This window comes from Thermococcus sp. LS2, from assembly GCF_012027375.1.
Lineage (GTDB): Archaea > Methanobacteriota_B > Thermococci > Thermococcales > Thermococcaceae > Thermococcus_B.
This window is the reverse complement of sequence record NZ_SNUI01000003.1, coordinates 274,138-323,104: the sequence shown is the minus strand read 5'-3', so window position 1 is coordinate 323,104 and position 48,967 is coordinate 274,138. Positions and strand designations below refer to the sequence as shown.

Here is a 48,967-nt window from a genome sequence, read left to right as displayed (position 1 = left end):
TTTGCTGATTGTTTTTGTTTTGAATTCTGTTTTTTCGTGTAGTACTATTATCAGGTGGATTTTATCCTGATCAAGTTTCATGTTCTTGTGCTTAATATGTCTTGCGAAATAATTTTGGGATACAACATGGTGTTGTATGTTTGGTTTTTGCTTTAACAAGGGATCCAGCAAAAACAAAACAAGCACTAAAGATGGCAGTGATCTCATTCTTTAGAATCTTCCCCACTGTTCTTGCCATAATAATCATTATAGGTTTGCTTTCTGGTTTCGTGCCAGAAAGTCAAATTTCTAAGATCGTCGGTGAAAACGCAGGGTTTAAAGGAGTGCTTACTGTTGCATTTTTGGGAGCAATATTGCATATCCCTTCGTTGATATCTTTTCCGTTGGCAGCATCTCTCCTTGAAAAAGGAGCTTCGATTACCTCAGTTGCTGTCTTTATAACTACACTGACAATGATTGGGGTGGTCACTCTGCCTCTTGAAATAAGGATATTGGGGAAAAAGCTGGCGTTGCTTAGAAATGGATTGAGCTTTATCATTGCAATTATCATCGGGCTTATCATGGGGGCGATATTATGAAAAAGAAAGAAAAACAGAAAAGAGGATTCGTAAAAGATATGCTCTTTTTAGGGATTACATTAGCGATTGCGATAGTTTTGTTGTTAATGTTTCCCGAAAAGAAAGAACTTGTAATTTCATCTTCAAAAGGGTTCCTTATGGAGATGATTCTGATACTGCCTGCTGTGATGATATTGATGGGGCTTTTTGCGGTGTTTGTTCCAAATGATGTCATCGTGAAGTATTTGGGAAGAAGTTCTGGAATAAAAGGTATATTCCTTGCTATACTCATGGGAGCATTTCCTACGGGTCCTCTTTATGTGGCTTTTCCCATAGCCGCGGCTTTACTTAAAAAAGGTGCTCGTATCTCCAATATTATTGCCTTTCTTTCAGCATGGGCATGTATCAAGATTCCTCAAGAGCTAGTGGAGCTCCAATTCCTTGGACTGAAGTTTATGATAGCGAGACTCCTTTTAACTGTAGTCTTTGTAATTATCATGGGAATAGCGATAGAACAAATAATTTTGTGGAGCGAAAAGACAAACAAACATGAACAAACTTCATGAAGATGCTGCTACGTTCTCTTTGTAAAGTTTGTTTGTAGGGGAGATTCTTCTCCCCTTTCATATCTCAACCGAAGAAAGCACCCATCATATCCATCTGCTCTTCGCTGAAGCTTTTAACCTTGAACTCTGGCATTTCTGGGATTGATCTCTCATAATCGGCTGGGCTTATCTTCTCAGCTTTACCCTCTTTGACTTTGAAGTACAGTCCAATCCCCTCGCTTTTGTAGGCAACTAAAAACTCTTCGCTTTCAATGTCGCTCATCTTAACGAATATCGCGTTTCCACCAGTATAGGGCTTTTTACACTTGAATGGAAAGCTTGCCGAATTTAACATAGCATCTCCAAGAGCCATGTTTGCCTTTTTGCCATTAATCTCTGTCCAGAACTTAACCCCTTCAAAGTCTCCTTCAACGACAATGAGGAACTTTTCCCCGTCGAGCTCTATTATTGGTGCTCCCTTCTTCTCCAAAATTTCAAAGAGCTGAGCTATTGTTTCTGCATTTTTCAAGCTTGCAACAAATCCTTCAACTTTCATTTTAAAGCCTCCCTTTATTCACTCTGAGCTTTTGAGTTGAAAGATTTAAAAAGTTAGCTATCTTTTCTCTGGCATCTTCGAGGTTCTTTGGAACACCTAAGTTTAAGCTGAGAAACAGCTCAATGAGAGGAGGAACGTCTAGGTTGTGAGCTTTTAAGAGTTTAACATCTCCCAAAATTTCCTCTGGAGTGCCAACCTTGATTATCTGTCCCTTATCAATCAATGCAATTCTATCGCAGAGCGTTAAATACTCGGCTTCATGGGAGGCTAAGATTATTGTCTTTTCCCCTCTAAATTGCTCAATCAGTGTTCTAACTTGTTCTTTTCCTCTAAAGTCAAGGTTTGCAAAAGGTTCATCAAAGACCAGAATTTCTGGATCCATAGCCAAAACAGTGGCTATTGCGATCCTCTTCTTCTCCCCGAAACTTAGATACTTAATCTCTCTGCCAGCATAGCTTTCCATTCCAACAAATTTCAATGCTTTATAAACTCTCTCTTCGAGCTCTTTACCTCTCAACCCTAGGTTATAAGGGCCGAAGGCAACATCCTCAAAAACTGTTGGTGAGAAGAGCTGGTCATTTGGGTCTTGAAAAACTATTCCTACTCTCTTCCTAACTTCTCGTGGATTTTTAACTGGATTTAGCCCATCAATCAGAATCTCTCCCTTTTTAGGCTTTAATATCCCATTTAAATGCAGAATGAGGGTCGATTTCCCAGCTCCATTAGGTCCTAATAACCCAAAAACCTCTCCCTTCTTGATTTCTAAATTTATGTCTCTGAGTATTCCCTTTTCACCATAGGAAAAATGTAGATGCCTTATTTCTATCATATCAGCACACCTATCAGCGCAATTACGCTGAAGATTAGTGGTATGATGCTTTTATGTCTTTCGAATTTTGGAAATTCACCAAAGCATCTTGAAAGCATTGCTTTGTAAATTTTGTCATTTCTAATGTAGGCTCTCATAAAAATCTCGCTGAGTAATGCACCAAGCTTTTGATAATATTCCCTTTTCCCTATGCCGAAAGCCCTTGAATCTAAGGCTCGTTTCATTCTCAGTGCTTCATCTTTAAACAAGTCAAGATAGCGGTAAGTGAATGCAAGCGTTAAAATCAATATCCTTGGAAATCTGAGCTCTTCCATTTCAGCCAAAAGCTTTGAGAAGCCTAAAGAGTTAGATGTCACAACAACAGCTGAAGAAGACAAGAAAGCCCTTCCTAAAAGCAGGAAGAATGAGTGGATTCCTTCTTTTGTTATAGCTCCAATTGGTGTGCTTACTAAAGGCTCACCGGGATTGAAAAGTGCAAGAATGAATAATAAGCCCTCAAACCCAAGTAAAAATCCCAAATGTTCAAAAATGCTCTTTTTTGGCCTTAAAAAGATAATCAGCCCGATAAGGACCATCCCAAAATATGCAAGCTCACTCAAACTTTTTCTCGTGACAACTGCAAGGGCATAAATTAAAAGAAAGAGCAAATACAAGTTTAAACCCCCTTTACCAACTTAGCAAGCCCATAACTGAGTCCAAAGACTAAGACTATTCCAATTATTCCCATAACTACGCTCTGTCCCCATGTTTCTCCATAGTCGAGTGGTGCTTCATAAACTGGATGCTCCTCAAGTCCAACTTTTTCCATTGTTGCTTCTAATCCGTCGGGGTTATCTGAGGCGAACGGCAAAGCTATTGCAAGTAAGAGGATAATAATGATTAATCCTTTGACTATTGCTTTCATGCGGGGACACCTCCTACTTCAGGAAGCTTAGCTCTAACTGCTTGAATAATTATTATGGTCAATATGGCTTCTCCCACCCCAATTATTGCGTGGTAACTTGCCATGAGTGTTAGAACCTTTCCAAAGGGTAGACTTTTGCTTATTCCAATTTCGATTGTTGCCAGAACTGCTGCAAGAAATACTGAGAGCCATGAAGCCACTCCAATCGCTACAATTTCGTTTATGCTCTTTAGCTTAGTGTAAACTGTATACCCTAAGAATGCACCGAGTATCCCCATGTTGAGTATATTAGCTCCAAGCGCTGTAATTCCACCATCTCCAAAGAGAAGTGTCTGGATTATGAGAACAGCAGTCATTATTAACACAGCAGCATAGGGGCCGAGTAATATTGCTACAAGCGTTGCTCCAAGCAAATGCCCGCTGACTCCTCCGATTATTGGAAAGTTCACCATTTGAGCTGCAAAGATTCCAGCTGCAAAAAGCCCAAGAAGGGGAATCTTGTTCTCTGGTAGGTTCTTAAGTTTCTTTGCTGAATATGCTACCACCACTATCATTATGGCATACGTCACAACTATCACAGGCATGCTTAAAAGCCCGTCTGGGATGTGCAATACTTTCACCTCCGTGCTAAATAGTGCTATCTAAATCTTAAATAGTAGCACTATATAAAAACCTTTTTGCAACTTTCCCTTGGCAACTGAAGGTTGATAAATTGGAAAAATACTAAAAACATGAAAAATAGAATCTTACTTTGGTGATTAAAATTAGCCTTGAGAGGAGAATTATTGTAGTTTCAAGGGCTATTGTTTTTGTTGGACTTATAAGCGGTCTTATTTATATGCGCATTGATCACATTTATAGGAGTGGTGTTGCACTTATAGGTCTCTCTATCCCAGATATCTTTCAGAGAAAACTAACTCCCCCAGAAAAATTAAAACCCTTCTTAAGCCCGCTTTATAATGACAAGGTTATCACAATCTTAGCAATTTTCATTGCTGTTCACGTTTCCCTTGCGAATGTTCCATTTACAACTATGGATCTCTTTCATAAAGAATTGACAGATGCAGATATGATAAGCCATTTTCTGGGTGGATTGACAGTTTGGGTAATGGTTGCTCACGTTTTGAATGAGCTTTCAAGAGAATATCCCATAGATTCAAAGCAAGTTGTTGTGTATTCCTTTTTGATTCTGCTTGTGGTAAGCATAGGATGGGAAATTGCTGAGAAGCTCAGCGAAAGTGAAATCCCTTTCATCTATGAAACACTCAGCAATAAACTTAGGGATTTAGTAATGAATACCCTAGGAGCGTTTAGTGGATTGTGGCTTGTTAAAAGGTGGAAATATCCTTTTGAGCTAACTAAACCTTTTAAAATAAAAGACGAATTGTTTTCTTGATGGAATGGGAAACAAAGAAATATGCTAAAAAATGGGTAGTTATTTTAATTTTCTCCTTCCTGGCTGGATTAATTGGGGGGATTGGAGCAGTTGTTTTTAGGCTGATGATTGAATTTTTCCACACGTTCTTCTTCTCTGTGCTTTTGCCTCATATTAGCTTTTATGTGGGTGGATTTAATCTCGGATACATTCTCCTTCCAGCAATTGGGGGCATTTTAATTGCTCCTCTTATAATGTATGCCCCAAATATTCGAGGGAATGGGATTCCAGAAGTTATTGAGGCGTTCATATTCAAAGATGGCACAATACACAGCAAATTTGCAATTTTGAAGATAATAGCTACTTCTATAGCCATTGGTTCTGGAGCGAGCCTCGGGAGAGAGGGTCCGATAGGTTTCATAGGAGCTTCTCTGTCTTCAATAACTACTCAGCTTTTTAAACTTCCAAAGGAGATGAAAAAGCTTTTAACAGCTTGCGGTCTTGCTGCAGGAATAGCTGGCACTTTTAATGCTCCATTTGCAGGTGCAATTTTTGCCCTTGAAGTCCTTTATATGGGGGCTTTCTCTCTTAATTTGGTTCCAATTTTTATTGCTTCAATTACGGGAAATGCGGTAACACTTGCCCTCTTGGACTCTGCTTCAGGCATTGTGGTGCCCTCTTCCTTAGGGTATGCCATATCAGAACTTCCCTTCTTCTTCCTTCTAGGAATCCTCTCTGGACTTTTGGCAGCTCTTTTTGTGAAATCATTATACATCTTTTTGAATGCATTTGAAAGCTCTCAGCTTTCCATTATTGCCTAAACTTGTTTTTGGCGGAATGACTGTAGGATTTTTAGGCATGCTGTTTCCAGAATATGGGATTTTGGGAATTGGATATGATGGAATGAAATTGGCAATGTTTGGATTGCTGCCGATCTATGTCTTGTTTATCCTCATCATTGTTAAGATGCTTGCAACGATACTTTCCATTGCTTCAGGATACAGTGGAGGGGTTTTTGCTCCTAGCTTGTATATAGGAACAGCCTTTGGGGCAACCTTTGGAATGATTTTGAGGTTTTTCATACCTTGGGTAAATCCATCTTCGTATGCTTTGGCAGGAATGGCGGCTTTTTTCAGCGGCATTGCTCAGGCACCTATAAACCAGATTCTCATGGTTGCTGAATTGACTAAGGATTACACTATGCTTCCTCCAGCAATGTTATCATCTGTCGCAGGTTTCTTGAGTGCGAGAATTCTATTGAAAGGCTCTTCTGTCTATACATTAAAACTTGAGCGCAAGGGAATTCAAATTAAAACTGGAAAGCCCCTTATTCTGGAGACAATTTCTGTGAAAGACATAATGACAAGAAAGCCCGTATTTGTGTATTCTACTGATTCCCTCTCTCACGTTGAAGAACTGATTGCAAAAACGGGACATGACTGCTTCCCCGTGGTTGATGAGAATATGAATGTTATCGGAATAATTGGGGTTAGGGATTTAATAAACTGCCCAAGCAAAGACATGAAAGTTGGAGAGTTTATAAACAGGCCATATGCTGTTGCTTATCCAACTGAAACAGCCCAGCAGGCGTTTGAAAAGTTGATGATATTTAACCAAAACCTTCTCCCGGTTGTTGAAAGTCCAGAAAGAAATAAGCTTGTTGGAGTTGTGACAAAAAGGGACATTTATAAAACGTATTACAGAGGTTTGGAGGGGATATACATTGAATAAATGTTATAAGGGCCTTTCATTTATTCTATTAGGTGATTGTGATGACATCAAATGTTCTAATACCTGACGTTGATACACTCGCTTACATTCTCTTCATGGTTCTTGCAGTGGGATAATTTCGCTTTTGATCAGCAGAAAATTTAATATCTCTTACATTCCCCTCTTTGTGTTCTTTGGAATCTTTGTCGGTCCAGTGCTCAATCTTATAAACCGCGATCTTGCGCATGAGCTTTTCAACTACATAAGAGTTTTCGGCCTTGTAATGATTCTCTTTACAGAGGGTCATACATTAAGTTGGAGAATGCTGAAGAAGAATATCAAAACGATTGGAATGCTTGATACTCTGGGGCTTCTTATAACCGCTCTGATTGCAGGTTTTGCTTTCTCAATGCTTTTTCATACCCCGTTCATTGTTGGCTTTCTCTTTGGTGCAATCATAAGCGCAACCGATCCTGCAACTCTAATCCCCCTGTTCAGGCAGTATAAGGTAAGAGAAGACATCGAAACTGTAATTGTGACGGAATCAATCTTCAATGACCCTCTTGGTATTGTCTTAACTTCGGTTGCAATAGCTCTTCTTTTACCTCAGGCTCCGAGTGCTGCAGTTCTGGAATCAATTGCGAAATATATCTCTTTGTATCCAGCAGCTGTGGTCTTTTTCCTCTATGAACTAGCTGCATCCATAGGGATAGGCATTGCTCTTGGAGTCTTCGGATACTATTTCATAAAGAAAACGGGAATTAGGGGCTTCCCAGAAATTGAAGTCTTTGCTCTAATGCTTGCTTTTGGTGGCTTTTTAGCTGGGGAGTACGTGAACGCCTCGGGTTATCTCGTCGCAACGGTTACAGGAATTGTGCTTGGAAATCACAAAGTGTTCTTCAGGGATAACCCAAGGACTGTGAAGAGAATAATGAGGGCAATAGAAAAGGAGGTTCACTTTAATGAAAGCCTAGCAACGCTAGCAACGATATTCATATTCGCTTTATTAGGAGCAAGCTTAGATTTGGAAATCATAACTTCAAACCTTCTATATGGTGTAATCCTAGCGTTTGTTGTAATCTTAGTTGCAAGACCAATTGCCGCTCTCTCAATTTTGCCTTGGTGGAAGCCGAAAGAATATCTCTTTATTGCCCTTGAAGGACCAAGGGGCGTTGTGCCTTCAGCATTGGCTAGCTTTCCTCTAACACTCGGCTTAATGTATCACAACCAGCAGATGATTCAGTGGGGCGAAATAATCCTCAGTGCAACTGTAATTACTGTATTGGTTTCTGTAATAGTAGAAACGCTGTGGGTTCCAATTTTAAGAGAAAAGCTCCTTGAAGTTGAGAGCATAGGGAAAAAGATAATAAAAGATGGATATAAGCCAAAATCATCTTGACAGCATTCCGATAAGGTAAAACATTAGCTTTGCCCCAGTTATTGCTGTTATATCTCCAAGCTCAGTTCCAGCAACTTCCATAATGTCAAACCCTACAACTTCCTTTTCTTTTGTGAGCCATTCTAATGCTTCTATCACTTCCCAGAATCTCAAGCCGCCCGCTTCTGGTGTTCCGGTAGAGGGCACCATTGATAAATCAAAAACGTCAATGTCAATTGAAATATAAATTGGCTCTGGCATGTCCTTTACGATTTCCTTAAACTTTTCAAGGCTGTACTCCCTTGCATGAATCCACCTTATGTTTTTCTCCTTGGCGTATTCGACTTCTTCTCTTATACCGCTCCTTATTCCAAATTCTGCTATACTTATTCCGAGCTCTGAAATTCTTCTTGCCACGCATGCATGATTCCAAGGATTGCTTTCATATTCGTTCCTTAAATCTAGATGAGCATCAAAGACGATGTAGCTCTTTGGTTTTAGAGCCTTCACTGGGGCATATGTCATTGAATGCTCTCCACCTAACATTATTGGTATAGCTTTTGAGTTTGCTTCTTTGAGCTCTTTTATTGTTCCTATTATTCTCTTTATTGTTTCTATGGGATTTCCAGCGGCAATATCTATATCACCAATGTCCGCAATCTTTAAATCGGCTAAATCGATGTCATAATCCAGAATATAGCTCTCCAAGTTTATTGTGGCTTGCCTTATTAACGTCGGCCCAAATCTCGCTCCGGGCTTGTAAGATGTTGTCGAATCAAATGGCACACCGAATATTACAAAGTCAGCGTTTTCTGCATCAGTTAAAGGGAGGGCAGTTTTTATTGTCTCATAAGTGTAGAAGAACTCCATCTTCATCACCGGAGAAAGTTGGGGATGTTGGTTATAAGATTTAGGGTGGATAAAGTTTCAAAAGAAAGACAAAAGAAAAGGCTCACTCACTGCCCTTAATTTTCATGATTTTGACTCTTCCTAAGGTCTCCCAGTACTCGACGTTGATTCCTTCCTTAAGCTGTCCCTTAATTTCGTCATCGACGCCTGTTTCTATTGGGACGTCAAAGATCTCATAGGTTTCCATGTCCATAAGCTGGACTGTATCTGGAGTTATTGCAATTATTTGGCCTGTTCTCTTGTCAATTATTGGAACATCAACTTCAGCGCTTGTTGGCTTGACAATGCTCCTTACTTTTCCATCAAAAACTCCAACTGCCTCAATTCTTGCCTTTGCTGAACCGTGCTTACCTGGTGATGAAACTGTAATGTTTACGATTTTGCATGGTTCATCCTCGATTATAATATATCTTCCAGGTTTGAGCTTACTTACCTGAACTCTTGTTTTGTCTCCCATTTTTCAAACCTCCGATAAGCGTTCTAAGTGGAGTTTGATTTGCTCATTTAAAAAATTTTTGAAAGGAATTAAGCCCTTGTTTTAAGGAGCATCTTGTTCAGAACTAGCGGCAGTACTAACACGATACCAGCCATAATGCCCAGTTTTTGCCAGATTCCTAATGAAAAGATCTTTATTACCATGCTGATTCCCGTGAAAAGTGCAACTATGCCAACAATGCTACTGTACATCTTTGCTCCTTTACTAAGCACTTTTCCGCTTAATATTAATGGTATTGTTTCAATTGCCACCATTATACCAAGGAATGAAAAGAACATCGCTAGGAACAATGTTCTTAGGTAGCTGAAATTTAGAATCAATGAAACTATGAAAACTCCAGCCAAAGCTGCAGAAATTGATTTGTTCCTTGAACTCTGCATTGATTCACTTATTATATGCCCCGCTGTTTCAATCAGAGGAATGAAGGTTGTCATCCCCGCTAGATAGACGGATACCATCAGGAGATATAAAACTGTTTTGGCTTGTGGAGATTTTGCTTCAAGCAGTGCTCCTGCAATTTTTCCGATATATCCAAGTGCTTCATTTATAGTTGCATGCCCATAAAGCACTGCGGTTCCAGGGAAGCTTACTGCGAGGGAGTATATCACGATATAAGTTGACAGTACTCCGATTAAGAGTTGCAGAACATATCCCACACCAATCAAAACTCTAGAGTCCGCCTCTTCGGGTAAAAAGGTTCCTAGAACCATGTAAAATCCGAATCCCAAACCTAGGCCAAGAAATGCTAAGAGGAGTATTTTCATTATCAACGGAAATGTTACAGGTAGAATCGTAGATCTTATGTTTCCTGTCAAAGTATCAAGGGCAAACTTAACGGGGATTATTTTTTCCGCAGTTGTGAGGGCAAAGCTCCTAATTTGATAGTAGGAAATAATTGTGAAAACTAAGAACAGCACTGAGAACCATCCCATCAATACAATGCTTTTCTCTTTAGCTCTGAACAGAATTAGTGAAGAAAGTAGCAGTGATAGCACAACGACCAATGTTACATAAAGAATTTCACTTTTTCCAAAGACCGATATTAGACTTACGGAAGAATAGTATAAGATTAATGATGCACCAATGAGGATAAACATTAAGAGGCTTATTCCCACGCCTGGAGTTCTGGAAACCTTTGTTAGATACTCAAAGAAGAAGTATCTGCTTTTCTTTGTTGCTTCTAGACCATAGTAAGGTACAACTGTCAATGCTGCTGAGATTACTACGTATAACGCAAGAGCCTTTAGCCCTCCTGAAATTAGTATCTGTGGAAATAGCAGAAATGTCCAAATTCCTACCATATATCCAACTATTAAAAGAATCATCAATGCTGTCAATTTCCTCAAGCTTCATCCCCCCTGAATGGGATATATCTTAGATTTCTTGTTAATTTAGGTATAAAAAGTTATTTAGAAAAGAGCATTTTCGTAATTCACGATTACTTCATTTACTATAGTCCACGCCATTAATGGTTCTCTGTAAAGACTTATTTTCACTCCGTCAACTGTGCTCTTGAAGTCTCCATGAGGGAATCCACCTACAATAACTGCTGGTTCTTTGAACTGCTTCAAAAGCTCTCCAAAATCTTTTGGCTTCATGAATTCTCCCTCTTCATGCATTATGAAAACTGCATCTGGTTTGATTTCTTCTAAAAGCTGGTTGAGTGTCTTTTCTTCAAGCCTCAGAAGTTCGAGCTCTGGAGGAACTGCTTTATTCTTAAACAAGCTCTCCATTAGCCCAACGAATCGGTTGTAATTCCTTGGTATTCTCGTTTCTGGTTTTACATATATTACTTCGTCGTTTCTAGTATGGACATAAACCCTAAGCTTGCCCTTTTTGTTGAGTATACTTTCTAGGGCATTTATTAAGCAAAAGTGGACTATATCTGGTCTCCCCCTTCTGTTGCCGTCTTCGAGCTTTTTCAATGCTGCATGATGATATGTTGAATCCAAAAGGACTTCTTCTGGTTTCTTCCCCCTTCTTTTGGCATAATTTACAACAGCTGGATGCTCTAATATGCTCTTTGGCACGAGCTCAAGCTCCGAGTCTGCTATTATTAAGTGCAGCATCTTCACCACCTCTCTATTGTGATGCCTCTTTCTTTCAGCTCATTGATTATTCTTGTAAACGTGTCAGCTCTCATTCCCAGAATCTCTGGAGGAATCACCCCATAAACGCAGCTTCTTTCAGCAACGAGTCTTGCAATTATTGCGGCTGTAAAGCCTGTGACTCTTGCCATGGAGGTAAATCCTTCTTTGGCTTCGTCATAGAGGAAATAATGGATTTCCTTTTCTTTCCCATTAAGTGTACCCCTTCCATAAACTTCCATTATCGAAAAGTCATCGCTTTCATACTGCATTAAAGGAGCTATTACTTCCAGCGTAAAGTCTATGTTTTCAGGCTTGAAAAATCCAAGTTCCCTTAAAACTTTAATCTTCTCCAAGTGACCGGGCCATCTGAGTGTTCTTTCCTCTAAGTGCTCTGCTCTTATGTTATCTAGGAGGGTTCTAAGCCCATCGCTTACAAATTCTTCAAACTCAAAATCTTTAATTTTGACTTTTTCAATCTTTTCAAGGGGATCAACTTCGACTATTTCTCCATTCTTGATTATCCTAGCTTTTCGCGTGTATTCCTCAATTAAGTCATATGGAGACCAAGTAATTTTGTAGTATAAAGGAGGTTTAGCTATTTTTGGTAGCCCTCCGACTCTGATTATCCCTTCCTTAAGTTCATCAAGTTCTTGGTAAATCCTTCCCAGTAAGATGTTGCTCAACCCAGGCGCAAATCCGGCATCAACTATTATCGTTACTTGGGCTTTTTCGGCATCATCTCTAAGCTCCATAGGGTTTTCTGGCATGAAAGATATATCCACTAAATCCCTCTGAGCTTTTATTGCTGCTTTTAATGTTGCAAAGCCAAATTTTCCAGGTAATGCTCCAACTATTAGTTCAAATTTTCTCATAGTGTCTACTAATTCGTTAAAATTTGATGCATCAACTTTGATGGTATTTGCAAAATCTTCTACTGCATTTAACCGCTCTCTGCTCTTGTCTCCAACCCACACTTCAAAATCTTTGCTCAAGTCATAAGCTATCGCTTTTCCAACATTTCCAGCTCCAAGTACGAGAACCTCCATATCCTCCACCCATTTTGAAGTTATCCTAAAGGTATATATAAGGCTGGTTGAAACTAGCGAATAATGAAGGTTAACCTACCGGGTTTTTTGCAAAGGAATAAATTGTCAGAGGTCTTGCTTGGGAGTAAATACCGCAAGATAATGCACATAAGCGATACTCCAGACAATATTTATCCATTTATCTTAAATTTGGTTGAGAGAGTTAAGCCCGACTATATAATTCATACTGGAGATTTAGTCGATAATATAAAGCTTGAGAGAAAACCAGAACTCAGAAATAAGTACGAAAACTCTCTGAAAGAACTGCTTTTAATTCTTGAAAATTCAGGAGCTGAGATATACATTGTGCCAGGAAATGAGGATGATATTGAAATTTTAAGGCAGAACGTTAGAACTTCAAAAATAATTCCTCCTGGAAGTGTGGTGGAAATTGAAGGAGTAAAGCTTGCTCTAGGACATGAATATAAAGATGTTGTGGAAATTAATGGAGTTGACTTCAAATTGTATGGTCATAACTTTCGGTTGATTCCTAAAGGAATAAATGGTGTGCTCGGGATTAACTTTATTCTCTTGCCAAACAAGAGAGTGGTGAGTGTTGAATACCCAAAGGGCACTAATTTTGAAAGGGGATATCGGCTTGCGAGGGGATTGTAATGAGGTTGCTTAGGTTCGGACCTTCAATTTTGTTTTTGAGAACTTCTGATATTAAAAAGACAGAAGAACAGATTTCTAGAATATTTGGAGTTTCTAAAACATCAGCCAATGAGGCATTGAGAGAAAGCGGAGAGTTTGAGACTATTTTATTTATTACAGGCATTGAAGAAAAGAAAACAATACCTCATGAGGATGCGTTCTTAATAAAAAAGAGGGCTCCTCTTGTTTTAAAAGAGATTTTGAATCGTGGCATTCCCATTGAGAGGGTAGATGTGGAATGTGCTATTTTGCTGATGAGGATACCAAAAAATTTAGAAAATGCTCTAAAGGTGATTTCGGAAAAGTATAATGGACGGATTGTGAGTTTCGAGGAAGGTCTAATTGAGGGAGAAGAGGAGGACACTTTATTAGTCCTCACTGATAAAAAGCTGTCTTCTCCTATTGAGTTGGGTGATATAAAGGGCTTTATCCTAGTTTCTGCCAAATTTCTGGAGTTTTATCGCGACCTTATAATTGACATTCCAATACTGCTGAACAAAATAGTGCCGGACTGGATTGAAATAACAATCAAACTTTACGATACGGCCAAAAGATACGATGAACACATTGAGAGGCTTCTATTAGTAATTGAGAACTTAGACTTAGGGTTTATTGTAAGTGAGGGCTGGGACTGGGATTATCCGAGACCTTTTATGCGTGTTCCGATTTACAAGCTTAAGCTTTTGACTTGGGAAGATCCCATGAGAATTAAATTCCTGCTGAAAGGACTGGAATATAGGGAGTACAACAGACTAGTTGATATTGATGTTTTTGTTGAAAACAAAAAGATTTCATGGACAAAAGTTGCCAAAGGATTTGACTCCAAATTTGAGCTTGCAAAAGCTGCCAGAGATGAATTGGAAAAACTGTTAAGCGGAGAGGCAAAGAAGAGACTTCATGAAATCGAAGCTAAACTTTTACAAGAGGAAGCTCCTCAGCAGAAACAATGAATTCCCTCCCGTGCTCGTCAATTTTTATTGATTTCTTGACTTTTATTATAAACTGTTTCTTTTCTTTGAGTGTTATTTCAAAAACTCTAGTGACTAGCTCTTCCCACTCATATAGAATCTCCTTTGATACTAGCTCGATGTTTGCAAAGTATAATGCGATCCTTGATTCATCCCCTAGGAATTTTTTCATAGCACCTGCTATATGGAGGTCTAGAGTTGCAACCTCAGTGGTGTATAGTCTTAAAAGTTTATCCATACCAAGAACTATGAGAACGGTGGGTTTGTTTTTTGTGTAGTATCCCTTTAAGAATTCAATCAAATCTAAAGTGTAGACTGCCGGATCATTGGAAATATCTATTCTCTTCACAATATTGCCGTTGTTAATTATACCCCCAGCTTTAATTACATCCAACTTTTCTATCTTTTTAACGTCCCACCCCATAACTCGCAACTGTTCTTTAATTAAGTGAAGTGTGTCAAAGACATCAAGTATGATGGGATTGTAGTTGTAATATTTTGTGTATCCTAAAGCTTCTTTGAAGAGTATATGAACTGGATCTTCGGGATGGTATTCAATTAATATTGATTCCCCAAGCTTTATGCCCCCGAGATACTCAACGAGACTTTTTCCGTTTGTCATAACCTCACCTCCATTTCATGCATCAGTTCTTGAAGATATGGTGACTTCTTTATTTTCACTTTTTTGCCGTATTCTAAAACTTCCAAAATTCTGGTTGGATTTTCCTCAAATTCAACTTTCACGTCTTGACGCAAGATGTAGGGATTTCCAAAGATGTAAGTTATTCTGCTTGTATTCCCTAAAAATTTCCTGGCAACTACTTCAAAGAAATATTCAATGACTCTTGGCTGGTTTTCATGTCTTTTGAGGATTTTTTCTGCACCAAGGACAACTGTAATTATTGGTCTCTCCTCAATTTTCGTGAGGAACTCTTTTACGGCTTCGTGAATGTCTCTCGAGTACACTGGGATGTCATCGGTTATTCTCGCCTTCTTTATAATCTTCCCAATAGGCATTATTCCGCCTGATTTAATGACAGCGATATCTTTAATGAACCCAATATCATGTCCACTGAGTCTCAGATGCTCAGCAAAAACATGAAGAGTATCAAGAATATCGTGAATCAAAATTGGAAATCCCTTATCTTTTGCCCATTTTATTATTGAGTAGAACACAAGTTCTGGATGGTCTAACGAGCAATATTCAATCAAGATAGTCTCTCCAGGTTTTATTTTCTCCAGAAACTCATCAAGAGTATTGTACATTCCTTGTTCACCCCCTATGATAATTGTAATAGCTCCATTATTTAATCAGTTCCTTTGTAGAGGTTTTAACAATGAATATTATGCTTGGTGTATATTTATTATTTTCTCTTCACGTTTGAAGAATATAGTAACCATTTCTGTACATTTTGCATTATTCGAGTTTCTTAATCTTTGCAACAAAAAATCCGCTTGTGTTGTGCTTGTCTGGGTAGAAGCGTCGAGCTTTCGCAATTTCTTTACTCAATTCAATTCCAAATGGCTTAATTAAAGCAGGCTCACCATAGCGAAGAGGTAAAAGCTCAACATCAAAGTTGTCTAGAACCCACTGGATTACAAATTCATTCTCTTCGGGCTCAAGAGAGCATGTTGAATAAACCAAGATACCACCCTTCTTTAGATTCTCCAGAGCTACTTTAATCATCTTCATCTGCAGATTCTGGCAGAATTTGACATCCTCCAGTGTTCTGTTTGCTTTTCTCTCTGGATTCTTGTGGATTGTCCCACTTCCCGTGCATGGAGCATCTAGAAGGATTTTGTCGAACTCAATCCCCAACTCACCTATATAAAGCGAGGACTTGTGGAAGACTACTGTGTTTGTAACTCCTAAGCGTGATAAGTTGAGACGCATCTCTTTCAGCCTTTCCTCCCCGACATCAAAAGCATAAATTATTCCCTTGTTTTCCATGAGTTGAGCCATGTAGGAAGTTTTTCCACCTGGGGCGGCTGCCATATCGGCAACAATCTCACCTGGCTTTGGTTCAAGGGCAACGGGCGGATACATGGAGCTTGCTTCCTGAATGTAGAGAAGACCGCTCAAATATTCGGGGGTTGAGGTTATTGAGAACGGCTCTCTCGTTAAGCAAAAACCCTCCCTTGCCCAAGGAACTCGTTTAAACTGAAAACCCTTTTTGTTCAACAACTTGGTGAGCTTTGGGATTTCAATTCTAAGAGTATTCACTCTAAAGCATCTCGACAGAGGTGTTTCCATGGCCTCAGCTATCCTTATTGCTCTCTCTCCCCAGAGCTGATAATACCTCTCGGCAAAGGTCTTTGAGTAGCCGAGGCTGAATAGTCTTTCGAGCATAAGTGAGATTTTGATGGAGGCTTTAAAAACTTGGCCATGTCTGGGAAAAGCTTTTTAATCTATCAGCGTTGCCTCTCATGGAGGTGAGAGAGTGAAAATAATATGGGCACCATGGAGAATTAGATACATCCGCTCACCAAAACACGATGGTTGCATTTTCTGTGATTTCCCGAAAGAGAACAGAGATAAAGAGAGACTAATCCTGTATAGAGGGAAGCATGCTTTTATAATCATGAACAACTATCCATATAATCCAGGTCATGTCATGATCGCTCCTTACAGACACGTTGGAAAGTGGGAAGATTTAACCGATGAGGAGCTTTTGGAGATAATGAAACTCTCCCAGCTTATGATAAAAGCTCTAAAGAAAGCTATGAATCCCGATGGATTCAATATGGGTGTCAACTTGGGCAGAGTTGCTGGTGCCGGAATAGATGATCACGTTCATTTGCACATCGTTCCAAGATGGAATGGCGACACAAACTTCATGCCAGTTCTAGCTGATGTTAAGGTAATTCCACAGGCAATAGAGGAGAGTTACGAGGATCTGAAAAAGGCTTTGGAAGAAGTTTTAAGAGAGGAAAAAGTCTAAAGCTTAGCTATTTTCTTCCACTTTTCTCTTGTCCTCTTGAGACATCCTTCTGGCATCAGGTCTTTCTCGGGACAGTAACCGAGCTGAATGCATCTCGGCCCGAGCTTTGCCCATTTAATTATTGGCCTTAATTCCTCAACTTTTGCCATCTCTTCTAGCATTTTCCAAGCGACTTCTCTGATTTCCCACTGAGCTCTTTCACATGTCCTAAGACCAAAAAAGTGCTTAAGCTCCCTCAGGTTCATTGTTACGACGATTTTGGTTCTAACGGCTTGGGGAAGAATGTAGCGGGCGTCTTCTTGATGAATACCATTTCCATAAGTTTCTTCGTACAGTTCTATTGTCTCTCTCATGAGCTTTTTCCACTTCTCATAGAGTTCAGACTTCTTTTTAATGCTCTCAGGGATTAAAAATGTCTCTTCGACATCCTCAGGATTCAGTTTTATATACCTCTGGCTTTGCTGTGTATAGCTTGCTATTCTGTGTCTTACAAGTTGATGACTACAAATTCTAGAACAGCCTTCAATAGCAAACGTGAAGACCGCATGCTCCAAAATGCTCTCATGTCCGTATGAGAGAACTCTTGGCAGATGCTTCTTCACATCAGCCTTCGTTGTCCTTTCGAAGGATTCACTTTCCCACTCGCTCCAATATGAAATTAATGCAGCCCATGTTACTGTTTCTAAAGGTCTTGGTGTGTAGTTGATAAGCTTGACTTTCATCCTATCCACGAGAAACCCTCCGAGATAATGAGCACATCTCTCCTTATTATTCTTGTCGGGATAATTTTAGAAAGATAGACAATAATTTGCATTTATGTTTGTCAATAATACCGCCAAAATCTTCCCAAAACTTTCGTTAAATGATATTTTTCAACGACGAAATAGTTATTAAAATCAAAGATTAGCTTCATGTGGTGATGCCTATGGTAGTTAGCCTAGCTGGAAGGGATATTCTCTGCTTACAGGACTTTACAAGAGAAGAGATTGAGACGATTCTCGAAACAGCAAAGATGATGAAAATTTGGAACAAGATTGGAAAGCCGCACCGTGTTTTGGAAGGTAAAACTTTAGCCATGATTTTTCAAAAGCCCTCAACAAGGACAAGAATCAGCTTTGAGGTTGGAATGTATCAGCTCGGAGGCTACGCTCTCTATTTGAACGCCCAAGACCTTCAGCTGAGGAGAGGAGAGACAATAGCAGACACAGCAAGAGTGCTTAGCAGATACGTTGACGGAATCATGGCGAGGGTTTATGATCACAAGGATGTTGAGGATTTAGCAAAATATGCAAGCGTTCCAGTTATAAATGGTTTGAGCGACTTCTCACACCCATGTCAGGCTTTAGCAGACTACATGACAATCTGGGAGAAAAAGGGAAGAATTGCTGGTCTTAAGGTCGTTTATGTTGGCGATGGAAACAACGTCGCTCACTCCCTCATGATAGCCGGAACGAAGCTCGGCGCAAACGTTGTGGTTGCTACACCAGAAGGATACGAGCCAGATGAGAAGGTTATCAAGTGGGCTGAGAAGAATGCAGCAGAAAGTGGTGGAAGCTTTGAACTCTTACATGACCCAGTCAAAGCTGTGAAAGATGCAGATGTTATTTATACAGATGTATGGGCTTCAATGGGGCAGGAAGCTGAGGCTGAGATAAGAAGGAAGATATTCAAGCCATTCCAAGTTAACAAAGAATTAGTTAAGCACGCAAAGCCCGACTACATCTTCATGCACTGCCTCCCAGCTCACAGAGGGGAAGAGGTCACTGATGATGTAATTGATTCACCGAACAGTGTTGTCTGGGATCAAGCGGAGAACAGGTTGCACACTCAAAAGGCCGCTTTGGCTTTAGTCATGGGTGGTATTAAGGTTTGAATTTAAGCTGGATTTGTGTTTTCCTTATTTTTACTGATTTTTAAGGAAATCTTTAAGAAATCCTATTCTAAACTTTGAGCGGTGATTAAAATGGTAAGAAAGGGAATACTCATAATTATAGATGGGCTTGGGGACAGGCCAATAAAGGAGTTTGACGGAAAAACGCCACTGGAATACGCGAACACACCGAACCTTGATAAGCTTGCTAAAATTGGAATCCTCGGTTTACATGACCCAATAAAACCAGGGCAACCTGCTGGAAGTGATACAGCACACCTCTCAATCTTTGGCTATGACCCATACAAAACTTACAGAGGAAGAGGATTTTTTGAGGCATTAGGTGTTGGCTTGGATTTGGATGAAGATGATTTGGCTTTCAGAGTGAACTTTGCAACTATCGAGAACGGAATAATTGTTGACAGGAGAGCTGGAAGGATTTCGACGGAGGAAGCCCACGAATTAGCCAAAGCAATTCAGGAGAATGTTAAGCTTCCAGTTGAGTTTATATTCAAAGGAGCAACTGGACACAGAGCTGTTCTGGTGCTTAAGGGAATGGCTAGGGGCTATAAAGTTGGTGAGAATGACCCTCACATTGAAGGAGTTCCTCCCCTCAAGTTTACATATGAAGATGAGGAAAGCAAGCGTGTAGCTGAGATTTTGGAGGATTTCCTAAGGCAAGCTTGTGAGATTTTGAAGAACCACCCAATTAATGAGAAAAGGAAGAAAGAAGGCAAGCCAGTCGCCAACTTTTTGCTCATAAGAGGAGCTGGTATATATCCAAACATCCCAATGAAGTTCACCGAGCAGTGGAAGGTTAAAGCTGTTGCAGTTGCTGCAACAGCTTTGGTTAAGGGTGTTGCAAGGGCTATTGGATTCGATGTCTTCACTCCAGAAGGGGCAACTGGTGAATACAACACCGATGAAATGGCGAAAGCTAAAGCAGTCGTTGAATTGCTGAAGGATTACGACTTTGTGTTCCTCCACTTCAAACCCACAGATGCTGCGGGACACGATAATAATCCAAAGCTCAAGGCAGAAATGATTGAGAAAGCCGACAGAATGATCGGCTACATAATTGAGAACGTTGACTTGGAAGAGACAGTTATAGCTGTGACAGGTGACCATTCGACTCCATGTGAGGTTATGAATCATAGCGGAGACCCAGTGCCTCTCTTAATAGCTGGTGGAGGGGTTAGAACGGACTTCACGGAGAGCTTTGGTGAAAGGGAGTGCATGCGCGGTGGCATTGGAAGGGTCAAAGGGCACGACATAGTTCCTATGATGATGGATTTGATGGGAAGAACGGAGAAGTTTGGAGCTTGATTTGGTTTCTTTGTTGATGTTTCTGTTTCATCTCCTTTACCCTGTATTTCTTGAGTCAGCACGGTATGGCGTAATCAACGGGACACCGTGAAGTCAGAAGATGGTGGCATTTCTCATAATCTAAAGCTCGTAGTTTCGAATTTGTAAAAGTTGAGAATTGGGCAGAGAAAAGAAAAAGCATCACATGGTTGAGAGGACTTTTGTTGTGATGTCGTTTCCTTGCTTGTCGTAAATTCTGTAGTAGCATCTGTAGGGGAACTTCATGTTGGCTCTTCTCATTGCCTCAAGGGCGAACTTGAGGTGTTGTCTGTTGACCCAAACAGTGAGGATTTTCTGGTCTTTTTTGACCCTCGCAGCAAGTCCAATAGGCTTTCCGAATGGTCTTCTCATACCGTTTCCGTAACGGTCTGCCTTTCTTCCTGTAGCCATCGGGTTCTCTCTGAGGACTTGGAATGGGTAAACCCTAATCTTGAAGTGGTAGTTGCTCCTACCAACGTTCTTCTGGAGGTATCTGTTGAGCTGAATTCTAACTGCCTCAAGGGCGTTTTGTCTTATCTGCATGGGTTGCTCTGCGTGAAGGCTGACTTCAAACTCAAAATCTCCAGCGGGGTTTCCCATGTCGAAGATTGTAATCTTTGGACCGGGAGCACCTCTTATGTACTCTCTCCTTGTGTAAGCGGGCTTATCAACATCTCTATCAATCTTTGCTGGCCTTAATGCCATTCAACTCACCTCCACAATGAGCGTAATCTAAACTTAGGAAACCTATTCAACTTATAAAAGTTTTGGAATGCAGAGTTCTCAAGTTTTTCAATCTATATAAATTTTTTGCAATCCGGGGGGTTACTACTTCTTGTCATTTAGCTTTATAGCAATTCCAAACAGCAGAAGCGATGCTGGGGCAAATATCAGCAGCGCAGCTTTTAAAACAATCCCTAATATTGCAATTTCGCCCAAAGAGTAGGCAAATCCAAAAACTAACTGCCCAGCGGTTGTTGATAAATTCCTGACAGCGTTTATTCCACCAATAGCTGCTGAGGCTCTCCTCGCTGATGCTAATATGCTCCTTGAAATTGGTCTGAAGGTTTGAGCGGCAAATATTGCCATTAAAATCCCTAAGAATACAGTAATTGGATTTTTAACTGCTGCCAAAATTGGTGACACCCCAGCTAAAACTGATATTGTTATGATGACTTTTCTTTCGCTGCCTAAATCGGCAAATCTCGAGGGAATATATGCCAAAAGTGTCGCTATGAAGCCGATGAGTCCAATCAGCGTTGCTGCAGTCCCTTTATCCAAGTTCAAAGTTTCGGCAACATAAATATAGGTTATCTCGCCAGAGGTGAACGCTGAGAGAAATGAAATCAAAGCTGACAACATTAGAATTTTCTTTGGATTTATTGGAGCTTTGCCTTCTTTTCCCTCTTTTTCCCTTTTAGGAACTATCTTCTCATAGAGGAGCCAGTAGGAGAGCAACATGCAGAGGGCTGTCAGGAAAAAGAAAAATGATGCAAGATACATCTGTCCTTTTAATCCAAAGCCTTGAGTTATAGCGTAAGTGTAGTTGCCCAAAAGTCCAGCAAAGTTTCCAAAGATAAAATACAAAGCTGTCACTCTGCTCCTAATTTCTTTTGGAGAGGAAACAGCAATTACAAACTGAGCAATTGGCCACGCAATGCCGTTTAGAAAGCCGTTCATGAGCTTAATTCCCATGACATGGAGCCATGAGGATGTAAAGGGATACAAATTAACAGCTAAGGCATTGCCAACCATTGCCAGAGCTCCAAGATAGACTAAGCTTTTCCTCTTTTCTAGCAACAGTCCGCTGAAAAGGGCGGAAAATGAGCGTGCTAAAATGAAAGAGGCGGAGATTATGGAGAGGTATGCCATTGAGGCTTTGAGGATATCTCTAGTGTAGAATGCGACGGCTGGAGTGGCTAACCTAAAAGCTAGGGTCCCAGTAAAAGCCGATGCAATGAGCAGGGCTATTCCAAGATATTGCCTTCTCATTGTTTCCCAACTAATCTGATTTGGAAGAATATTAAAACTTATCTCTTTGCGTTATGATGGAAATATAAACACATCCAAGAATACCTTTTTATACAATCTTCTCACACTATTGAGTGAGGTGGTATTCATGCAGATGCAGTTTGAGGACGCTTACAGGGAAGTTTATGAGATTGTTAAGCCAAAATACAAGCTCTTCACAGCTGGACCAGTTGCATGTTTTCCAGAGGTTCTCGAGATAATGAAAGTTCAGATGTTTAGTCATAGAGCCAAGGAATACAAGATAATCCACATGGATACCCTTGAAAGGCTTAAAAAATTCTTAGAAGCTGAGAGTGGGGAGATTATTCTGTTCCCAAGTTCTGGAACTGGATTCATGGAGGCAGCTGTTAGAAACACAGTTCCAAGAGGAGGAAAAGTCTTAGTTACCATAATTGGTGCATTTGGAAAGCGCTTTAAGGAAGTTGTTGAGGCTAATGGAAGAAAGGCAGTAACACTTGAGTATGAACCCGGAAAAGCAGTGAAGCCAGAAGACCTTGATGATGCATTAAGGAAGAATCCCGACGTCCATGCAGTAACAATCACTTATAATGAAACATCAACAGGTGTTCTCAATCCCCTCCCAGAATTAGCTAAGGTTGTAAACGAACATGACAAGCTTCTCTTTGTAGATGCAGTCAGTGCAATGGGAGGAGCTGATATAAAATTTGACAAATGGGGAATTGACATAATTTTCGGAAGTTCACAGAAAGCTTTTGGTGTTCCGCCAGGCTTGGCAATCGCTGCTGTTAGCCAAAGAGTTTTTGAAATCGCCGAAAAGATGCCGGAGAGAGGCTGGTACTTTGATTTGCCACTCTATAAGAAGTTCAACTACAAGAAGCAAGGAACACCATCAACACCACCAATGCCCCAGGTCTTTGGTCTCAACGTTGTGCTGAGAATCATTGAGAAGATGGGCGGTAAGGAGGAGTGGCTCAAGATGTATCAGAAGAGGGCAGAGATGATAAGGAATGGAGTTAAAGAAATAGGTCTTGAAATTTTGGCAGAGCCAGGTTATGAAAGCCCAACAATAACTGCTGTCTTAACTCCAGAAGGAATAAAGGGCGATGAAGTTTACGAAGAGATGAGAAAGAGAGGATTTGAGTTGGCAAAGGGTTACGGTGAAGGAATTAAAGAAAAGACATTTAGGATTGGTCATATGGGATACATGACATTTGAAGACATTGAGGAGATGCTCCAAAACTTAAAAGAAGTTATAGAAGAACTGAAGAAGAAAGCTTAGCATACCTTCTCCAGCTTTATTTTTCCTTCTTCTTCAACTACTTTATAAATTGCATTAACTTTTCTAATCCCAGTTCTTATGTCATGATAGAGCTCAATTATCAGCTCAAACCCCTTTAAAGTTTCATCATCTATCTTAAGCCAATGTTTAACTTCACTCATGATGTCCCTTGAAAGTATGAGGGATGAAATTATGAATGCATAATCGTCTACGAGTTCTTCCAGAATTAGAGGTACATTAATTGTGTGGAGAGTGTCTATAACAACATAATCGGGATTGAGCTTTTTGATTTCCTCAATCACTTCCTTTGTTCTTGTTCTAACGCTCTTTTTATCGAATTCAGTGTTTATGACTTCAATATTTTCCTTGAAAGGCTTGAATTCATTGTAAGCTGTTACAACTGCTATTTTCCACTCATCGGGAATTAAATGAACCATAGCCTCAATCAGCTTTGTTTTACCGGTTCTGCTTGCCCCGACAACTAGAATGTCGCTTTTTCTGAGAAGGGCATTTTTAATAGTCTCAAGCTGTTCTTTGGTTATGTTCCCATATCGAAGCAAATCTTCTGGAGTGAAAATGTAAACTCCCATTTTTGCCACCGTAGAATACTTTGGAAACAGATAATTATAACTGTATTGGTGCATCAACGTTAAAGGAGACGTTTAAAGTTGTGAATAATTTTGAAAAATCTTTTTTAGAAATGTCGATTCTTGCTTAATTTCTTGTCAATTGTTCAAAAATTCTCATTTATAAATGCCAAAATTTGTCCAAATTCCAAAGTTTTTTGCATAAAAGACATAAACCATAAAAGTAGTGTCAAAAAATAGGTGATAAATATGAACGCTGTTCAATTAGTTAAAAGAGATATTGCCCCAGCTGTGGAGGTTCAAACTAAAGTTATTGAATATATGACGGGATTTTTCGTAGACAAAGGGTTCAAGTGGTTGCTTCCAGTAGTGCTCAGCTCAATAACTGACCCTCTTTGGCCAGATCCAGCAGCAACTAGGGCTCTAAAACCTCCAGAAATAGAAGCGTATGGTGGAAAGCTTAGATTAATGCATAGCATGATTTTGCACAAGCAATTGGCGGTTGCTATGGGAATAGACAAGCTATTCATACTTTCTCCAAACATAAGACTCGAAGGGAGAGAAGCTGACGATGGAAGACATGCATATGAGTTTACCCAGCTTGACTTTGAAATAGCTTATGCAACTATGGATGACGTCATGAGCTTAATCGAAGAGGCAATCTCTGGACTTTTCAAAGAGGCAAGGAAGTGGGAGATTCTTGAAGAACTGGGCAGAGAAGTTCCAAAGGCTAAGCCACCATTTAAGCGGTTCACTTTGGAGGAAATCAAAGCAGAATTTGGTGATGAAGATAAAGCAAGTGAAGCAATGGATGAACCATTCTGGATTACTGATATTGAGAGAGAATTCTACGATAGAGAAGATCCAGAGAGGCCAGGGCACTTCAGAAACTATGACTTATATCTGCCTTGGGGTTACGGTGAAGTCTCAAGCGGCGGTGAGAGAGAGTGGGAGTACGATATAATCGTCAGGAAGATGAAGAAAGCTGGAATAAGCCTTGAGGCATTCAAGCCTTATCTGGAGGTCGCCAAAGCTGGTTTGCTTAAGCCTACAGCAGGAGCTGGTATAGGAATGGAAAGACTAGTGAGGTTCATCGTTGGAGCAAAGCACATAGCGGAAGTCCAACCTTTCCCAAGAATTCCGGGCATTCCTGCCATTATTTAAGGCGGTTTCCAAATTTATTTAGATGCACTCTCTCCCACATTATTTCCTCTTTTCTGTGTTCTGGTTTTTCTTCAGCTGGATACCCAATCCCAATGATGCAGAGAATCTTTATATGCTTGGGAATCCTTAAGAGTTCTCTGACGTAATCCTCAGCAGTTTTCTTTTCATCGTGCATCCTTTCGTGTATATGGCCCCAGCAGGCGCCTAAGCCCAAGGCAGTGGCTGCCAGTTGAATGTGCTCGGCAGCTATAGAGCAGTCATATACCCATGCACTGCTTATCTGCTCATCTCCGCAGACAACTATTGCTAAAGGCGCTGTTTCAAGGAACTTTACAGCTGGTCTCGTTTCGGCAAGCTTTTTTATTAACTCCCTATCCTTAACAACTACAAAGTGCCAGGGTCTTCTGTTCTTTGAGCTTGGAGAATAGAAGGCAGCTTCGAGGATTTTCTCAATAAGTTCATCTGGAACTTCTTTATTCTGAAATCTTCTAATGCTCCTTCTTTTTCTTACAATTTCAAAGAACTCCATATCGCTCACCAAAATTATTAGAAATGAGGAAAATTTAAAGCTAAGCTTCCTTGCTCAAATATTCGTGTATTGCTTTTGCTGCTTTTCTTCCGTCTCCCATTGCTAGGATTACGGTTGCTTCTCCTCTTATGGCATCTCCACCTGCAAAAACGCCAGGAATCGAAGTCATTAAATTCTCATCGACTATTATTCTTCCCTTGCTGTCAACTTTCAAATCTGGAACTGTCTGGAAGAACGTTTTGTTTGGAGTCTGTCCAATCGCTATTATCGCTGTGTCGAATTCCATGATGAAGGTTTCTCCGGTCGGGATTGGTCTCCTCCTTCCGCTTTCATCTGGCTCTCCAAGCTTCATCTTCTCAAGCTCTATTGCCTTTAAGTTGCCGTTTTCATCTCCTATAAAGCGCTTTGGTGAGACGAGAAACATGAAGTTGACTCCCTCTTCCTCGGCATGGTGAATTTCTTCTATTCTTGCTGTCATTTCTTTTCTCGTTCTTCTGTATAGAATCCAAACCTCAGCGCCAAGCCTTAACGCAGAACGAGCTGCATCCATTGCTGTGTTTCCGCCGCCGATAACTGCTACCTTTTTGCCAACTTTTATTGGGGTGTCATATTCGGGGAATTCATAAGCCTTCATGAGGTTTATTCTTGTTAGAAATTCGTTAGCTGAGTAAATTCCGTTAAGATTTATTCCCTCCCATTTGACGAATCTTGGTGTTCCCGCACCGGTTCCTATAAAGATGGCATCGTACTCTTCCCTCAGCTCATCGAAGGTAACTGTTTTTCCAACCAAAACGTTGGTCTCGATTTTTACTCCAAGCTTTTTGAGGTTCTCAAGCTCTTTTCTCACTATTTCTTTTGGTAGTCTGAATTCTGGGATTCCGTATATTAGGACTCCTCCGGGTTTGTGGAGGGCTTCGAAGATTGTCACTTCATAACCCATTTTTGCGAGTTCTGCGGCACAAGTTAAGCCTGCAGGCCCTGCCCCGATGACTGCGACTTTCTTTCCGTTCTTCTTTATCCCTCTTATTTGTTCTTCTAGTAGTTCTGCATCTATTCCTTTTTCTCTTGCGTAGTCTGCTACGAATCTTTCTAGTTTTCCTATGTTTATGGCGTCTCCTACTTTGCCCATTACGCAAACTCCTTCACACTGGTCTTCTTGTGGACAAACCCTACCAGTAATAGCAGGCAAAGAATTACAAGCCCAAATTACCTCTAGAGCTCCTTTAATATCTCCTTCCCTAATTTTAGCTATGAAAGCTGGGATGTTTATGTTCACGGGACAGCCTTTAATACACGGAGCATAATTCTCTGGACACTGCAAACAGCGTTCTGCCTCTTTCTTTGCAAGTTCGAAGTCATAGCCGAGATTCACCTCAAAGAAATCTTTGTTTCGCTCTTCCGGCGGTCTCTCTGGAGTAGGGATTCTCTCTTTGATAAGTTTTCTTTTTGGCATTCAAACCATCTCCCTCTCGCGCTTCCACTTCTCAAAAGAAATCTTCTCTAAATCCTTGTAATAATCTAAACGCTTCATCAACTCATCCCAGTTCACTTGGTGTGCATCAAACTCTGGACCATCAACGCATGCAAACTTTATCTCTCCGCCTACTGTTACTCTGCAAGCGCCGCACATTCCGGTGCCATCAACCATAATTGGGTTCAGGCTGGCAACTGTCTTTATGCCATATGGCTTTGTGAGCTCTGCGACGAACTTCATCATTATCGTTGGTCCAACTGCATGAACTAAGTCAATCTTTCGCCCTTCATCTATGAGCTTCTGAAGAGCATGAGTTGTGAATCCTTTCATTCCATAACTCCCATCGTTTGTTGTCACTATGACTTCATCACTAACTTGTTTCAGCTTATCTTCCCAGAACACAAGCTCTTTTGTTCTGAAGCCAAGAATTGAGATCACGTAGTTGCCAACTTCTTTCATCGCTCTTGCAACGGGGTAAATCTCCGCGACGCCAACACCGCCGCCTATCATTACAACTGTCCCGAACTTATCAATGTGACTAGGCCTCCCGAGAGGACCAAGAACATCGAGAATATAATCTCCCGCCTCATAAGTTCCCAGTTCGTGAGTAGTTTTTCCAACTTCTTGAGCGACTATTGTAATTGTGCCATTCTCAGGATTTGTGTCCGCTATGGTTAAAGGAATTCTCTCACCTTTTTCGTGGAGTCTGAGAATCACAAATTGTCCCGGTTTGGCCTTTTTTGCGATTCTTTCAGCCTTGATTTCAAAGAGATTTATTCCGGGAGCTAATTTTTCTTTATGCAAAATTTCAAACATTCAAGCTCACCAAATACTAAATTAGTTTTGCAGATATAAAAATTCTTTTCACTATTAGTTGATAACTAACTGTTGTAAAAATCCTTAAATCTAAAATTTGACAAATATAAAAAGAAGAAATAATTTAAAAGGTGATTATCTTGAGATATGTAAAACTTCCGTCTGAGAATTTTGAGGAATTTTTCAATTCTCTAAAAAACTGGGGAACAATTTATGCTCCAGTAAAACAGGGAGACATTTATTCTTTTGAGCAGGTTAATACCTTAGAAGAAGTTTCGTTAGATTACACCCGAACGATGCTTCCTCCAAAAAAGTTCTTTGTCCGTCCAAAGGACACCCTTTTAAAGCTAAAAAACGGCAGATGGGAAGAAAGCAAGGAAGTTGAAAAGATAGTTCTCTTTGGAGTTCATAGCTGTGATATTCACGGTCTTCAAATTCTTGATAAAGTATATCTAGCTGAGCCCATTGACTCTTATTACAAAAATAGAAGAGAAAATGCGGTTATTATCGGGATTAGCTGTATGCCAGATGAGTACTGCTTCTGTAAGAGTTTAGGAACGCACTTTGCAATGCACGGCTTTGACTTGTTTTTGCATGAGCTTCCAGATGGTTGGCTTGTCAGAGTCGGGAGTGTAAAAGGGCATGAAATAGCATGGGTTAATGAAAGCCTTTTTGAGGAAGTTACGGAAGAGGACTTAAAGCATTTCAAAGAGTTTGAAGATAAGCGCTCCGCTTCATTCAAAAAGCATTTGAACAAAGAAGGACTAGCTGATATGCTAGATTTGGCATTTAACAGTCCAGTGTGGAAAAGGTATGAGGACATTTGTCTTGGTTGCGGAAACTGCAACATGGTGTGTCCAACATGCAGATGTTATGAAGTCTGCGATTTCTGGGTAAACGCTTACGAGGCTGTGAGGGTTAGGAGATATGACTCATGCTTTATAGAAAGCCATGGACTCGTTGCCGGTGGTTATAACTTTAGACCTACTCGCTTGGATAGATTTAGGCATCGCTATTACTGTAAAAGCTATTTCGACCCTTCTGCAGGCTTCAACTGTGTAGGTTGTGGGAGATGTGATGAGTTCTGTCCAGCGAAAATAGAGCATGTGAAAGTTCTTGATGAAGTTGGGGAGGCATTGAAATGAATCCGTTTCAAACTTATGATACGAGGATTTTGGAAGTTAAAGAGCTTACCTCAAGGGAGAAGCTCTTCACGCTTAGATTTGTTGATCCAGAGGTTAACAAAGAATTTACATACAAACCTGGCCAGTTTGTCATAGTTGATATTCGAGGCTTTGGGGAGTTCCCAATAAGCCTTTGCTCTTCTCCAACTAGAACCGGCTACTTCCAGCTGTGTGTGAGAAGGGTTGGAAGGATGACAAAATACATGCATAAACTTAAGGAAGGGGATATTATTGGCATTCGCGGTCCTTATGGCAATGGATTTCCAATGGAGGAGATGGAAGGTTCAAACCTCCTTTTAGTTGCTGGTGGCTTAGGAATGGCACCATTGAGGAGCGTTCTCTGGTATGCACTGGACAGCGGAAAATATGGGCAGATATACCTATTCTATGGAACCAAAAGTTATGAGGACATTCTTTTTAGAGATGAGATTATCCACCTCCTGAAGCATGGGGAGGCAATGAACTGCAAAGTGAAGCTTGCTTATGAGGTTGAGAGTCCATCATGCATTTACCTTGAGAAGGGCTTTGCTCCCAAGGTCTGTAAAGGTGTTGTAACAGATTTATTCAGAGGAGAAGAGTTGGACGTAGAAAATACATACGCTTTAATCTGTGGGCCTCCAGTGATGTATAAATTCGTGATAAAGGAGCTTTTGAGCAGAAAGCTCTCTCCAGGCAGGATTTACATGACACTTGAGAGGAGAATGAGGTGTGGAATAGGCAAGTGCGGCCACTGTATTGTGGGAACGAGCACGTCAATAAAGTATATCTGCAAAGATGGGCCAGTCTTCACTTATTGGGAAGCTCTTTCTACAAGGGGGTTGATTTAAATGCTCAAGCTGGGAGTTTTTGAGCTGACGGACTGTGGAGGTTGTGCCCTAAATGTTTTGTTTCTCTACGACAAGCTCTTTGATTTGCTTGAGTTCTATGAAATAAAAGAATTTCACATGGCATCGAGCTTTAAGGAGCATGGTCACCTTGATGTAGCTATCGTTACTGGAACTGTATCCTCTCAAAGGGATTTGGAGGTGCTGAAGCATGCGAGGAATTACTCTAATTATCTAATTGCTTTAGGGACATGTGCAACTCATGGTTCTGTTCAGGGAGCTGTGGAAGGAAAAATAAGAGCAAAGTTGGAAAAAGTCTATGGTACAAGGGCTAATCCAATGAAAGCCTTGGATGCAAAGCCCATAGTTGAACACGTAGCTGTTGACTTTGCTCTGCCCGGTTGTCCGTATGATAAGATGGAGCTTTATCAACTATTAATTGACATAGCAAAAGGTATTGAGCCTGTGAAGAAGGATTATCCGGTCTGTATTGAATGTAAGCTCAATGAATATGAATGTGTTCTTGTAAAGAAAGGTCTGCCATGCTTAGGCCCAATAACCCTTGGTGGATGTAATGCGGTGTGCATAAGATCTAAACTGGGATGCATTGGGTGCAGAGGACCTCTGCCGAAAGAAGCGAATCCAACAAGTGAATTTGAGATTCTCAAGGAGTTGGGATATGATGAGGAATACATACGAAAGAAGTTTAAGACATTTGCAAGGGGTGAGCTGAGATGGTAATTCTTGAAGTTGGTGAGTTCACAAGGGTTGAAGGAAATGGTAAAGCAGAGATTGTCATTGAAAATAGAGAGGTCAAAGAAGTTAGAGTAAAGATAGTCGAGGGACCAAGATTCTTTGAATTGCTAACACTTGGCAGGTATTATTGGGATGTTCCAGATTTAGAGGCAAGAATCTGTGCAATCTGTTATTTAGCACATTCATTTGCCTCAGTTCTTGGAATTGAGAAAGCTTTTGGAGTTAAAGTTCCGGAGGAAATTCAACTTTTGAGGGAACTTGGTCTGATTGGGGAATTCCTTGAAAGTCATGCATTGCATTTGTATCTCTTAGTAGCCCCAGATTTGTTTGGCTATCCAGATGCAATTAGAATGGTAAGTAAGCATGGTGAACTCGTAAAAGAAGGACTTACTATCAAAAGCTTTGGAAATTACATTAGGGAGATAATTGGGGGAAGAGAGATTCATGGTATTAACATAAAACCCGGTGGATTTGGGAGATATCCAACAGCGGATGAGCTTGAAAAAATTGAGAAGAGCTGTGATGAGCTCTTGAGGATGGCAAAGAGGGCTGTCAACATTTTTGCAACTCAAGATGTTTTTGGAGCTGTGCCAGTGTATCACATTGCTACGGATGAATATCTCTATGGAGAAAAGCTGATTGCATCTGATGGGGAGAGGTTTGATTATCTTGAGCACATCGAAGAGAAAACTCTGCCATACAGTTTTGCAAAGCAGAGCAAATACAAAGGAGAAATCTTCATGGTTGGTGCACTCTCGAGATTAATGCTCAAAGCCGATAAGCTAACACCAATGGCGAAGGAATTATTTGAGCAGCATAAAGAGAAGCTTTCTCAAGGTTACGTCAGCTTAAACAACTTAGCACAGGCAATTGAGCTGGTATATGCAATTGAAAGAGCAAAAGAAATCGTAAGTACGCTTTTAGATAGAGGAATCAAGGGTGAGAACGTTCCAATTGAGCCCAAAGAAGGAGAAGGTATAGGCTATGTTGAAGCTCCGAGAGGAGTTTTAATCCATCACTATAAGATTGATGGGAATGGGAACATAACTTATTCCAATATAATAACCCCCACAGCTCTGAACCATGCGTTAATGGAGCTGAGCCTCTATGAGGAAACCAAGAAAAACTACGGCACTTTAGATGAGAATTCGTTGACACATAGATTGGAAGAGACTGTTAGGGCATTTGACCCATGCATTTCATGCTCTGTGCATCTCGTTAGACTTTGATTTTTCTTTTTGTTTCTAGATCAAAACCATTATAAAATCTAAGTCAGGAGTATAAACCAGCAGGGACACGATGGAGCTTGAAGACATACTCGGGGATGAAAATGGGGTTTTTTAGAAAAATATTCAAAAAACCAGAAAGAGACATTGATAAAATTGAAATAGTCTCAAGAAAGCCAGTTGGAAAGTTTAGGGTTCTTCAGATTTTCCAAATTTTAGGGAGGCAGGTTTTAAGCGGAGAAGTTCTTGAGGGTATTATATATCCGGGATACAAGGTCAAGGGAAAAGACGTTGGAGTAGTAATGGCGATTGAAAAAGAGCATAGAAGAGTTGACTTTGCAGTTTCTGGAGATAGTGTGGCGCTAATTCTCGAGAATAAGATGGGAGTTGAAAAAGGCGAGGTTCTTGAGGTCTACCAATCCTAACTTAAGGCTTAAAAGTCCATAAGCTTAGCTCTTTTTGGTGGTAAGGATGATAATCTTTGATAATCACTTTCACGTTGACCCCTATAAGGGTCTCTTCCTTGAGGCGGTAAAGCAGTTTCACAGAGCAGGTGGAACACATCTCAATGTGGTCTACAAAACAGCTCACGATTACGGCTTTGCTGGGATGAAAGCAGAGGACTTCATGAAAGCTATGGACTTTCATATAAACCTCGTTGAGAAAATAAACAAAGAGACTCCAGTAAAAGCTTTTGCAGTTGTTGGTGTTCATCCAGCTGAGTTCGTATATTTAGCTGAAAAGAAGGGCTTGGAATATGCTAAGGATGAGGTCATGAAAGCTTTAGAGTATGCCCAAAAGCTGTGCCTTGAGGGTAAAGCAATAGCCATCGGAGAAATTGGCAGACCTCATTTTGAGGTTAGCGAGGAGATTTGGAATGCAAGCATTGAGCTGATGAAGTATGGAATGGCTCTGGCTAAAGAAGCTGATTGTGCTGTTCAACTGCATACAGAGAGCTTCACAGAAGAGAAGTTCAGGGAGCTTGGAAAAATAGTTAGGGAAGTTGGTATAAAGCCGTATAAGGTTGTCAAGCACTATTCCCCACCTCTTGTGAAAATTGCAGAGGAAGTTGGAGTTTTTCCCTCAATTTTGGCGAGCAAAAAGGCTATGATGGAGGCTATAATGCAAGGCAATAGGTTTTTCATGGAGACTGATTATATTGATGATAAAAGAAGGCCTGGAGCCGTGTTAGGGCCAAAGACCGTGCCAAAGAGGACAAAGGCTTTCCTTCAGCAGGGAATCTTCACTGAAGAGGATGTTTACAAGATCCATGTTGAGAATCCAAAAAAAGTGTATGGAGTTGAGATAGAGGAATAAGTGCTTAGAGTGTTATTTTTTCTTTATCTGAGTATACAACGTACCTAACACCATCAACTACGAATTCACCTGCCTTTTTAAGCTTTCTTCTGGCGTCTCTGGTCTTTAAGATAATGCTTTCATAAGTCTCCGTGAGCTCAAAGCTTGCTACCACTTCTCTTTCTTGTGGAAGCCCTTCATCCCTGACGACTACTTCATCACCTGTCGGTTCAATAGTATATGATGGGCCTATCTTGATAACCGTTTTTACTACCCCGATGGTTTTCTTGGGCTTTTCTGGAAGGATTCCAAGGAGCAAGACAAGTCCCAGAAGAAGAATTCCCAAAGGAAGGGCATATGCTGGGAGTTCTGTTCCAAGGGAAATGGCGTGGCGAGAATAAAGAAGGGCAAAAATTCCAGCCAGAATTACCAAAAGCCCCTCTGCTCCAAGGAGATAGTGAAGGGTTTCTTCAATTCCCGAAATGTTCCAATCCTCTAGTATCCTTGCTTTTTCGAGTACGTCATCCAGGATCTCTCCAAGCACTGAGACCAGGAGGAAGTATGCCACATACGTCACGTTGAGGTTCCAGAAGTGGAAGCTATATCCAAATAGCGGGAGCAACTCACTTATAGTTCCAGTAGAGAGCAGAGCAGGCACGATGTAAAGGAGCGAAAATATCATCACAACTTTTTTAGTTCTCCAGAAAATGGTTGGAGCGACCAGAATTAGTGCCACGAGAACCATTATCGTGGTATCTGAGATGATAAAGGGAATTGCCCTTAAGGTCTCTCTAAGGAGAGCTACCGTAGAAAGGGCTTTGGAGAGTACAGCGATGAGGGGGAGTATAAGGGCTATCTTTATGAGGTAAACGGTGAGCTTTATCATGTCACCTCACCATCCTTATCGTTTTCGCAAGTACGGCAGAAATCTCAGTTTTCCTGATGTCCCAGTGAACGACGTGCGAAATGGCCTTAAGCTCTCTCTCAATTGCAATTTTTCTCAGCCTCACGAGTTCTACTTTCTTGCCCGAGAACATCGAATATGGAAACAAGTCAAACACTATTGAGGGAACCCTGCCCTTGTAGTGCTTCATCAGAAGCCTGAAGGCTTCTCTGAGTTCATTTGCCTGTAGAAGATTCGAAACAACAATTATAAGCGGGGTGTATTGGATTATAATCCTCTCGCTTTTCCTCATGGCGTCCTTGAAGTCCTCATTGGCTGAACTTAGCACCTCGACCTCCATGAGCTTCTTTACCATGGCGTATAGTTGCCTGTTGCCCGTGGAGGGCATCATGAGCTCTCCTCTACCGACAATATAGAGACCGACGTTGTAGCCCCTACGAAGGAAGTAGTAGGCAAGAGATGCAACGAGGCTCACCGCATGCTCCAGCGGGTTCTCTTGGAAGGTACCGACGCTCATGGTGGGCCGGGCATCGACGTAGAACATGACTGTCTTCTTGCCCTCTCTTTCGTACTCGTTCACAAGCACATTCCCCCTTCTGGCGGTCGCCTTCCAATTTATGAACTTTACAGGATCGCCTGGGCGATAGTCCCTTATCTCCTTGAAGTCCGTTGATATCGGACCCGTCAAGGAGTAGCTCGTAAGGGGAATCGGTATCTGAGAGCGGGTATTTGTTGTTCTGACCCTTCTTGGCGGCTTTATAAGGGGTAGAACTGTTATGGTCACAGGATTGCCAAGGAAAGCCGTCCCCGGTTTTCCAAGCTTCAGTAGAGGCTCAATGTAGAGTTCCGCTGGAGGAAGGGTGTAGAGACCTCTTCTTGGCACTTTTATCGAGAATGTGAGCTCTTTCTCAAGCTTTCTTGGACCCTTGAAGAGAGACCAAGCGTTGTTTCCTTTAACCAGCTCGACCTCTGGGGGAAGCGGCTGTCTGAGCAGTACCATGCCCATTCCTCTCTCAATCATCACCTTTACTCTGATTGTTACTTCATCGCCTGGTATGTATGTCTTTTCCTCGACGATTCTCTCAATTTTAATACCAGAAGGCGGCTCCACGAATAGTCCCATCGCTAAGAGGATGAGGGGAAAGACTGCCAAGTATGCCAGCTCGTTAACGTTGAGCAGTGTTCCGCCAATGACCATAGAGATGGCAAGATAAAGCAGGGACTTGGCGGGTTTTATGCTTCCCATCACTCACCCCGCCTGAAGTTCTTCGGAACCTCGACCTTTTTCAGTGTCTCCTCGACTATCATCTCAGCCGTAACGTCCTCGAAGGAGTACTCAGGTTTGAGAACCATCCTATGAGCTAAGGCCTCAATGGCGTACTCTTTCACGTCATCGGGTATCACGAAGTCCCTGCCCTCAAGCATCGCATTGGCCTTGCTTATCTTGAGGAGCGTTAAGCCTCCCCTTGGACTTGGACCAGCTTCGACCCTTTCATCGGCTCTTGCAGTCCTCACTATCTCAGCAATGTACCTTATAATCTCCTTATGGATGAAGATGTTGTGCTCAACGAAGTTCTGCATTGCCAAGAATGTTGTCCTGTCTATAACAGGCTCCATATCAACTGTCGGGTCATCTTTTCTCCACCTGAGCCTTGCCTCTAATATTGCCATCTCATCTTCAAGGCTCTTTGGATAGCCGACGCTCATCCTGAGGGCAAAGCGGTCGAGCTGGGCTTCTGGCAGGGGATACGTCCCTTCGTACTCTATCGGATTCTGGGTGGCTATGACGAAGAATGGTCTCTCCAGAGTTAATGTCTCGCCTTCAATCGTAACCTGCCTCTCCTCCATAGCCTCAAGCAGAGCTGACTGCGTCTTGGGTGGGGCTCGATTAATCTCATCAGCAAGGAGGACGTTTGTAAAAATTGGTCCCTTTACAAGCTCAAAGCGACCCAAATTCTGACGCCAGACTTTGGTTCCAAGGATGTCGCTAGGAAGCAGGTCAGGTGTGAACTGAATGCGCTTGTACTCCAATCCCAAAGCCTTACCAAAAGCCTTTGCAAGCAGGGTCTTTCCTAAGCCAGGATGGTCTTCAAAAAGCACGTTTCCATTTACCAGTGCTGCGGCGAGCGTCTTTTTGACAACTTCCTCGTTTCCGATGTAAACCTTTGAGATTTCCTTGATAACAGCTTCAGCCAGCTTGGAGTACTTCTTAGCGCTAACCTCCATACCATTCACCTCCGTCCTTTTAATCTCCTAATGACCTCCTCAACTATTTTGATTCTCCTCTCCATATCAATCCTCTCATACTTCTTCACAAGCCAGCCAGGGGTAAGTGATGAGCGGGGGGTTTCGTGATATTCAGCAAGAGGTTCTATCAGCTTCTCAAGTTCTTCTGGGCTGGAGAGGACTTTGGAGCCGTAATAGCTTAGGTAGGCGAGGAGAGGAAGTTTTTTCTTATGCACTACAAAATCATCTATCAGTTCTCTGGCTTCCTTCAGCGTGTTGTCCTCGCTTATCTTCACCCGGGCTTCATGCTTTTCCCATTCTCCAATGAGGTACCCTTCGATGTCAGGAGATGAGAGAAATCGGCTGAGGAGGAGAGCTATTATTCCAAGGGTTATGCCCAAGAGGGCTATATCAATGAAAAACGCCAGCTCGGGAAAGTACACGCTCAAGTACTCCCTGCCCCAGCCGTATATTAAAATCAGCCCAACCGCAATGATAAGACCTTTGGCATGTCTCTCCAGAAAGCTCTCTCCGGCAAGGGACTCAAGGAAGGCAAATATGTAGACGAGTAGTGGCGCGAAGCCAAGGTAGAGCACCAGCCTTGACCAGCCAGTGGGGAAGCCGTTGTCTGTCAGAAGGCGGGATATGCCCATAAAGACTAGCAGAGTTCCCACACCTCTAATCAAAAGGTCAGCTCGTCTTGGTGCATCGCTGGCAATTTTCATAATGGTTAGCCCAACAATTAGCAGTGCACACCCAGTTTGGAAGTTCAGTTCTGTGGGGTTATATTGGGGTATGGCAGGATAAGTGTAGACAAAAACAGCAATACCTGCTCCTCTGAGAAGGGTTGGCAGTACGGGTACGCCAAGGCTATCGGTAACGCTTCCGAGAAACAGGAAGAGAAACAGATACTCTAGTGGTATGAGAAGTTCTTTATATTCGCTTACTGGGGGTTGGTTGAACAGGAAGTATATTGATGCCATGAGAGCTGGAAACACAATCATTCCTGCCCTTACCCTCACTTGATCACCCCCATATCCTTAAGAGCGTTTAAAAACCTCTGGAAGTCTTCACTGGAAAGCTCAGCATCACCATACTTCGCTATCTCAAATATCCTCGTGACCCTCCGTAATGGCTCCCCATTAACCCCTCTCTCCTTAAGAGCTCTCCTTATCTCCTCCGGGGTCGCATCTTTTATTCTTACCCCCTTTGAGGAAGCAAAGGGGAGGAAGTGATCCTCATAGAGCTTGATCACGGCGTCCTTTGGTCTCAGAACATAGACCGTTCTTTTTCTCCTGCCGCTGGCCAGTTCGTGAACTCCTTCAGGAAGGGATAGCGTGAAGCTCTTTCCAACACCAATGCTCTTCCCATCAACAAGGAGTTCACCTTCTTTTGAGAGCTCAACAGTGATCTTTTCTCCAACTAAGTACACATTTCTCTCTAAGATTATCTCTGGGCTGCTAAATGTCTTGATGCTCTCAATAGTCTCGCCAAGTTCTACTCTCCTTGCAATGACAACGATGACAAGCAAACCCAGGGGTGCTAGGAGAAGTAGAAGCGCATCCTTACTCATTGAGGCATTGAAACCTGAGATCTTTAAACTTGGCAAGCTGGTGCCGGAACCAAGGTCAGGAAGTTCAATCTTTCCAATTCCGTCACTGATGTCTACATTAATTTTTCTTCCACCGATGTCAAGATTGAGTTTACCATCAAGAGGGTTTCCAAGATTGTCAAAGACCTTCAGCTTAAGACTCCTCTCTCCTTTCTGTGGTTCAGAGATTACGAATTTGTTATCCAGCTTGGAAATCGTGAGAGCGTTGGGGGAGATGTCTATGGTACCAGAACTTAAGACTATATTCCTCTGAGCCAAGATGTTGTCATTCTTTCTTATGAATATTGGGAAAGTTGTCTCGTCTTTGGCAGGAAAGTCCACAGGGATTTTAAGGCTAAACTTGCCCTCTTTTACAGAAACTGGGAAGACACCAGAGGGAGTCTCAATCGTTAGACTGCCGCTATTCATGCCTTCGACAGTACCGCGTATTTCAAGGTAGTCCTTTCCTCCTTCCACAAGGGGTACTATATTAAAATCTGTCTTGATGACCCTCAGAGTTTTTGATACTGGAACTGAGTCTGAAGAGATAGGAACTGCAGTTATCTCGTGTTCTCCTGGTGTAAGATTCAGTAGAAGGGAGAAGTAGCCACTTGAATCTGGAGTTACTGTGGTCACAGTTTTTCCGTCGACCCTAATCTCAACGGGAACGTTCTTACTGATCCATCCAGAGAGGTTGAAGCTCCCAGCGGAAACCGTATCATCTACATTCAGTGATACTGTAACTACTGGAAGCACTTCAACTATGGGATCACTGTCGCCAATGTAGAGGGGCGAGCTGTACTTGGCTACCAGCCAGTACTTTCCAGGAGCAATGGTGTTGGGAACAGTGCATTTGACTTCGAAGATGCCGTTATGAACTTCGCCATGTCCAAGGATATAATCTTCTGACCCCTTGGTTCTTCCTATCACGATTCTTATTTCACCCCCATCGAGGGGTGTTCCATTGTAGGTAACCCTGCCAGCTACCTCAAAACTTTCACCAGGTTTTATCCTTTGAGGATACTTGGTCAGCTCAACAGTTGCATTGCCAACGACTATTATAGGAAATCTTAGGAGGGACTTTCCGTTTGTGATGTTCACATAGTATACTCCAGGCGTTTCTGGAGCAGTTATTACAAGCTCATTTCCTTTTTGCAAAACATCTAAGCTTCCATTAACGGTAATCTCCTGCACATCTCCAATTAAGTTGACAACCGTTAGTTCTCCAGGAGTGAGCAGTTCAGGGAGACTGACAATGTCCAAGGGCCCTTCACCAACCCTAATGTATGAGTATGATCCATTCCATACAGGAATATACAGAACCTCGTTTTCTTTAACTGGAACGTCTATCTTGTTACTAACCCAGTCCTCTTTGTAAGAAGCTTGAGCATTGTCAAGTAATATCTCATGGCTTATATTTGCTATGCTTGTCACCGTGCTTTTCTTCGGTGTTGGATCAAAGATTATCCAGCCTGCTCCGTGGAAACAAACCTCAGCCCAATAATGAAAATCATTGCCGGTAACTGGGCGGGTGTGATTGGATGGCTCAACAACGTAACCTCTGACAAGCCTTGCGGGAATACCATTCAGCCTGGCCAGGACAACAAAAGATGAGGCAAAATCCAGATTGCTTCCCCTTCTTGATCTAAGGAGGAAATCTTCAAGAGACCCTGCTCTGGAGGCATGTTCGTAGTTCTCTTTGAGGAATCCCTCTATTGCTAGCACCTTTTCGTAATCATTTGTAATGCCATATGTCACAGTTCTTGCAAGCTCAATCACACTGCTGGAAACTTGCGGTAGTTGGAGATAAGTTGGATCAGAACAGACTTTCAAATTTCTGAGGACTTCTGGAGGGATGAGAAACTGCACGGCAGTGAAGGAGTACTCAGAGATTGGGGTGTATGCTGTGTAAAGATTGTATCGGGAATCATACTCAGCAGGAACAGAAACGTTAACGGCATATAGTGTTGTGATAAGCCTTTTTCTTGGATGGAGGAGAGTTATGTGTACGGTGAACGTTTGATTGGGATAATTTGGTAAGATGAGAAACCCTTCAGAGGGATAACGTTGCTTAGACCAGCGTTGGCCATCAAAAAAGTCGTACACCTCCTCGCGGAGATACAGCTTAGGGCCAGGAGACACAAGAAAGAGTATTCCAGTTTTGGAGGGCATCTCGCTTGGGGCTACTTCCGAAATATCAGGACTATTAGAGTACTCCTCATAACTCTGTTGAATAATGAGTGGGAGAGGAGAGTAGCTTTTAGCTGCAAGAAGGAGAAAAGTGGACAGCATAAGAAGAAGGATCGAGGCAGCATAACGCCTCATCCTTATCACCGCACCTTATAGGCTTTTTCTTACAACCCTAATCCTTCCCGGCTTCCCGACTTCTCCTTCGACCTCAAACACTTTTCCAAAGAACTGCTCGATAACCCAGACATTTGTCACTAAATGCTTTGTAATCTCGCTCACCCATATCTCACCACCGGCAAAAGCCAAGAACGGAATGAGCTGGTCTCCAAGGAACTTATCCACAGCATGCCTCGGCTTGAGCTGGTCTAAAAGCTCTCTTGCCGCTTCTTCTCCAACCACCTCTGCAGGCTTGCCTCTCTTTCCAAGTGCATCACCGCCTAAGCGTAAAACATCAGTATTTGCCCACACAACAATTCCGCTTCCCGGACCTAAGTGAGGGTCTTTGTCTCGCTCGTAGTACTCCTCTATAATATCAATAGGTATATTGGGATAGGCATTTTCAATTACTTGTTTTGCTGCTTTTGCTTGCCTAATTGCAACGTGAGATGGCAGCTTTACTGCATGGCTTATCCCTTCAAAGCTCTCAATTTTTGTAAATCTTGTAGCTCTGAGCTCTTTTTTCTCTTCCCAAGGCTCGACTTTTCCCACAACAACTCCTCCCCCTTTGGGATAGTGCCCCCTTCTTTTTATTTCGAGCTCGACTTTGAGCCCTATCTTTTCAAGAGCAAAGAGCGTAACGTGCTTTAGATAATCAACTGGAGGTGACCATGGAACATCCGTTCCTCCAGTTATCTCGAAAGTAACTTCTCTGTCGGCAAAAGCCATAGCTGGCAACAAAGCTTGAAGAACAAGTGTAATGCTTCCTGCAGTTTTTATTGGAACTTTAATGTGCTTTGGCTGAGTTTTGCCAGGATAGAACTCCAAAACTTTTGAACCCACTTCGGCTCCCTTCACTTTTGCATTGCTGAGCTCCTTTAATGCTAAAATCCCGTGTAAGTGCTGGGGTCTCAGACCTGGATTTGGTCTGTTCGCTCTTATGTTGATGATTTTGATAGGTTCTCCAGTAATGACTGATAGCGCTACCGCTGTCCTCAGGATTTGACCTCCGCCTTCTCCATAGCTCCCATCAATAACCTTCATGACCTTCACCAATCATTATTACCAATGCTGCCTTTAAAAGCTCTGATGCTCCTTTCTCTGGATTTCTGAGTTTGAGCTTTTCAACAAGCCTTTTTAGGTCTTTAAGAGCTCTCATCGTTCTATATTCCTTGGGGAGCTGTCTAAGAACTGAGAGAGGACTTTCAATGCCAAATTCTTTTAAGAAAAGTTTTTTCAGCATTTCTTCATCAAAGATCGGGAACTTAATTCTCACTGGGAATTCCAAGCCTTTGTATTTATCAGCATCCTTGGTTTCAATAATGAGTGTGAAATCAACTGGTATCTTATAATACCTAACTCCAATCGGGAACTTCGCATATCCTCTGCTCTTTATCTTTTTGAGCTTTCTAACGAGTTCTACGGGGGGCTCTGAAAGTACTAAATATCCGCGATAGGCTTTCAAAAAGAGAGGTGCAGAGTAGACTCTGTCCTCAACTTTTCTAAATTCAAATTCCTCCATGCTGTCAACATAATAGTCCCAACAAATTACGGGGGTCTTTACTAAGACCCACTCAACTTGGGAAGCAAGCTTTTCGTGAATTTCCTCGTCAAAAATTTGTATGATGTTTTCATGAATCTTCAAGTATCGCGGTATTTTTACCCTTCCTTTGATGCATTTCCTAAGTATCTTATCCAAATCAACCTCTGCTTCGTTGATTATTATTGCATCCTCTCTAAGCTCTAGGAGCATTAATGAGCTCAGAAATTCTTTGGGAACTTCATCCGTCACGGACTTCAAATCCACATAAGGCTCAATTTCTGCGGCTTCAGGATCTTCTTGGTTATCTTTTTGCTCCTTAATTCTCTTCAACAGTTCTTTGCTTACAGCAGTTATCTGATAGATTTTGTCTTTCCCTTCTAGGTACAGCACACCGTTAGAAAGCAGCTTTAGACCCAATCTGGCTAAGTATGCTGAAAGCTCTTCCTCTGTTCGTGTACTTATTATTTTCTTATCTCCAACATCTTCAAATCCTTCATCAACAAGGACAAAGTCCGCTGGATGGAGATTCTTTTCACTGAAGAAGCGATTCAGTATTTCGAGAGTTTTCTCTTTGTCTTCTCCATAAACTTTAATGAACTCGATTGTGCCATCTCGGTGCATTCCAATAAAAATAAGAGAGTCGTATCTTTCTTTGGGAACTGATAACTCCTCCATATCCCTTACCTTTTTTTCTTTTTGCTCTCAAAATTTATAGCGTTTTTCACTAAAGGCTCATAAAGCCAAGTGGTTCTTCTGTATCTAGGTTAATTATCTTTATCTCCCTTTTCTTTGTATCAAGAAATGCAATGCTTTTGATTCCGGTGAGGTATCCACATACTTCTCCAGGATTCACGAGTATACTTCTTCCCGTTTCTCTGATTTCATATTTGTGAGTGTGCCCCCTTACTATCACATCATACAGTTGACTCCTTGCAAAAGCTTCGACAACCTTTTCATTTGTCCCATGAAGAACGATAATTCTCATACCATCTGCGTCAATCTCAAGTACCTCTTCTGAAATTCCTAACGCCTTATTCAGACCTCTTCTCTCTCCATCGTTGTTTCCAAAAACTCCTTTTAATGGTGCTTTAAGTTTTGAGAGCTCTCTTTTAACGAAGGGAGCTACATAATCTCCTGCATGAATCACTAGATCAACTTTTTCTCTGTTAAAAAGCTCAACAGCTTTCGCTATAGCGGGCAGATTGTCGTGAGTATCGCTCATTATCCCAATTAACATGATTATCACCTTAGTTCTCTTTTTCCTTAGGGTTTATAGAGTTTCCCCCAATGTTATCTATGTGGGAAAGTTTAAGAAATCTTGACATCCACATAGTAGATGACACAACCAGGTGATGCTCATGCTCACAGGTAGGACTCTAATTGCTGTGAAGCTGCTTAAACCATTTGGTGATTGGAAAGCGGGAGATATGGTTTTAATTGAAGATTGGAAGGCTAAGGAGCTCTGGGAAAGTGGAGTAGTTGAGATAATAGATGAGGCTGAAAAAGTCATAGGTGAAATTGATAGGGTTATTGCGGAGGAGAAAGAAAGTGAGCCTATAACCCCAATTCCAGAAGGGCTTTATGAGAGAGCTGAATTTTACATTTATTATCTGGAGAACTATATAAAGGAGAATTTTGAAGGCAACGTTGACGTCTTAAATGCAAAGATGACAAGGTTGGCGAACTTAAAAAAGAAGTATCACTACCTCAAAAGGCTTCGCTTTAATAAAATCCTCAATGCAATAATGTTCCGCCCAAATAGCTTGGAGGTTCTTTCGAGGTTGTCTCCAGAGGAGAGGAGAGTCTATCTTCAAATCTCTAAAATAAGAAATGAGTGGCTAGGTGAGAAGTAATGGACAAGGAGGAGATGATTAACCGTTTTGTAAGCTTTCTTAGAGAGTATTCTGATGACAAGGGCAATAAAGTTTATCTTAATAAAATAAGCGACATCTTAACTGTTATTCCAAAGCACTCAATTTCAATAAACTGGGAGCATCTAAATGGATTTGATCCAGAATTAGCTCAAGAGCTTTTGGACAACCCGGAAGAAACTTTACTAGCAGCTGAAGATGCACTTCAGATAATCCTCCAAGAGGAATTTTTTAGGAAGGAGCCCTTAAAGCTTCATGCACGCTTTTATAATTTACCAAAAACCCTCTTAGTTAAGGAGCTGGGCAGTGAACACATAAACAAGCTCATTCAAGTTGAAGGGATTATTACTAGAATGAGCGAAGTCAAGCCGTATGTATCTAAGGCTGTTTTTGTGTGTAAGGACTGTGGGAATGAGATGATTCGCCTGCAGAAACCCTTTGCTTCCCTGGTTAAGCCCTCCAAGTGCGACCAGTGTGGAAGTAAAAACATTGAGCTTGATGTTGATAAGAGCAATTTCATCAATCTGCAGACATTTAGACTGCAAGATAGACCTGAAAGCTTGAAAGGTGGACAAATGCCTCGCTTCGTTGATGCAATTCTATTGGACGATTTAGTTGACTCTGCTTTACCAGGTGATAGGGTTGTAATAACTGGCATTTTAAGAGTGATTTTGGAGCAGAGAGAAAAGAGGCCGATTTTTAAGAAGATACTTGAGGTTAATCATATAGAGCAGATAAGCAAGGAGATTGAAGAGCTTGAGATTACGCCAGAGGATGAGCAGAAGATTAGGGAATTGGCGAAGAGGAAGGATATAGTTGATGCAATTGTGGATTCAATAGCTCCGGCTATTTACGGCTATCGCGAGGTTAAGAAGGGGATAGCCCTTGCTTTGTTTGGCGGTGTTACGAGGCAATTACCTGATGGTACTAAGTTGAGAGGAGAGAGCCACGTTCTGCTTGTTGGAGATCCTGGTGTGGCAAAGTGTGTTGATTACGATACAAAGATAGTTCTATCTGATGGTAGCTTAGCAAAGATTGGGGATATTGTTGAAGAGGCTATAAGAAAAGCAGAAGCCTCTGGAACGCTTGGTAAAGTAAATGACGGTGTCTATGCACCAATTAATTTAGAGCTGTATGCATTAGATGCTGAAACTCTTAAAGTTAGAAAAGTTAAGGCAAACATAGCTTGGAAAAGAATGGCACCTGAAAAGATGTACAAGATAAGAACAAAGAGTGGAAGGGAAATTAAGGTAACTCCAACCCATCCATTCTTTATCTTTGAAGGAGGACAGTTCAAGACGAGAAAAGCAGAGGAGCTTAAAGTTGGTGATTTAATTGCAGTCCCACGCGAGATTAAGGCAAAGGGGAAGCCTGTTAAATTGAGTGAAATTCAAATTAGAGAGTCTAAGGCAAATAATTGCATTCATCTTAAGCTCCCTGAGTTCGCTGATGAGGAGTTTTGGTATGTTATTGGATTGCTTGTTGGAGAAGGATATGCTCAAAACCGTGATGGAAGTGCTACTGTCTACTTCACCAATGATGACAGCACATTAATATTAACGGTTTATAACTACCTCAGAAAACTCGGTCTTAATCCAACTATACGGAACTCTCACAAAGGAAAGAGTGCTAAGGAAGTCTATGTATGTAGCATAGAGTTCTACAGCCTATTGGAGGCTTTGGGAATAGCAACAAAGTCAGCTGAAAAGATTGTCCCACCTCAGCTGTTTGGTGCAAGGCTATCAGATATAGTTGCATTTCTTAGGGGTTACTTTGATGTTGAAGGAACTGTAGACAGGAAGAGACCAAAGATCACTGTAGTTTCAGCGTCAAAAGAACTTCTCAAGGGGATTCAGCATCTTCTCTTAAGATTGGGTGTGAAATCTCAGCTTCATGCTACTAAAGCAAGAGCCACAAATGGCAAAATGAAAGAGACAAAAACTTACTATCGCTTGTTCATAACTGGTGAGGATGTAATTAAGTTTGCTAAAAATGTTGGCTTTAGCATTGAAAGAAAGAAGGAGTTATTAGAGTCTGTTATAGCAGTTGACTTTAACACGAATACTGACGTTATTCCGGGAGTAGGGAGTCTATTAAAAGAAATCCGTCTCGAGCTTGGACTTAGGCAGAAAGATATGGGAATAAATCGTTCAACTTATCTTCACTATGAAAGGAATGACAGACGGCCAAGTAGGGAAAAGCTAAAGAAAATAGTTGAAACCCTAAAGCATTATCAGAATGAAAAAGTTGCCGATAAAGTAGCATTGCTTGATCTTCTTGCTAATTCGGATATTTACTGGGATGAGATTGAAGCAATTGAGGAATACGCTCCTGAACATCCATGGGTTTACGATTTACAGGTTCCAGAGCATCACAACTTTATCGCAAACGATTTCTTTGTCCATAACAGCCAAATTTTACGCTATGTTGCCAATTTAGCTCCAAGAGCGATCTATACTAGTGGTAAGAGCTCTTCGGCAGCTGGTCTGTGTGTTGCTCCGGACTCAGTTGTGGTGACTGAAAACGGTGGATTTGAAATAGGAGCTCTTACTGAAAATTGGCTGTCTAAGATTGGCTCGATTGAATATGACAAGGGCATAAACTACGCTCCATTCCTCGGGGAGACTGTTTCAATAGAGAGAGGTAAGATATCCCAAAATCTGCTCAGAAAAGTGTGGAAGCTCAGGGCTCCTAAGAATCTCGTAAAAATCAGAACAACAACAGGAAAAGAAATCCTCCTAACGTCCGAAACAAAGCTCATGACGCTAGAAAACGAAACCATTACATGGAAGGAAGCAAAGGATATTTCCTCCAATGATTATGTTGCTACCGTCAGGAAGCTGGAAGTGAAGGAGAAACCCCTGCTGACCCTTGAACTCCTTGAAGACCTTGACGATCTTGTACTTTACGGGATAAAGGGCAAGGTAAAAGAGCTCATAGAAAAAGCGTGTGAAAATCTTGGAATAACAAAGAGAGAGCTTGCAAGAGTGCTCAGTGTAAGTGAAGACTCGGTTTATTACCATTGGGTGAAACCCAACTCCCGGGGTAACATTCGTATGAAGCACCTTCGTCGGCTGATTGAATTGGCTGAGGCAAGTTTGGAAGAGATAGAGCCAGAATACGTGTCTCTGCAGGCTGGAACTAAGCTCAAAATTCCGAAGTATGTTGATGAAAAGCTCGCATACTTTGCAGGTCTTATCGCTGGGGATGGAGACGTCTCAAGAGCGGGCTGGGGAGTCTCGATAAGGTTTTCAAACAGCAATGAGTTTATACGAGAGAAGTTCAAAAAACTAGCAGAGGAGCTGTTTGGCGTTGAGGTAAAGGAAATCAGACAGAAAAACCGCGTGCCAGCTGTTAGATTCCACTCAAAGATTATTGCACACGTACTCAATAAGCTTGGCATTCCAATGTCTCCAAAGTCTTCAACGCTCGACATAGGGCCTCAGCTTATGGTGGCTCCGAAGAACGTTCTTGCAGCATTCATACGTGGTCTGTTCGACTGTGATGGAACAGTTGTCATCCGCGAAGGTGGTTCGTCATACATTGAGCTTGATACTGCTAGTGAGAAACTCGCGAGAAAATTGCAGCTTGCTCTTCTCCGCTTTGGAATAGTCGCACATTTAAGGAAGCGCAAAAGAGCTGGGATGATCTCAAAGATAAATGGAAGAGGCGTTGTTTCAAGGCACGACCGCTGGGAGCTGAAGATTTACGGAGAAAATGCCCTTAAGTTTGCAACATATATAGGCTTTGAACACCCAGAGAAAGCTAAAAAGCTTGAACTTCTCCTTGAAAAGCTCAAACAGTCGAGAAGCGATACGAACATTGACGTCATTCCTGGAGTCGGAGGGCCAATAAAAGAAATTAGAACTTTCTATGGACTCGGCATAAATGAAGTTTACGGTTCCTCTTTTGGAAGCGCGATTGAAAAAGGAAAACCAATCTCGAGAAGATCTCTCCAGCGGGTTGTTGAGAGACTTAGGAAAAATGCGAACATTTTAAACGTTCCCGTTAAGTTACCAAGTGAAATAAGGGCCAGAATTAGGAACTTAATCAAACCAGAAGAACTTAGTATGGACTATAGTCAATTCTATGAACTGTTCATGAGGAAAAGAAGTAAGAAGCTCCCCTATGGTTTGTTAGTGAAAGTTGCAAGGCTCATTGAAGGGAGAGACAAAAAGACTTACAATGAACTTGCGTGGATCCTTAGTGAAATTACCAGAATAGAAGAAGAAATCAAGAACAAACTTCATGTCCTTGAAGAACTCGCTTACTCTGACATCTTATGGGAGAAAGTGAGAGAGGTAAAAACAATCAGAAGTCCCTACGACTACGTCTACGATCTCACAGTTGAAGGTTCTCACAGCTTCATTGCCAACGGCTTCGTGGTTCACAATACGGCTGCAGCCGTCCGCGACGAGTTTACAGGCTCTTGGGTGCTGGAAGCTGGTGTTTTGGTGCTGGCAGATGGTGGTTTCGCACTAATTGACGAGTTCGACAAGATGAGCGATAGGGATAGAAGTGCTATACACGAGGCGCTTGAGCAGCAAACAATCAGCATCTCAAAAGCGGGCATTACAGCAACTTTAAACGCAAGAACAACAGTTATAGCTGCTGCAAATCCAAAACATGGAAGGTTCAACAAGATGAAGCCTCTTCCGGAGCAGCTCGATTTACCACCAACTCTGCTCAGCAGATTTGACCTCATATTTGTCCTCATAGATGAGCCTAATGAAAAGCTTGATGCCGAAATCGCATCTCACATCTTGAAAGTTAGAAAAGGAGAAGCTGAAGCTATAACTCCAAAGATTCCGTATGATTTGCTCAAAAAATACATAGCTTATGCAAGGAAGAATGTTCATCCAGTTCTCAGCAGGGAAGCCATGGATGAGATTCTCCACTATTATGTCAAGATGAGAAAGGGTCTTAAGAAAACTACGGAGAGTGAGGGAATAAAGCCAATCCCAATAACTGCCAGACAGCTTGAAGCACTGATAAGACTCAGTGAAGCACATGCAAGGATGCGCTTGAGTGAGGTAGTTACCAGGGAAGATGCGAGAGAAGCGATAAAGCTTGTTGAATACACCTTGAGGCAGATAGCCGTTGATGAAGAAGGCGTCATGGATATTTCAATCCTTGAAGTTGGCAAA

The 48,967-nt window shown here is 41.5% G+C and carries 49 protein-coding genes (1 of these 49 cut by a window edge); 21 read left to right on the top strand and 28 right to left on the bottom strand.

Annotation, left to right across the window (positions count from 1 at the left end):
- The first annotated feature begins 140 nt into the window (after positions 1-140).
- A complete protein-coding gene (locus E3E24_RS06510; protein WP_240912540.1) occupies positions 141-578 on the top strand; it encodes a permease in 438 nt (145 codons plus the stop codon).
- Positions 575-1,123, top strand: a complete 549-nt coding sequence (locus tag E3E24_RS06505) for a permease (protein WP_167915738.1) — start codon at positions 575-577, stop codon at positions 1,121-1,123. The genes E3E24_RS06510 and E3E24_RS06505 overlap by 4 nt, the downstream gene beginning before the upstream one ends.
- Before the next feature lie 64 nt (positions 1,124-1,187).
- Here the strand turns inward: E3E24_RS06505 and E3E24_RS06500 are convergent, their stop codons facing one another.
- Genes E3E24_RS06500 through E3E24_RS06480 form a run of 5 tightly spaced genes read right to left on the bottom strand, consistent with a single transcriptional unit; the run spans position 1,188 to position 4,002 of the window.
- Positions 1,188-1,658 carry a hypothetical protein gene (locus tag E3E24_RS06500; protein ID WP_167915737.1) on the bottom strand — a complete coding sequence of 157 codons (471 nt, stop codon included), beginning with the start codon at positions 1,656-1,658 and terminating at the stop codon, positions 1,188-1,190.
- A gap of 1 nt (position 1,659) precedes the next feature.
- A complete protein-coding gene (locus E3E24_RS06495; protein WP_167915736.1) occupies positions 1,660-2,487 on the bottom strand; it encodes an energy-coupling factor ABC transporter ATP-binding protein in 828 nt (275 codons plus the stop codon).
- Positions 2,484-3,140: an energy-coupling factor transporter transmembrane component T gene (locus tag E3E24_RS06490; RefSeq protein ID WP_167885209.1), complete on the bottom strand. Its 657-nt coding sequence runs from the start codon at positions 3,138-3,140 to the stop codon at positions 2,484-2,486. Before E3E24_RS06490 ends, E3E24_RS06495 begins: the two co-directional genes overlap by 4 nt.
- A gap of 2 nt (positions 3,141-3,142) precedes the next feature.
- Positions 3,143-3,391, bottom strand: coding sequence for a PDGLE domain-containing protein (locus E3E24_RS06485; RefSeq protein WP_167885210.1), 249 nt, complete (start codon positions 3,389-3,391; stop codon positions 3,143-3,145).
- Entirely contained in the window at positions 3,388-4,002 is a 615-nt protein-coding gene (locus E3E24_RS06480) for an energy-coupling factor ABC transporter permease (protein WP_167885211.1), read from the bottom strand. The genes E3E24_RS06485 and E3E24_RS06480 overlap by 4 nt, the downstream gene beginning before the upstream one ends.
- Before the next feature lie 143 nt (positions 4,003-4,145).
- On the opposite strand from E3E24_RS06480, the gene E3E24_RS06475 reads away from it, so the two are divergent.
- From E3E24_RS06475 to E3E24_RS06465, 4 genes are all read left to right on the top strand, one after another.
- On the top strand, positions 4,146-4,787 hold the full coding sequence (locus E3E24_RS06475; RefSeq protein ID WP_370520463.1) for a hypothetical protein: 642 nt from the start codon (positions 4,146-4,148) through the stop codon (positions 4,785-4,787).
- Complete coding sequence (locus tag E3E24_RS13070; protein WP_370520462.1) at positions 4,787-5,587, top strand: chloride channel protein; 801 nt, start codon at positions 4,787-4,789, stop codon at positions 5,585-5,587. The genes E3E24_RS06475 and E3E24_RS13070 overlap by 1 nt, the downstream gene beginning before the upstream one ends.
- On the top strand, positions 5,550-6,497 hold the full coding sequence (locus tag E3E24_RS13065) for a chloride channel protein (RefSeq protein ID WP_370520461.1): 948 nt from the start codon (positions 5,550-5,552) through the stop codon (positions 6,495-6,497). Before E3E24_RS13070 ends, E3E24_RS13065 begins: the two co-directional genes overlap by 38 nt.
- Positions 6,498-6,663: 166 nt before the next feature.
- Positions 6,664-7,875: a cation:proton antiporter gene (locus tag E3E24_RS06465; protein WP_370520460.1), complete on the top strand. Its 1,212-nt coding sequence runs from the start codon at positions 6,664-6,666 to the stop codon at positions 7,873-7,875.
- On the opposite strand, the gene speB is transcribed toward E3E24_RS06465, so the two are convergent.
- From speB to E3E24_RS06440, 5 genes are all read right to left on the bottom strand, one after another.
- On the bottom strand, positions 7,867-8,724 hold the full coding sequence (gene speB / locus E3E24_RS06460; RefSeq protein WP_167885539.1) for an agmatinase: 858 nt from the start codon (positions 8,722-8,724) through the stop codon (positions 7,867-7,869). The two genes, E3E24_RS06465 and speB, sit on opposite strands and share 9 nt — an antisense overlap.
- Positions 8,725-8,806: 82 nt before the next feature.
- A complete protein-coding gene (locus E3E24_RS06455) occupies positions 8,807-9,220 on the bottom strand; it encodes a translation initiation factor IF-5A (RefSeq protein WP_167885214.1) in 414 nt (137 codons plus the stop codon).
- A gap of 68 nt (positions 9,221-9,288) precedes the next feature.
- Positions 9,289-10,605 (bottom strand): sodium-dependent transporter, encoded by a 1,317-nt coding sequence (locus E3E24_RS06450; RefSeq protein WP_167915735.1) that lies wholly within the window; start codon positions 10,603-10,605, stop codon positions 9,289-9,291.
- Between the two features lie 63 nt (positions 10,606-10,668).
- Entirely contained in the window at positions 10,669-11,328 is a 660-nt protein-coding gene (locus E3E24_RS06445; protein WP_167885216.1) for a 16S rRNA methyltransferase, read from the bottom strand.
- Between the two features lie 2 nt (positions 11,329-11,330).
- Positions 11,331-12,395 (bottom strand): saccharopine dehydrogenase family protein, encoded by a 1,065-nt coding sequence (locus tag E3E24_RS06440; protein ID WP_167915734.1) that lies wholly within the window; start codon positions 12,393-12,395, stop codon positions 11,331-11,333.
- Between the two features lie 63 nt (positions 12,396-12,458).
- Between E3E24_RS06440 and E3E24_RS06435 the strand changes: the two genes are divergently transcribed.
- Both E3E24_RS06435 and E3E24_RS06430 read left to right on the top strand, forming a co-directional pair.
- Positions 12,459-13,049 (top strand): metallophosphoesterase, encoded by a 591-nt coding sequence (locus E3E24_RS06435; RefSeq protein WP_167885218.1) that lies wholly within the window; start codon positions 12,459-12,461, stop codon positions 13,047-13,049.
- Positions 13,049-14,038 (top strand): hypothetical protein, encoded by a 990-nt coding sequence (locus E3E24_RS06430; RefSeq protein WP_167885219.1) that lies wholly within the window; start codon positions 13,049-13,051, stop codon positions 14,036-14,038. The genes E3E24_RS06435 and E3E24_RS06430 overlap by 1 nt, the downstream gene beginning before the upstream one ends.
- Here the strand turns inward: E3E24_RS06430 and E3E24_RS06425 are convergent.
- From E3E24_RS06425 to E3E24_RS06415, 3 genes are all read right to left on the bottom strand, one after another.
- Positions 13,998-14,678, bottom strand: a complete 681-nt coding sequence (locus E3E24_RS06425; RefSeq protein WP_167885220.1) for a DUF257 family protein — start codon at positions 14,676-14,678, stop codon at positions 13,998-14,000. The two genes, E3E24_RS06430 and E3E24_RS06425, sit on opposite strands and share 41 nt — an antisense overlap.
- Positions 14,675-15,322 carry a DUF257 family protein gene (locus E3E24_RS06420; RefSeq protein WP_167885221.1) on the bottom strand — a complete coding sequence of 216 codons (648 nt, stop codon included), beginning with the start codon at positions 15,320-15,322 and terminating at the stop codon, positions 14,675-14,677. The genes E3E24_RS06425 and E3E24_RS06420 overlap by 4 nt, the downstream gene beginning before the upstream one ends.
- 151 nt (positions 15,323-15,473) lie before the next feature.
- Positions 15,474-16,406: an RsmB/NOP family class I SAM-dependent RNA methyltransferase gene (locus E3E24_RS06415; protein WP_167885222.1), complete on the bottom strand. Its 933-nt coding sequence runs from the start codon at positions 16,404-16,406 to the stop codon at positions 15,474-15,476.
- 91 nt (positions 16,407-16,497) lie between these two features.
- On the opposite strand from E3E24_RS06415, the gene E3E24_RS06410 reads away from it, so the two are divergent.
- A complete protein-coding gene (locus E3E24_RS06410; RefSeq protein ID WP_167885223.1) occupies positions 16,498-16,998 on the top strand; it encodes an HIT domain-containing protein in 501 nt (166 codons plus the stop codon).
- On the opposite strand, the gene thyX is transcribed toward E3E24_RS06410, so the two are convergent.
- Complete coding sequence (thyX, locus tag E3E24_RS06405) at positions 16,995-17,720, bottom strand: FAD-dependent thymidylate synthase (protein WP_167885541.1); 726 nt, start codon at positions 17,718-17,720, stop codon at positions 16,995-16,997. The genes E3E24_RS06410 and thyX overlap by 4 nt on opposite strands.
- Positions 17,721-17,923: 203 nt before the next feature.
- Between thyX and argF the strand changes: the two genes are divergently transcribed.
- Complete coding sequence (argF, locus tag E3E24_RS06400; protein WP_167885542.1) at positions 17,924-18,871, top strand: ornithine carbamoyltransferase; 948 nt, start codon at positions 17,924-17,926, stop codon at positions 18,869-18,871.
- Between the two features lie 90 nt (positions 18,872-18,961).
- Positions 18,962-20,194: a 2,3-bisphosphoglycerate-independent phosphoglycerate mutase gene (locus tag E3E24_RS06395; protein WP_167885224.1), complete on the top strand. Its 1,233-nt coding sequence runs from the start codon at positions 18,962-18,964 to the stop codon at positions 20,192-20,194.
- A 180-nt stretch (positions 20,195-20,374) separates the two neighbouring features.
- Here E3E24_RS06395 and E3E24_RS06390 read toward each other — a convergent pair whose 3' ends face one another.
- Together E3E24_RS06390 and E3E24_RS06385 are read right to left on the bottom strand one after the other, a co-directional pair.
- Complete coding sequence (locus E3E24_RS06390; RefSeq protein ID WP_167885225.1) at positions 20,375-20,917, bottom strand: 50S ribosomal protein L16; 543 nt, start codon at positions 20,915-20,917, stop codon at positions 20,375-20,377.
- A gap of 123 nt (positions 20,918-21,040) precedes the next feature.
- Positions 21,041-22,204: an MFS transporter gene (locus E3E24_RS06385; protein WP_167885226.1), complete on the bottom strand. Its 1,164-nt coding sequence runs from the start codon at positions 22,202-22,204 to the stop codon at positions 21,041-21,043.
- A 133-nt stretch (positions 22,205-22,337) separates the two neighbouring features.
- Here E3E24_RS06385 and E3E24_RS06380 point away from each other — a divergent pair, with 133 nt between their 5' ends.
- Complete coding sequence (locus E3E24_RS06380) at positions 22,338-23,483, top strand: alanine--glyoxylate aminotransferase family protein (RefSeq protein ID WP_167885543.1); 1,146 nt, start codon at positions 22,338-22,340, stop codon at positions 23,481-23,483.
- Here E3E24_RS06380 and E3E24_RS06375 read toward each other — a convergent pair.
- Positions 23,480-24,073 (bottom strand): Flp pilus assembly complex ATPase component TadA, encoded by a 594-nt coding sequence (locus E3E24_RS06375; RefSeq protein WP_167885227.1) that lies wholly within the window; start codon positions 24,071-24,073, stop codon positions 23,480-23,482. The genes E3E24_RS06380 and E3E24_RS06375 overlap by 4 nt on opposite strands.
- Positions 24,074-24,319: 246 nt before the next feature.
- On the opposite strand from E3E24_RS06375, the gene E3E24_RS06370 reads away from it, so the two are divergent.
- The gene (locus E3E24_RS06370; RefSeq protein ID WP_167885228.1) at positions 24,320-25,234 is read left to right on the top strand and encodes an asparagine synthetase A; all 915 of its coding nucleotides are present in this window, start codon (positions 24,320-24,322) and stop codon (positions 25,232-25,234) included.
- Here E3E24_RS06370 and E3E24_RS06365 read toward each other — a convergent pair.
- The 3 genes from E3E24_RS06365 to E3E24_RS06355 are packed head-to-tail and all read right to left on the bottom strand — an operon-like array spanning position 25,227 to position 28,053.
- Complete coding sequence (locus tag E3E24_RS06365) at positions 25,227-25,763, bottom strand: nitroreductase family protein (RefSeq protein ID WP_167885229.1); 537 nt, start codon at positions 25,761-25,763, stop codon at positions 25,227-25,229. The genes E3E24_RS06370 and E3E24_RS06365 overlap by 8 nt on opposite strands.
- Before the next feature lie 40 nt (positions 25,764-25,803).
- Entirely contained in the window at positions 25,804-27,216 is a 1,413-nt protein-coding gene (gene gltA / locus E3E24_RS06360) for an NADPH-dependent glutamate synthase (RefSeq protein ID WP_167885230.1), read from the bottom strand.
- Positions 27,217-28,053, bottom strand: a complete 837-nt coding sequence (locus tag E3E24_RS06355; RefSeq protein ID WP_167885231.1) for a sulfide/dihydroorotate dehydrogenase-like FAD/NAD-binding protein — start codon at positions 28,051-28,053, stop codon at positions 27,217-27,219. It lies immediately after the preceding gene.
- 140 nt (positions 28,054-28,193) lie between these two features.
- On the opposite strand from E3E24_RS06355, the gene shyB reads away from it, so the two are divergent.
- The 6 genes from shyB (at position 28,194) to E3E24_RS06325 (ending at position 33,360) form a co-directional block, all read left to right on the top strand.
- Positions 28,194-29,198: an NAD(P)-dependent hydrogenase/sulfhydrogenase 2 subunit beta gene (shyB, locus tag E3E24_RS06350; protein WP_167885232.1), complete on the top strand. Its 1,005-nt coding sequence runs from the start codon at positions 28,194-28,196 to the stop codon at positions 29,196-29,198.
- On the top strand, positions 29,195-30,064 hold the full coding sequence (gene shyC / locus E3E24_RS06345; RefSeq protein ID WP_167885233.1) for an NAD(P)-dependent hydrogenase/sulfhydrogenase 2 subunit gamma: 870 nt from the start codon (positions 29,195-29,197) through the stop codon (positions 30,062-30,064). Before shyB ends, shyC begins: the two co-directional genes overlap by 4 nt.
- Entirely contained in the window at positions 30,065-30,802 is a 738-nt protein-coding gene (shyD, locus tag E3E24_RS06340; RefSeq protein ID WP_167885234.1) for an NAD(P)-dependent hydrogenase/sulfhydrogenase 2 subunit delta, read from the top strand. It begins immediately after the preceding gene.
- Entirely contained in the window at positions 30,796-32,046 is a 1,251-nt protein-coding gene (shyA, locus tag E3E24_RS06335) for an NAD(P)-dependent hydrogenase/sulfhydrogenase 2 subunit alpha (RefSeq protein ID WP_167885235.1), read from the top strand. The genes shyD and shyA overlap by 7 nt, the downstream gene beginning before the upstream one ends.
- Positions 32,047-32,147: 101 nt before the next feature.
- Positions 32,148-32,468, top strand: a complete 321-nt coding sequence (gene pbp11 / locus E3E24_RS06330) for a tRNA-binding protein Pbp11 (RefSeq protein ID WP_167885236.1) — start codon at positions 32,148-32,150, stop codon at positions 32,466-32,468.
- Positions 32,469-32,514: 46 nt separating this feature from the next.
- A complete protein-coding gene (locus E3E24_RS06325; RefSeq protein ID WP_167885544.1) occupies positions 32,515-33,360 on the top strand; it encodes a TatD family hydrolase in 846 nt (281 codons plus the stop codon).
- Between the two features lie 4 nt (positions 33,361-33,364).
- Here E3E24_RS06325 and E3E24_RS06320 read toward each other — a convergent pair whose 3' ends face one another.
- Genes E3E24_RS06320 through E3E24_RS06285 form a run of 8 tightly spaced genes read right to left on the bottom strand, consistent with a single transcriptional unit; the run spans position 33,365 to position 43,186 of the window.
- Positions 33,365-34,225 (bottom strand): hypothetical protein, encoded by an 861-nt coding sequence (locus tag E3E24_RS06320; RefSeq protein WP_167885237.1) that lies wholly within the window; start codon positions 34,223-34,225, stop codon positions 33,365-33,367.
- A gap of 1 nt (position 34,226) precedes the next feature.
- The gene (locus tag E3E24_RS06315; RefSeq protein ID WP_167915733.1) at positions 34,227-35,489 is read right to left on the bottom strand and encodes a DUF58 domain-containing protein; all 1,263 of its coding nucleotides are present in this window, start codon (positions 35,487-35,489) and stop codon (positions 34,227-34,229) included.
- On the bottom strand, positions 35,489-36,469 hold the full coding sequence (locus E3E24_RS06310; protein ID WP_167885239.1) for a MoxR family ATPase: 981 nt from the start codon (positions 36,467-36,469) through the stop codon (positions 35,489-35,491). Before E3E24_RS06310 ends, E3E24_RS06315 begins: the two co-directional genes overlap by 1 nt.
- Before the next feature lie 5 nt (positions 36,470-36,474).
- Entirely contained in the window at positions 36,475-37,491 is a 1,017-nt protein-coding gene (locus E3E24_RS06305; protein WP_167885240.1) for a hypothetical protein, read from the bottom strand.
- On the bottom strand, positions 37,488-40,385 hold the full coding sequence (locus tag E3E24_RS06300; RefSeq protein WP_167885241.1) for a transglutaminase domain-containing protein: 2,898 nt from the start codon (positions 40,383-40,385) through the stop codon (positions 37,488-37,490). The genes E3E24_RS06305 and E3E24_RS06300 overlap by 4 nt, the downstream gene beginning before the upstream one ends.
- Before the next feature lie 15 nt (positions 40,386-40,400).
- Positions 40,401-41,450, bottom strand: a complete 1,050-nt coding sequence (rtcA, locus tag E3E24_RS06295; RefSeq protein WP_167885545.1) for an RNA 3'-terminal phosphate cyclase — start codon at positions 41,448-41,450, stop codon at positions 40,401-40,403.
- Positions 41,437-42,624, bottom strand: coding sequence for a hypothetical protein (locus tag E3E24_RS06290; RefSeq protein ID WP_167885242.1), 1,188 nt, complete (start codon positions 42,622-42,624; stop codon positions 41,437-41,439). Before E3E24_RS06290 ends, rtcA begins: the two co-directional genes overlap by 14 nt.
- A 49-nt stretch (positions 42,625-42,673) precedes the next feature.
- Entirely contained in the window at positions 42,674-43,186 is a 513-nt protein-coding gene (locus tag E3E24_RS06285) for a metallophosphoesterase (RefSeq protein ID WP_167885546.1), read from the bottom strand.
- A gap of 121 nt (positions 43,187-43,307) precedes the next feature.
- Between E3E24_RS06285 and E3E24_RS06280 the strand changes: the two genes are divergently transcribed.
- Together E3E24_RS06280 and E3E24_RS06275 are read left to right on the top strand one after the other, a co-directional pair.
- Positions 43,308-43,802: a DNA replication complex GINS family protein gene (locus E3E24_RS06280; protein WP_167885243.1), complete on the top strand. Its 495-nt coding sequence runs from the start codon at positions 43,308-43,310 to the stop codon at positions 43,800-43,802.
- A protein-coding gene (locus E3E24_RS06275; protein WP_167885244.1) for an LAGLIDADG family homing endonuclease crosses the window boundary here: on the top strand, positions 43,802-48,967 show its 5' portion. 210 nt of this gene lie beyond the right edge of the window; only the first 5,166 of its 5,376 coding nucleotides appear in the window; its start codon is at positions 43,802-43,804; the stop codon falls past the right edge of the window. Before E3E24_RS06280 ends, E3E24_RS06275 begins: the two co-directional genes overlap by 1 nt.

What these genes read in the sequence shown, in the direction of transcription:
- E3E24_RS06505 (WP_167915738.1), top strand. Translation starts at nt 575, where the DNA reads ATGAAAAAGAAAGAAAAACAGAAAAGAGGATTCGTAAAAGATATGCTC.
- E3E24_RS06500 (WP_167915737.1), bottom strand. Translation starts at nt 1,658, where the DNA reads ATGAAAGTTGAAGGATTTGTTGCAAGCTTGAAAAATGCAGAAACAATA.
- E3E24_RS06495 (WP_167915736.1), bottom strand. Translation starts at nt 2,487, where the DNA reads ATGATAGAAATAAGGCATCTACATTTTTCCTATGGTGAAAAGGGAATA.
- E3E24_RS06485 (WP_167885210.1), bottom strand. Translation starts at nt 3,391, where the DNA reads ATGAAAGCAATAGTCAAAGGATTAATCATTATTATCCTCTTACTTGCA.
- E3E24_RS13070 (WP_370520462.1), top strand. Translation starts at nt 4,787, where the DNA reads ATGGAATGGGAAACAAAGAAATATGCTAAAAAATGGGTAGTTATTTTA.
- E3E24_RS13065 (WP_370520461.1), top strand. Translation starts at nt 5,550, where the DNA reads ATGCATTTGAAAGCTCTCAGCTTTCCATTATTGCCTAAACTTGTTTTT.
- speB (WP_167885539.1), bottom strand. Translation starts at nt 8,724, where the DNA reads ATGGAGTTCTTCTACACTTATGAGACAATAAAAACTGCCCTCCCTTTA.
- E3E24_RS06455 (WP_167885214.1), bottom strand. Translation starts at nt 9,220, where the DNA reads ATGGGAGACAAAACAAGAGTTCAGGTAAGTAAGCTCAAACCTGGAAGA.
- E3E24_RS06445 (WP_167885216.1), bottom strand. Translation starts at nt 11,328, where the DNA reads ATGCTGCACTTAATAATAGCAGACTCGGAGCTTGAGCTCGTGCCAAAG.
- E3E24_RS06440 (WP_167915734.1), bottom strand. Translation starts at nt 12,395, where the DNA reads ATGGAGGTTCTCGTACTTGGAGCTGGAAATGTTGGAAAAGCGATAGCT.
- E3E24_RS06435 (WP_167885218.1), top strand. Translation starts at nt 12,459, where the DNA reads ATGAAGGTTAACCTACCGGGTTTTTTGCAAAGGAATAAATTGTCAGAG.
- E3E24_RS06430 (WP_167885219.1), top strand. Translation starts at nt 13,049, where the DNA reads ATGAGGTTGCTTAGGTTCGGACCTTCAATTTTGTTTTTGAGAACTTCT.
- E3E24_RS06425 (WP_167885220.1), bottom strand. Translation starts at nt 14,678, where the DNA reads ATGACAAACGGAAAAAGTCTCGTTGAGTATCTCGGGGGCATAAAGCTT.
- E3E24_RS06420 (WP_167885221.1), bottom strand. Translation starts at nt 15,322, where the DNA reads ATGTACAATACTCTTGATGAGTTTCTGGAGAAAATAAAACCTGGAGAG.
- E3E24_RS06415 (WP_167885222.1), bottom strand. Translation starts at nt 16,406, where the DNA reads ATGCTCGAAAGACTATTCAGCCTCGGCTACTCAAAGACCTTTGCCGAG.
- thyX (WP_167885541.1), bottom strand. Translation starts at nt 17,720, where the DNA reads ATGAAAGTCAAGCTTATCAACTACACACCAAGACCTTTAGAAACAGTA.
- argF (WP_167885542.1), top strand. Translation starts at nt 17,924, where the DNA reads ATGGTAGTTAGCCTAGCTGGAAGGGATATTCTCTGCTTACAGGACTTT.
- E3E24_RS06395 (WP_167885224.1), top strand. Translation starts at nt 18,962, where the DNA reads ATGGTAAGAAAGGGAATACTCATAATTATAGATGGGCTTGGGGACAGG.
- E3E24_RS06390 (WP_167885225.1), bottom strand. Translation starts at nt 20,917, where the DNA reads ATGGCATTAAGGCCAGCAAAGATTGATAGAGATGTTGATAAGCCCGCT.
- E3E24_RS06385 (WP_167885226.1), bottom strand. Translation starts at nt 22,204, where the DNA reads ATGAGAAGGCAATATCTTGGAATAGCCCTGCTCATTGCATCGGCTTTT.
- E3E24_RS06380 (WP_167885543.1), top strand. Translation starts at nt 22,338, where the DNA reads ATGCAGTTTGAGGACGCTTACAGGGAAGTTTATGAGATTGTTAAGCCA.
- E3E24_RS06375 (WP_167885227.1), bottom strand. Translation starts at nt 24,073, where the DNA reads ATGGGAGTTTACATTTTCACTCCAGAAGATTTGCTTCGATATGGGAAC.
- E3E24_RS06370 (WP_167885228.1), top strand. Translation starts at nt 24,320, where the DNA reads ATGAACGCTGTTCAATTAGTTAAAAGAGATATTGCCCCAGCTGTGGAG.
- E3E24_RS06365 (WP_167885229.1), bottom strand. Translation starts at nt 25,763, where the DNA reads ATGGAGTTCTTTGAAATTGTAAGAAAAAGAAGGAGCATTAGAAGATTT.
- gltA (WP_167885230.1), bottom strand. Translation starts at nt 27,216, where the DNA reads ATGCCAAAAAGAAAACTTATCAAAGAGAGAATCCCTACTCCAGAGAGA.
- E3E24_RS06355 (WP_167885231.1), bottom strand. Translation starts at nt 28,053, where the DNA reads ATGTTTGAAATTTTGCATAAAGAAAAATTAGCTCCCGGAATAAATCTC.
- shyC (WP_167885233.1), top strand. Translation starts at nt 29,195, where the DNA reads ATGAATCCGTTTCAAACTTATGATACGAGGATTTTGGAAGTTAAAGAG.
- shyD (WP_167885234.1), top strand. Translation starts at nt 30,065, where the DNA reads ATGCTCAAGCTGGGAGTTTTTGAGCTGACGGACTGTGGAGGTTGTGCC.
- shyA (WP_167885235.1), top strand. Translation starts at nt 30,796, where the DNA reads ATGGTAATTCTTGAAGTTGGTGAGTTCACAAGGGTTGAAGGAAATGGT.
- pbp11 (WP_167885236.1), top strand. Translation starts at nt 32,148, where the DNA reads ATGGGGTTTTTTAGAAAAATATTCAAAAAACCAGAAAGAGACATTGAT.
- E3E24_RS06325 (WP_167885544.1), top strand. Translation starts at nt 32,515, where the DNA reads ATGATAATCTTTGATAATCACTTTCACGTTGACCCCTATAAGGGTCTC.
- E3E24_RS06320 (WP_167885237.1), bottom strand. Translation starts at nt 34,225, where the DNA reads ATGATAAAGCTCACCGTTTACCTCATAAAGATAGCCCTTATACTCCCC.
- E3E24_RS06315 (WP_167915733.1), bottom strand. Translation starts at nt 35,489, where the DNA reads ATGGGAAGCATAAAACCCGCCAAGTCCCTGCTTTATCTTGCCATCTCT.
- E3E24_RS06310 (WP_167885239.1), bottom strand. Translation starts at nt 36,469, where the DNA reads ATGGAGGTTAGCGCTAAGAAGTACTCCAAGCTGGCTGAAGCTGTTATC.
- E3E24_RS06300 (WP_167885241.1), bottom strand. Translation starts at nt 40,385, where the DNA reads ATGAGGCGTTATGCTGCCTCGATCCTTCTTCTTATGCTGTCCACTTTT.
- rtcA (WP_167885545.1), bottom strand. Translation starts at nt 41,450, where the DNA reads ATGAAGGTTATTGATGGGAGCTATGGAGAAGGCGGAGGTCAAATCCTG.
- E3E24_RS06290 (WP_167885242.1), bottom strand. Translation starts at nt 42,624, where the DNA reads ATGGAGGAGTTATCAGTTCCCAAAGAAAGATACGACTCTCTTATTTTT.
- E3E24_RS06285 (WP_167885546.1), bottom strand. Translation starts at nt 43,186, where the DNA reads ATGTTAATTGGGATAATGAGCGATACTCACGACAATCTGCCCGCTATA.
- E3E24_RS06280 (WP_167885243.1), top strand. Translation starts at nt 43,308, where the DNA reads ATGCTCACAGGTAGGACTCTAATTGCTGTGAAGCTGCTTAAACCATTT.